The following is a 49,942-nucleotide window of genomic DNA, read 5'->3' as shown; positions in this document are numbered from 1 at the left end:
ACACTAGCAGTGCTCGTCAGGGCGTGGACCGGCCGCGCCCCTCCCGGCCACGCCGCTCACGCCCGCGCCGCTCTAGACGATGCGCAGGACCTCGCCGGGCTTCGCCCGCACCGTGCGGACATGCGCGAACGCGCTGCTCGCCGCCGCAACGCCCACCACCACCGCCAGGATCGTCAGCACCACCCCGGTGGGCACCGCGATCAGCGGGCCGGGTGGCGACCCGGGTGCCAGGTCGAGCTCCGAGCGGGTGGCGGCGGTCGCGGCGGCGGCGAGGAGCAGTCCGAACAGCAGGCCGGCGCCCATCGGCAGGGCGGTCTCCAGCACCAGGGCGACGGCGTGGGCCCGGCGGCGCAGGCCGAGCCGGCGCAGGATCACGTAGCCGCGCCGGTACACGGGCGTGCGGGCCTCGACGTACAGGAGCAGCCCGGCGGCCACGACCAGCCCGGCGAACACGTTCAACGCGATCAGGTACCGGAACGTGTAGGTCACCGGCTCGTACAGCGAGTCGCCGTAGGAGTCGGCGGTGCGGGTCAGCGCCACCACCGGCACGTCGGCGCGGGCCAGGTCGGCCGCCGCGGCGGCGGGGTCGCCGCGCACCCACAGCTGGGGCTCGGCCCACCGGGTGGCACCGGCCAGCGCGTCCCGGTGGACGAGCAGCACCGGGTAGCCGCCCCGCGAACCCGGGAGGAGACGGGTGGTGCGCACGTCGACGGTGAACTGCCGCTCGCCGAAAACGCGCACGTCGTGGGTGCCGGCGGGCAGCGGGCCGTAGGCGACGCCGGCGCCGAGGTCGGTGGACAGGTCGGCGACCAGCGCGTCGAGCGAGGGGCCGGGCAGCTGGCTCGACCAGAACGCGCCCCGCGCGAACGTCGCCGGGTCGATGCCGAGCACGTCGGTCTCGATGCCGCCGACCAGCACCCGGGTCAGCCGCAGCACCGGGGTCGCCCGGTCGGCCAGCTCCGGTGGCACCGGCACGTCGCGGTCGAGTGACGCGACGGTCTCGCTGCCGAGGATCACCGCCGCTTTCGCGTCGAGCGTGAGGCGGATGGAGTCGGTCACGGTCGCGCCGAAGCCGGTCATCGCGACCGGGACCGCCGTGACGGCGCCGAGCAGCACCGACGCCGCGACGGGGCGGGCGATGCGCCGCAACGCCAGGAGGAGCCCGGGCCGGCGCGGCGCGCTCCGTGACGAGAGCCGGGAAGCGATCCACCAGGCGCCCAGCCGGGCACCGAGCCCGACGAGCGCGAGGAACCCGAGCACCGGGACCACCACCAGCCGCAGCGGCACGTGGGCGACCGAGCCGAGCAGCGCCGACCGGGAGGTGCCGCCGCCGAGCAGCCACCACGTGAGCGCGGCGGCACCGGCGGGCAGCAGCTCCCAGGGCAGCCACCGCAGCCGCAGCCGCCGGCGGCCCGGCGACACGTCGGTCATCCCGCGGACCCGCAGCGCGACGCCGACCGCGGTCGTCGCGAGCACGGCGACCAGGCCGGCGGCCGCGACCAGCACCGCGAACGGCCACGCCTCGCCGGACAGCTCCGGGCTCGGCCCGAACGCCCGCACCAGCGCACCGGCCACGGCGAGCGCGAGCGCGGCGCCCGCCACGAGCGCGCCGCAGGCCTCCAGCACGGCCTTGCCGGCCAGCGCGCCCGGGCCGACCCCGTGCGCGGCCAGCGCCCGGACCTCCCGCTCGCGGCGCTGGACCCAGTACACGGCGGCGGCCGCCACCACGACCAGCCCGATCAGCACCCCGGCCACGGTGGCCGGCGCGGTGGTGTCGCGCAGCGTGTCGTAGACCAGCTCGGCGCGGTCGGCGCTGCGTCCCACCGACGTGATCACGTTCGCCCGGAACCAGCCGCCGTTGGCCGGGTACTCGTGCAGCACCCGGCCGCGCAGGTCGTCGACGCGGGCGGCCGCGACGTGGGCGGCCGGCACGGTGGGCCGCTGGTCGGCCAGTGGCGCGTCGACGTACTCGTTGCCGGTGCTCAACGTGCTCGCGGTGCCGACGCGCAGCACCGTCGCCACGTCGGTGTAGATCACCGACAGGATCGTCTGGTCGAACAGCTCCTTGCCCATCCGGTACCCGTACAGGGCCTGCAGCGTGCACCAGTACCCGTCGTCGCCGAACGCGGTGAGGTCGGCGTAGACGGCGGCGACCCGCACCGGCGCCGGCGCGGCGGCCGGGTCGACCGGCGGCCCGTTGTTGCTCGGCGCCGGCCGGAGCGTCGCGAACCGCAGCTCGTCGCCGACGCCCAGCCCGTACCTCGTGGCGAGCGACCGCGGGATCCACACGCCGGTGCCGTCGGGGCCCTGCAGCGGGGCCAGGTGGTCGGTGGCGCCGTCGCGGCCGACGAGCCAGACCTGGGCGCCCTCGAGCGGGCCGGTCTCCTGGCCGCCGCGGAGGCCGCCGGCGACAGCGGTGGCGGCGAAGACCGTGGTGCTGGGCGCGGCCATGCCCGGGGTCGCGGTGATCTCGCGGGTCACCGCCGCGTGGCGCTGCCGGTGGACCGCGGTCGCCGCGGCCGGGTCGAGGCGGGTGACCCCGCGGTCGCCGGGAATGTCGCGGAAGCCCAACTGCGACTGGACGTGCAGGCCGGCCCGGGCGGCGCACGTGTTGTCGAGCTGCGTGTGCAGGGTGGCGGTGCGGGCCGAGGACAGGAACAGCGGCGCGGCCGCGGCGGGCAGCACGGCGACGAACGCGCCGGCGAGCACCGCGACGAGCAGGCCGGGCTGTCGGAGCAGGAGCAGCGGAGCGCGCGTCCACGGCAGCATCATCAGACCTCCCACAGCGGAGACGATCTCCACGACCGTCTGGTTGCATCCGATTCGGCCGACCGGGTTGAAAGATCCGAAATCGGCACATTTCCGGCAGGCCTCGTGGAGACTCCCTCGCAAAGGAGGCTCTCATGGGGGACACATCACACATGCGTACGACTCTTCGACGCGGCCTGGCCGGTCTCGGCGCCGGCGCGCTGCTGCTCGGCGGCGCCCAGATCGTGACTCAGTCGGCCGCCTCGGCGCTGCCCGGCCTGGTGCGTACGACCGCCACCAGCGCGCCCGGCAGCACGGTGGAGAAGTCGCAGACCGTCAACTGCCCGAAGGGCAAGAAGGTGCTCGGCGGCGCCGGACGCGTCGACGGCGCGCCGAACGGCGAGGTCGGACTGACGTTCTCGAGCCCGGTCAACGGCGGCGCCGGCTTCACGGTGAGCGCGGCCGAGGACGCCGACGGCACCACCGCCAACTGGACCGTCACCGCGATCGCGTTCTGCAGCAACGAACCGGCCGGCCTGCAGTACGTGCAGCACACGTTCACCGCCGGGTCCACCAAGTCGCGGTGGTCGTCGATCACCTGTCCGAAGGGCAAGAAGGTGCTCGGCGCGGGCGGCCGGGTCAGCGGCGCCAAGGGGCGGGCGGTCCTCACCGGTGTCGTTCCGTCGGAGGACGGGCGCACCATCACCGCGACCGCCTACGAGGACGAGGCCGGCACCACCGCCAACTGGAGCGTCACGGCGCTGGCCACCTGCGTGAAGCCGAGCAAGGGCCTGGAGATCGTGCAGGCCGGCACCGCGCAGAGCAGCGACGTGTCGATCGCGGCGGCCCCGCTCAGCTGCCCGGAGGGCACCCGCCTGCACGGCGTGGCCGGTGAGGTCGGCGGCGGCAACGGCGAGGTGCGCCTGCGCGCCCTCGACGACGACGGCGACGACACCGCCACCGCCCGCGCGGCCGAGGACGCCAACGGCACCGACCGGATGTGGTCGGTGCGCACGTACGGCATCTGCGCGGCGTAGGCGGTTCCGACACGAGGGCGGGCTCCGGTGGGGCCCGCCCTCAGCCGTCCTCCGGGGGTGGCGACACGGTGTCGAGCCTCGTGCCGTCGGGACGCCGTGCGCGGACCGTTCCCGTGTACGGGTCGCGCGTGACCTGCCAGCCGCCCTCGTGCACCAGCCCGTGGTGGTGCGGACAGAGCAGAACGACGTTGTCGACGATGGGTTGACCGCCCCGTGCCCAGTGGACCAGGTGGTGCACCGCGCAGTCGGCCGGAGGCTCCTCGCAGCCGGGGAACCGGCAGCCCCGGTCGCGCAGCTCCACCGCCCGGCGCAGCCCCTGCGTGACCGTCTCCGCCTCCACGCCGATGTCGAGCACCTCCCCCGCGCCGCCGAGTACGGCCGGGAGCACGCGGGCGTCGCAGGCCAGCCGCCGCGCCACCGAGGCCGGCACGGGCTCGCCCGACCCGAGCACGGCATCACCGGCGGACGTGTCGACCCGCAAAGTCTCCAACGGCACGGTGACCACGACGCGCGCCCGGTCGCCCAGCGCGTGACCGGCGTCGGACAGGGTGGCGCGCAGCACGAGGCGGCACAGCGCCACCAGCGCGTCGGCCCGCTCCCGCTCGGGCGCCAACGGCAGGTCGCCGCCGTTGGTGACGCTCAGGTCCGGCGGACCGGTCTCCGGCGGCGGCAGCGGTCCGTCGGGCGTGCCCCGGCTGAGCCCGGCGGCCCACAGCGCCTCCAGCAGCAGCTCGCCGTCGCTCGCGTCGAGCTGGCCGCGGATGGTGACCGCACCGGTGCCGGCCCGCACGACGTCGAGGAACCGGTGGGCGCGCACCCGGCGGAACGCGTCGACCGCGCCGCGTGGGTCGCCCCGCTCCCGGAACCGCCGGGAGAGCCGGCGCAACCGGCCCGGCGGCTCGCGGCGGGCATGGTCGAGCAGGATGCGCTCGACCCCGCGCTCGAGCGCGGCGTCGCCGAGCAGCCAGCCGGCCTCGTCGATCGCCGCCATGTGCTCGGGCGAGATCTCGCCACGCAGGTACGCCGCCGCGGCCAGCGGCCGGACGGCGAGCGCGGCGGCCACCGTGGCCTGGCGACCGGCGTCGGCCGCGTCGACCCGCAACCGGTGCCGCAGCCAGCCACGGATGCCGCGGGCGCCGTCGCGTGCCGCGGCACCCCGCTCGTCGAACACCGCGACCCGGCGGCTCAACTGGGCCTGCAGCCGGCAGATCGCCACCCATAGTCCGCGCATCTGGGTGGCGAGCGCGGCGTCGGTGGCCCGGTCGAGGTCTTCGTCGTCGAGCGCCTCGGCCGCCGCGGCCAGCAGCGGCAGGGGTCCACTCGAACGCATGTTCGAAAAGTAGCGCACTATCGCGGTCGTCCGCTACCGCGTCCGGCGTCCGCCGTGAAAGGCTGGCGCCGCGATGACCGCAACTGCCGACGAACCCGAACTGGAAGCGAGCATCCGCTCGATCGAGCGCGCCGCCGGCGCGCTCGCCACCGCGAGCGTGGCCCGCATGGACGACGCGCTGCCCTGGTTCCGTGAGCTGCCGGCCGACCAGCGCGCCTGGGTGATGCTGGTGGCACAGGCCGGCGTGCGGTCACTGGTCGAGTGGCTGCGCGGGCGCAAGGCCGGCACCGCCACCCAGCAGGTCTCCGACGAGGTGTTCGACGCGGCACCCCGGGCGCTGGCCCGGTCGATCAACCTGCAGCAGACCGTCCAGCTGATCAAGACCACGATCGAGGTGGCCGAGGAGCAGATCGGGCGGCTCGCCGCGAAGGGCGAGGAGGCGGCGGTCCGCGAGGCGGTGCTGATCTTCAGCCGGGAGGTCGCGTTCGCCGCGGCCCGCGTCTACGCCCGGGCCGCGGAGACGCGCGGAGCATGGGACGCGCGCCTGCAGGCGATGCTGGTCGACGCCCTGCTGCGCGGCGACTCCTCCGACGTGCTGGCCAGCCGCGCCGCCGCCCTGGGCTGGGCCGACCCGTCACCGGTCGCGGTGGCGGTGGGCCGGTCGACCGGCGGCGAGGCGTCGATGGTGGTGCACGTGGTCTACCGGGCCGCCCGGCGCATCGGGGTCGAGATCCTCGGCGGCGTGCACGGCGACCGGCTGGTCGTGGTGCTCGGTGCCGCGTCCGACCCGGTGAACGCCACGGAGAAGCTGCTGGCCGGGTTCGGCGACGGCCCCGTGGTGGTGGGCCCGAGCGTGGCCAGCCTCGACGAGGCCACCGAGTCGGCCCGTGCCGCGCTCGCCGGCTACCGGGCCGCGGCGGCCTGGCCGGCGGCGCCCCGCCCGGTGGCGGCGGCCGACCTGCTGCCCGAGCGCGCGCTGGCCGGCGACGCCGAGGCCCGCCGCATCCTGCGCCAGGACGTGTACGGCGCCCTGATCAAGGCCGGTGGCGAACTCCTCGACACGCTCGACGCGTTCTTCGCCGCCGGCGGCGTGCTGGAGGGCGCGGCCCGGGCCCTGTTCGTGCACCCCAACACCGTGCGGTACCGGCTGCGCCGGGTCGGCGAGATCACCGGCTTCGCACCGCTCACCCCGCGTGACGCGTTCGCGCTGCGGATCGCGTTGACCATCGGCCGCCTGGATCCCGGCTCGGGGCCGCCTGGACCGAGGAACGCGGCGACCGCAGCGACGAGGGAAGGCGGCGCCGGATAGGCCCCGGCCCCGCGCTGACGTCGACCGTGAGCGGGTGGGAGGTTACGAACATCATCAGGGCCCGATGATGTTCGTAACCTCCCACCCACCGATGTCCGCCTCGCGACAGCAAGGTCGATCACGCAGGCTGACCCCGCGCGAGCGGAGCGAGCGCCAGCAGCACGGTGACCCCCGCCACTGCCTTGTAGGGTCTCCACAAAGATCCCCGTGGGCTTTCGTGCCTGCCGGTACGGGCGGTGCTGATGAGGATCCCTCAGGCTGGAGGCGTGCTCGCTGTACTCGCTCCCGGCCAGGGTGCGCAGAAGCCCGGATTCCTGGAACCATGGCTCGACCTCCCCGGGGCTGACGCGCGTCTGCGCTGGTGGTCGTCCCTTTCCGGGGTCGACCTCCACCACCTCGGCACCTCGGCCGACGCCGAGGAGATCAGGGACACGGCGAAGACGCAGCCGCTCCTGGTCGCCGCCACCCTGCTCGCCGCCGAGCAGCTTCCGCTCGACGAGGTGGCCGTCGTCTCCGGTCACAGCGTTGGCGAGCTGGGCGCGGCCGCGCTGGCGGGCGCGCTCACGCCCGACGCCGCGGTGACGCTCGCGGGCGTCCGCGGCCGCGAGATGGCCGCCGCCTGCGCCGTCGAACCGACCGGCATGGCCGCCGTGCTCGGCGGCGACGAGGCCGAGGTGCTCGCGGCCATCGAGCAGCACGGCCTGTACGCCGCCAACCGCAACGGCGCCGGCCAGATCGTCGCCGCCGGCGCCAGCGAGGCCCTGGAGAAGTTCGCGGCGGCTCCGCCCGCGAAGGCCCGGGTCATCGCGCTGAAGGTCGCCGGCGCCTTCCACACCCCGTACATGGCTCCCGCCGAGGCCGCGCTCGCCGCCGCCGCGGCCGGGATCTCCCCCGCCGACCCGGTCCGAACGCTGCTGTCGAACCTCGACGGCGCCGCCGTCGAGAGCGACGTGCTCACCCGGCTGATCCGGCAGATCACCGCGCCGGTGCGGTGGGACCTGTGCATGCAGACGCTGAGCGCGCTCGGCGTCACCGCGGTGATCGAGCTGCCCCCGGCCGGCACGCTCGCCGGTCTCATCAAGCGGGCCCTCAAGGGCGTGGAGATCGTCACCGTCAACACCCCGGACGACCTGGCGAAGGCCCGCGACCTCGCGGCCCGCCACGGCGCCAGCCCGACGCACGAGCCGCACCCGGAGTTCCGCGTGGTGGTCGCCGGCACCGCGGGCACGTTCGTGCCGGTCGCCGGCCTCGCCGAGGGCGACGGGGTCACCGCCGGGCAGGTCATCGGTTCGATCAACACCCGGCAGGGCCCGGTCGAGGTGTCCGCGCACGCCGCGGGCGTTCTGACCGAGTGGCTGGCCCACGACGACGACCCCGTCGCGGCCGGCCAGCCGCTGGCCAGAATCGGAGAAGCTGCATGACCGGATCGCGCATCGTTTCCTTGGGCCACTACCAACCCAGTCGGGTGGTGACCAACACCGACCTCTCCGGGGTCATCGACACGAACGACGCGTGGATCCGCGACCGGGTGGGCATCGCCGAGCGGCGCGTCGCCGAGAACGAGAGCGTCGCCGACATGGCCACGTTCGCCGCCGAGAAGGCGCTCGCCAACGCCGGCCTCACCGCCGCCGACATCGACTCGGTGTTCGTCGCGACGTGCAGCTCCGAGGACCGCTGCCCCAACGTCGCCACGCGGGTCGCGGCCCGGCTCGGCATCCACGCGCCCGGCGCGGTTGACCTGAACACCGCCTGCTCCGGCTTCTGCTACGGGCTGGCGATGGCCGACCACGCGATCCGCGCCGGCGCCTCGCGCAACGCGCTCGTGATCGGCTCCGAGAAGCTCAGCGACATCACCGACTGGACCGACCGCCGCACGTCGATCATCTTCGCCGACGGCGCGGGCGCGGCGGTGGTCAGCGCCGACGACGACCCGAACGGGATCGGTCCCGTGGTGTGGGGCTCGGCGCCGGAGAAGGGCGACGCGATCCTCATCGAGGGCTGGCGTCCGGTGATCTGGCAGGAGGGCCAGGCGGTGTTCCGCTGGGCCACCACCGCGCTCGCCCAGCACGCCCGGCTCGCCTGCGAGCGGGCCGGTGTCGCGACCTCCGACCTCGGCGCGTTCGTCGCCCACCAGGCCAACGCCCGCATCATCGACGGCATCGCCAAGCGCCTGAACCTGGGCCCCGACACCGTGATCGCCAAGGACATCGAGGTGTCCGGCAACACGTCGGCGGCGAGCGTCCCGCTCGCGCTGTCGAAGCTCGTCGAGACCCGCGCGGTGCCCTCGGGCGCCCCGGTCCTGCTGTTCGGCTTCGGCGGTGGGCTCACCTACGCCGGCCAGGTCGTCCGCTGTCCCTGAAAACACCATCACTGGAGAAGGAGCAACACATGGAGCGCACCCAGGTCGTCGAGGGCCTCGCCGAGATCCTCGAAGAGGTCGCCGGTGTCAACCCGGACGACGTCGCCGAGGAGAAGTCGTTCACCGAGGACCTCGACGTGGACTCGCTGTCGATGGTCGAGGTCGTCGTGGCGGCCGAGGAGAAGTTCGACGTGAAGATCCCGGACGACGAGGTCCAGAACCTGAAGACCGTGGGTGACGCCGTCACCTACATCCTCAAGGAAAACGCATGACCGTTGAGGTCGCGGTAACCGGGCTGGGCGCGACGACCCCCTTGGGCGGGGACGTCGCGTCGACCTGGGAAGGTCTCATCGCCGGTCGCTCCGGCGTCGGTCCGCTCACCGACGACTGGGCCAAGGAGCTGCCGGTGCGCATCGCCGCGCAGCTCGCCGTGTCGCCGCTGGAGAAGATCGACCGGGTCAAGGCCCGCAAGCTCGACCGCTCCGAGCAGACCGCGCTGGTGGCGGCCTGGGAGGCGTGGAAGCAGGCCGGTGAGCCCGACGTGCCCAAGGAGCGGCTGGCCGTGGTCGTCGGCAGCGGCATCGGGGGCGCGCAGACCCTGCTGGCGCAGGACGACATCCTCGAGGCGAAGGGGCCGCGACGGGTCTCGCCGCACACGGTCCCGATGCTCATGCCCAACGGCCCGGCCGCCTGGGTGGGCCTGGAACTCGGCGCGCAGGCCGGGGTCCACGCGCCCACCAGCGCGTGCGCGACGGGCGCCGAGGCGATCGCCTGGGGCCTGGACTTCATCCGGGCCGGCCGGGCCGACGTCGTGGTCTGCGGCGGCACGGAGGCGATCATCCACCCGCTGCCGATCGCCGGGTTCGCGTCGATGCGGGCGATGTCGACCCGCAACGACGAGCCGGAGAAGGCGTCGCGGCCGTGGGACAAGGGCCGCGACGGGTTCGTGCTCGGCGAGGGCGCGGGCATCGTCGTGCTGGAGCGGGCCGACCACGCCCGGGCCCGCGGTGCGAAGATCTTCGCGCTGCTGGCCGGCGCCGGCATGACCAGCGACGGCTTCGACATCGTGCAGCCCCACCCCGAGGGCGCGGGTGCGATCCGGGCGATCGCGGCGGCGATCGCGAACGCCGGGATCGGCCGGGAGGACATCGCGCACGTCAACGCGCACGCGACGTCGACGCCGGTCGGCGACATGACCGAGATCGTGGCGCTGCACAAGGCGGTCGGCGACCACCCGGTGCTCACCTCGACCAAGTCGATGACCGGCCACCTGCTCGGTGCCGCCGGCGCGGTGGAGGCCATCGCGACGATCCTGGCCATCCACCACGGCATCGTGCCGCCGACGATCAACCTGGACGACCCGGACGACGGGCTCGACCTGGACGTCGCCGCGCACAAGGCCCGCCACCTCGACGTCCCGGCCGCATTGAACAACTCGTTCGGGTTCGGCGGCCACAACGCCGCGCTGATCTTCACCCGGGCCTGATCGGTGGATCCCCGCGACCCTGAGGTTCGGCTGCGGGCACTACTCGACCCGGACACGCTGACGTTGCTCGCGCCCCGCGACGACTCCGGCGTGCTCCCGGCGCGGGGAACCATCGACGGGGTACCGGTGGCCGCGTTCGCCACCGACGCGTTGCGGATGGGCGGGGCGATGGGCGCCGACGGGTGCCGCCACATCGTCGACGCCATCGACACGGCCGTCCGCGAGCGTGTTCCGGTGCTGGGCCTGTGGCACTGCGGCGGCGCCCGTCTGGCCGAGGGCGTCGTCGCGCTCGATGCCGTCGGGCAGGTCTTCGCCGCGATGGTCAGAGCGTCGGGACGCGTACCGCAGCTCTCCGTGGTGCTCGGGCCGGCCGCCGGTGGGGCGGCGTACGGCCCGGCCCTCACCGACATCGTGATCATGAGCGATGCCGGCCGCATCTTCGTCACCGGCCCGGAGGTGGTGCGCTCGGTCACCGGCGAGCAGGTCGACATGGCCCGGCTCGGCGGTCCCGACCCGCACGGTCGCCGGTCGGGCGTCGTCCACGTCACCACCGCCGACGACGGCAGCGCGCTGGCGACGGCGCGCGACCTGGCCGCGCTGCTCGGCCGGCAGGGCCGGATCGCGCCCGCCGACGTCGCGCACGACGTCGACCTCGGCGACCTGCTGCCGGACCGCGCCAACCGCGCCTACGACGTGCGTCCCCTGGTCCGGGCCGTGCTCGACGGGCCGGGCGTGGAGCTGCACGCGAAGTGGGCGCCGAACGTGGTGACGACCCTGGGCCGGTTCGCCGGACGCACCGTGGGCGTGGTCGCCAACAACCCGCTGCGCCTGGGCGGCTGCCTCGACGCGGCGTCGGCCGAGAAGGCGGCCCGCTTCGTGCGCATGTGCGACGCCCTCGGCGTCCCGCTGGTGGTGCTCGTCGACGTGCCCGGCTACCTGCCCGGCCTCGGCCAGGAGTGGGACGGCGTGGTCCGCCGCGGCGCCAAGCTGCTGCACGCGTTCGCCGAGGCGGTGGTCCCCCGGGTCACGCTGGTGACCCGCAAGGGCTACGGCGGCGCGTTCATCGCGATGAACTCCCGCGCCCTGGGCGCCACGGCCGTGTTCGCGTGGCCGAACGCGGAGATCGCCGTGATGGGCGCCAGCGCGGCCGTGAACATCCTGCACCGCAAGCGGCTGGCCGCCGCACCCCCGGAGGACCGCGAGACGCTGCGCGCCCAGCTGGTGGAGCAGCAGCTCCACGAGGCCGGCGGTGTGCCGAAGGCGTTGGAGACCGGCGTCATCGACGCGGTGGTCGAACCCAAGGAGACCCGCCGCCGCCTGGCCGAGGCCCTGGCGGACGCCCCTCCCGCACGGGGCGCCCACGGCAACATCCCCCTGTAGCCCCCCGCCCACCGCACCCGCCGCCCGGCAGCGCCACGCCCACCGCGCCCCGCCCACCGCGCCCCGCCCACCGCGCCCCGCCCACCGCGCCCCGCCACCCCACTACGCCCCGCCGCACCTCGCCCCCGCCGCACCTCGCCCCCGCCGCACCTCGCCCCCGCCCGCCCCGCCCCGCTCGCCACGCCTTCATGTCGCGTCGATCTTGCACTTGTGGCCGCCACTAAATGCGGATGTGTCCCTCTTTCTCGGGGGCCACAACTGCAAGATCGACGCCCCGGGGGCGGAGCGCGCGACCGGAGGCGACCGGAGGCAGGGCGCGGCGAGGCGAGGCGCGGCGCGGCCGAGGGCGGTGCGGCGCCCGGGGCACGGCCGCGGCAGAGCGGGGTGCGGGTCAGGTGCAGGCGGACAGGGGTAGGCCATCCAGCTTGACCGGGCTGCGGCCGGTGGCCTTGGCCTTCCCCGCCAGGACCGCGGCGACCGCCTTCATCGAGGCCTGGCTGGACGAGTACGTCGCGACGAGCGTGCCCTGCATCTGGCGCAGCGCGTACGGCGTGTCCATCGCGACCGTCACGTCCTTCGAGGACGCCGACGCGGCGCCGTCGTTGTAGCCGATCAGCCGCACGGTCGTGCCGCCCGACCGCACCTGGATGCCGTGCTCGGCGAGTGCCGCCGTGAGCCACTCCTTCTGGGTGCCCCACTTGCCGTCGGCGGCGATGGTGACGCCGCCGGTGACCAGCGGGCCGCTGCAGCGTCCCCGGAAGACCGTCACCGCGGCGGCCGACGCCGCCTGCGCGGCCGCTCGGTCGGCTTCGCTGTCGAGGATGGACATCTCCGGCTGCGGCGCGGCGGCGAGCTTGTACCGCAGGGTCAGCACCCGGGTAGCGGCCTCGACGAGGCGCTGCTTCGGCAGCGAGCCGTCCTTGAGCCCGTCGAGGAGACCCTTCTGGGCCTGCTTCAGGTTCGGCGGCATCAGGACGATGTCGTTTCCGGCGAGGACGGCCCGCTTCGCGGCCTCACCCGGTCCCCACTTCTTTGCCGGTGCCATGTTCATCGCGTCCGAGACCACGACGCCCTTGAAGCCCATCGCGCCGCGGAGCAGGTCGATGAGGACCTTCGAGGAGAACGTGGCCGGCGTGCCCGGATCGATCGCCTTGACGTCGAGGTGGCCGCTCATCACGATGCCGGCGCCGGCCTGGATGCCGGCGACGAACGGGGGCAGGTCCTCGCGGTCTAGCGCGGCCCGGTCCTGCGCGAGGACGGGCAGCTCCTCGTGGCTGTCGGCCGTGGTGTGGCCGTGACCCGGGAAGTGCTTGAGCGCCGGCGCCACGCCGGCCGCGGTCAGTCCCTTGGTCGCGGCGGCCACCTGCGCCGACACGTCGGCCGGCACGCTGCCGTACGACCGCGACCCGATGACGCCGCTGCCGCGCGGCCCGAGCACGTCGGCGACCGGCGCGAAGTCGACGTTGATGCCCAGCGCGGCCAGGTTGCCGCCGGCCGCCTTCCACGCCGCCTCGGTGGCGGCCGGGTTGCGGGCCGCCCCGAACGCCATGGCGCTGGGAAGCTGCACGATGCCGGTCCGGATGCGGGTGACCGCGCCGTACTCCTGGTCGGTGCCGATCAGGAGCTTGACCCCGGCCGCCCGGTTGAGGCCGTCGGTGAGCTTGCGGATCTGCTCGGGCGAGTCGACGTTCGTGGTCTTGTTGGTGCCGCCGGTCGGATCGTCGGCCGACCAGCCGACCAGGATCAGCCCGCCGAGCTTGTACTTCTTCACCATGTCGGCCGGGCTCGCGACGCCGGCGTAGGCGTTGTTCTCCTTCGCCGACGCGCCGGTGACGTTCGTGGCGTCGTTGCCGTACGCGTACGGCATGAGCACCTGGCCGACCAGCTCCTCGTCGGAGAACTTCGCCACGGCGGCAGCGGCGGCCTCGGCCGGGTCGGCGTTCGGCGGCGGGGCCACGGGTCCGGAGGTGGCGGGCGCGGCGGCCGCGCCGCCCTTCTCGTCGCCCTTTCCGCAGGCGGACAGGACGAGAGCCAGGACGAGCAAAAGGGCGGCTGGACGCATCCGCCCACTCAACCAGACGGACGCACGTCACCCAACTCGGGCCAGCGCGTCACCCAACCCGGGCCAGCGCGTCACCCTACCCGGGTCAGCAGGCTCACCGGCTCTCCGTCGGCGGCGAGGCGGTAGGGCTCGAGCTCGGCGTCCCAGGCGCTGCCGAGCTCACGTTCCAGGGTGTGCGCCAGGGTCTCGTGGCTCTTGGAGTTCGCGATCAGGAACCGCAGGCGGTCTTCGCCGATCATGATGTCGCCGTTGGCGCTCGCGGTGGCGCGGAACAGCCCGCGGCTGGGGACGTGCATGATGCGTTCCCCGTCGGCGCCGGGGCTGGGTTCCTCGGTGACCTCGAAGCGGAGCATCGGCCACTGCTTCAGGGCGCCGGCGAGATCACCGCCGGTGCCGGGGCGCCCGGTCCACACGTAGTCGGCCCGGCGGGCGCCGGGTTCGATGGGCTGGGAAGCCCAGTCGAGCCGGACGGGCGTGCCGAGCACGCGCGCCAGCGCCCACTCGACGTGTGGGCACACGGCGAGCGGGGTCGAGTGGACGTAGACAACGCCACGGGTGCGCACGACTGGACCTCCCGATGACCGAGGTGCGTCTTCCCCTACGACCTCGACGTGAGTGAACAGTCCTGCACGGTTATTCATTTGTCTGACGTGGACCATGATGACGTCGCGCTGGCCGGTACGCTAGCGGTTGCGGCGATATCCTGCACAGTTGTTCATGAACTGGTAGGTTCTCCAGCCCCCCGAACTCCACAACGCGCGGTACCGCCGGTCGGTTACCGCCCCTCCGTTTGGCCCTCGCCAGGGCCTGTCGGCTACTATTTCCGACGGTTCTTTCCGACTGATCCAAGGAGTCCCGCGGTGGCGAGCAACACCTCCAAGACCGCGCGCGCGTCCGTCCGCGCCGGCCAAGCCGGCGCCGCGGGTGGCGCGCTGAGCGTGCTCGGCGAGTTCAAGTACCTGATCCCGCTGAACAAGGGCAAGCACGCCTACGTCCGTAACCTCACGAACGGCCGCACCGTGCACCACAAGACCGACTCCGAGGCGTTCGTCGAGGAGATCCGGGTGCTCGCGGGTGCCGGGCACGCCGCGAAGATCCGCGCTGAGCTGCAGTCGCTCGACAGCGCCCACCCCGAAGACGGCTGGGGCGCCACCGAGAAGCGCCTCGAAGACGCGGGCGTCTTCGGCTAGGCCGTACCGACCCACAGAGCCCTCCCGGGCGGATACATACCGGGAGGGCTTTGGCATGTCGCATTTCAGGGGTGTTTCACCCAAGCTACCCACGGGTATCGTGGCTCCATGTCGGCTCCCGTGCACCCCGGTCTCCGGGTCCGCACGTCCGACGGCGTCGAGCTGCACGTGGCCGAGTACGGAGAAGGCCCCCTCACTGTCGTGCTCCTCCACGGCTGGACGCTCGACCACCGCCTCTGGCAGAGCCAGATCGCCGCGCTGAAGGACCGGGCCAGGGTGCTCGCCGTCGACCTGCGCGGCCACGGCAGATCCGGATCGTCGCAGCTCAGCGACACGAACCTCTTCCGGCTGGCCGACGACATCCACGCGGTCGTCACCCAGTGCGTCCCCGAGGGCAGGGTCGTCCTCGCCGGGCACTCGCTGGGCGGCATGGCCATGCTGGAGTTCGCGCACCGCTACCCGGAGGTCTTCGAACGCCAGGTCGCCGGCGTGGCGCTCGTGTCGACCACCGCCGAGGGCCACACCCACCTCAGCTACGGCCTGGCGCCGTGGCTGGGCAAGGTCGTCCGCGAGCTCGAGACCCGCGGCGCGGCCCTGCTCGCTCTCGGTGGCCCGCTGCGGGTCCACCGGGCGGTGATGCCGGCGCTGCTGCCTGCCGTGCGCTGGCTCGTCTTCGGCGACCGGGTGGAGTCGGAGACGCTGCGCCTGACCATCGCGATGATCAGCTGCGCGTCGCTGGGCTCGATCGGCGGGTTCCGGCCGTCCGTGGGGAAGATGAACCGGTTGGACGCGCTGAGCCTGCTCGCGCGTGTTCCGGTTCGCGTGCTGGTGGGTAACCGCGACCGGCTCACTCCGGTCAAGTGCACCGAGGCCATCGTGGCCGCGCTCCCCCACGCCCGCCTGCAGGTCTTCGACAGCTGCGGGCACATGCTGCCGCTCGAGTGTCCGGATGCCGTCACCGAGGCGCTGGGCGACCTCGTCGATGAGGCCAACGGGTAGCAGCCCCGCCACCGGGGTGGACTAGTCTGGTTAGTCGCGTCTTCGATCGTTCCTTGATCGACGGGCCCGGCGGGGTGGACCTGTGCGGGTACGGTCTTTGCCTTGGAGGTGACGACCCACCATGGGATGGATCGAGAGCTGGCTGCACACGCTGCCACCAATCGCGGTCGGCGGGGTGGTGTGCCTGATCATCGGCCTCGAGAGCATGGGCATCCCGCTGCCGGGTGAGCTCACGCTCGTCGCCGCCTCGTTGATGGCCGCCACCGGTGCGATCAGCCCCTGGTACGTGGCCTCGGCCGCCGCCATCGGCGCGATCATCGGCGACTCGATCGGCTACACGATCGGGCGCAAGGGCGGCCGGCCGCTGCTGGAGAGGCTGGGCCGCCGGTTCCCCAAGCATCTCGGGCCACCGCACCTCGACCGCGCCGAGCGCACGTTCGCCAAGTGGGGCGTGTGGGCGGTGTTCTTCGGCCGGTTCATCGCGCTGCTGCGGATCCTCGCCGGTCCGCTGGCCGGCGCGTTGAAGGTGCCGTACCACAAGTTCCTCATCGCCAACGCCGCCGGCGGTCTCGTCTGGGCGTTCGGCACGGTGTTCGTGATCTACCACGTGGGGCAGGTCGCCGAGGAGTACCTGAAGGACTTCTCGTGGGCCGCGCTGGTCCTCGCGGTGCTCGCGGGCTTCGGCAGCACCTGGTACTTCAAGCGCCGGGCCGCGAAGCACGCCAGGCAGACCGAGGCCGAGCTCGCCGCCGACGAGGCGGAGATCGACACGGTGGCCGAGGGCACCGTCGAGGCGGGCACCGTGGCCGCGGCGGTGGCGGCGGCCACCACGGCGGCGGCCGCCGAGAAGCTGCACCACCACCACGACGACCCGCCGTCCGCGTAACCCGGAGAGCCATTGTCAACCGAGCCCACCACGGCCGCCGACGAGACGGCCGCCGAGCTCGCCGCCGAGCAGCGGTACGTCGACCGGGTCTACAGCCGGCTGGCCGACCTGCGGAAGTCCGCGGCCGAGTCGGAGAAGGCCGGCTTCAACATCGCGAAGGTCGGCAACTTCGGCGCGCTCGTCGAGCGTGACGCGATGGTCTACCACGCCGCCCGGCGCCGGCTCGCCCTCGACGCCGAGTACGAGGGGCTGGTGTTCGGCCGGCTCGACATGGGTCCCAACGCCCGACCGCCCGACGACGGCCCGGCCTCCGCGCCGGTGGAGCCGGCGGTGCCCGACGGCGAGGTCCGCTACATCGGCCGGCTCGGGCTGCGCGACGAGAAGTACGAGCCGCTGGTCGTCGACTGGCGCGCGCCGGCGGCGGCCCCGTTCTACCGGGCGACCCCCACCGACCGCATGGACGTGGTGCGCCGGCGCACCATCCGCAGCAGCGGCGAGCAGGTCGTGGGCGTCGAGGACGACCTGCTCGACCCGGAGGCCGCGCCCGCGGAGATGGCGGTCATCGGCGACGGCGCGCTCCTGGCCGCGCTCACCCGGGCCACCGGTACCGGCATGCGCGACATCGTCGCCACGATCCAGAAGGAGCAGGACGACGCGATCCGCTCCCCCGCGTCCGGTGTGACGGTCGTGCGCGGCGGACCCGGCACCGGCAAGACGGCCGTGGCCCTGCACCGCGCCGCCTATCTCCTCTACAACGACCGGAACCGGTTCGAGTCCGGCGGGGTGCTGGTGGTCGGGCCGTCGGAGGTGTTCGTCGGGTACGTCGCGCGGGTGCTGCCGTCGCTGGGCGAGGACGCGGTGACGCTGCGGTCGCTCGGCCAGCTCGTGCCGGGGTACGTCGCCGAGCGGCACGACCCGCCCGAACTCGCGGTGGCGAAGGGGTCGGTCCGCATGGCGCGGGTGCTCGCGCGCGCCGCCCGCGACAACGCGCCCGACGCCCCGTCCCGTATCCGTGTTCTGTACAAGGGGCAACTTCTTCAACTGGACGGGCGTGCGCTCACCGACGTGCGCCGCGACCTGCTCAACAGCGGCGCGAAGCGTAACGCCGTGCGCCCGAAGGCCGCCGGTCTGGTGCTCGACGCGCTGTGGCGCCAGACGGAACAGCTGTTCAGCAAGGCCGCCCGGCCCAAGCGCGAGGAGTTCGCGCAGGAGATCGCGGAGCGGCCCGAGTTCCGCACGTTCATGAGCCAGTGGTGGCCCCGGCTGCGGCCGGTCGACGTGCTGTCCTGGTTCCGCGACGGGGCGCGGCTGCGCCGCTACGCCGAGGGCATCTACTCCACGCAGCAGATCGGGGTGCTGGTGCGCGGCTTCGCCACCTTCGACCCCGACGACCTCCACGTCGCCGACGTGGCCCTGCTCGACGAGCTGAACGAGCTGCTCGGCGAGCCGCCGGTCCGCAAGGTCAAGCGCGACCCGTTCCAGGTCGCCGAGGGCGTTCACGAGCTGTCCACCCGTTTCGAACGCGAGGCGGCGGCGCGGCGGGCCGCGACCGAGCGCCCCCTGGACTACCGCGAGTACGCCCACATCGTCGTCGACGAGGCGCAGGACGTGTCGCCGATGCAGTGGCGCATGGTCGGCCGGCGCGGCGAGTTCGCGTCGTGGACGGTCGTCGGCGATCCCGCCCAGGCCGCCTGGCCCGACCAGGCCGAGGCCAACCGGGCGATGACCGAGGCCGTCGGCAAGCGCCGCCGCGACTTCGAGCTGACCACCAACTACCGCAACGCCGCCGAGATCTTCGACGTGGCCGCCCGGGTGATCCGCCGGGCCGAGCCGGGGATCTCGCTGCCGACGGCGGTACGCCGGGCCGGGGTTCCGCCGACGCATCTCACCGTTTCCGAGCTGCGCCCGGCGGTGCTGTCGGCGGTGCGGGAGGTGCTCGCCGCGGTGGAGGGCACGGTCGGTGTCATCGCGACGACCGCCACCCGCGACGGGGTGGCGGGCTGGCTCACCGAGGTTGCCGAGCCCCGGCTGCAGGTGGTCACGGGCCTCGACGCCAAGGGCATGGAGTACGACGGCGTGGTCGTCGTCGAGCCCGGCGCGCTGGCGGCCGAGGGCGCGAACGGCGTGCGCACGCTGTACGTGGCCCTCTCCCGCGCCACGCAACGGCTCACCACCGTGGCGACCGACGCCCGCTGGCTCCCCGTTTCATAAACGACGCTCTATCCAGTGCAGGTGTGGCCGCTGCGGCCGCACTGGATAGAGCGTCGTTTATCTCGAGCCGGGCTCAGGCCTCGCGGGTGGCGCCGCCGGCCGCGACAGCGCGGAACCAGGTCGGTGCCGTGAAGCCGCGCTCCGCGAAGGCCGCCGTCACCGCGTCGGCGACGCGCTCCGCGGCGTCGGCGTCGACCAGGGCCAGCACGCAGCCGCCGAAGCCGCCGCCGGTCATGCGGGCGCCGTAGGCGCCGGCGGCCAGCGCCGTCTCCACCGCCGTGTCGATCTCGGGGACGGTGATCTCGTAGTCGTCGCGCATCGAGGCGTGGGACGCGGTCAGCAGCGGACCGATGCCCGTCACCGAGCCGCCCCGCAGCTTCTCGACCGTCTCCAGCACGCGCGCGTTCTCGGTGACCACGTGCCGCACCCGCCGCGCGGTCACCTCGTCGAGCCGCCCGCACGCGGCCGGCAGGTCCTCCGCCGCGAGGTCGCGCAGGGCCCGCAGGCCGAGGGTCTGCGCCGCCGACTCGCACGACGCCCGCCGCGCGGCGTACTCGCCGTCGGCGTGGGAGTGCGGGGCGCGGGAGTCGATGACGAGCATCGCCAGGTCGTGCTCGGCCAGCGCGAACGGGACGTGCTCGCGGTCGCCGCTGCGGCAGTCGAGGAACATCGCGTGGCCGGGGCGGCACAGCGTCGACGCGGACTGGTCCATGATGCCGGTCGGCGCGCCGACGTAGCTGTTCTCGGCCCGCTGCGCGACCGCCGGCCAGTCGTCGCGCGACAGGTCGAGCCCGCCGAGGTCGACGAGCGCGGCGAGCACCGCGCACGTGAGCGCCGCCGACGACGACAGGCCCGCGCCCAGCGGCACGTCGGACGTGATCGCCAGGTCGAGGAACGGCGGGCGGTGACCGGCTGCGCGCAGCGCCCACGGCACGCCGGCCACGTACGCCGCCCAGCCGTTTACGGCACCGGGTCGCAGGTCGGCTTCGGAGATGACGACGGTTTCGCCGGTCTCGCGGGAGTAGACCGTCCAGAATGGACCGTCGGCCGGCCGGGCGGCCACCGTGGTGCGCATCGGGATCGCGAACGGCAGCACGAAGCCGTCGTTGTAGTCGGTGTGCTCGCCGATCAGGTTGACCCGTCCGGGCGCGCTCCACACGCCGGCCGGCTCCATCCCGAACCGCTCGTGGAACTCCTTCACAGCTCTCCTATTCCGAAAACCCGCAAATGACCGCGAAGTGGCCGCCTTCGCTGCGCTACGGCAGCCACTTCGCCTCCCGCAACTGCTCGGCCGCCCGCTCCGGCGGGACGTCGTTGACCCACGCACCCATCGCAGCCTCCGACCCGGCCAGGTACTTGAGCCGGCCCGGCGCGCGGCGGTTGCTCGTCACCTGCAGGTGCAGCCGGTAGACGTCGCGGCCGGTGCGGGTGGGCGCCTGGTACCAGGCCGCGATGTACGGCATCGAGACCCCGAACAGCCCGTCGAGGCGGCGCAGCACCTCCAGGTAGACCGGACCGAACGCGTCGCGCTCGGCGTCGTCGAGCGCGGGGATGTCGGGCACCTGTCGGTGCGGGTACACGTGGACTTCGTAGGGCCACCGCGCGAAGGCCGGCACGAACGCGGTCCAATGCTCGTTGGACGCGACCACGCGCGGACCGCCGCGTTCGGCGGACAGGATGTCGGCGAACAGCGTCGGTGTGGCGTTGGCCAGATGCTGGCGGGTGCGCTGCGGCAGGTACGGGTAGGCGTAGATCTGCCCGTGCGGGTGGTGCAGCGTGACGCCGATCTCCTCGCCCCGGTTCTCGAAGCAGAACACCTGCTCCACCTCGGGCAGCTCGTTCAACGCGGCGGTACGGTCGGCCCAGGCGTCGACCACGGTACGCACCCGCGCCGGCGACAGGCCGGCGAAGGAACCGTTGTGGTCGCTGGTGAAGCAGACCACCTCGCACCTGCCGGCGCCGGGGCGGGTGGGCGTCACCGGGGTCAGCGACGTGCCGCCGACGCCCGCGACCCGGGAACTGAACGACGGGAACCGGTTCTCGAACACCACCACGTCGTAGTCGGCAGCCGGGATCTCACTGGAGAAGTCCGGAGTGGACGGACACAGTGGACACTCGGTGGTCGGCGGCAGGAACGTGCGGGTCTGCCGGTGCGCGGCCACCGCCACCCAGTCGTCGAGCAGCGGGTCGTAGCGCAGCTCGGACGCGGGCGGCGGGGGCGGCAGGTCGCGCTTGTCGGGCGTGCTCCGGTCGAGGCCCGGAGACTCGTCGAAGTAGATGAGCTCCCGACCGTCGGCGAGGGTGACGGCGGTGCGGTGTACTGGCACGCCGTAGACCCTATTAGCCCCGCAACACCTCGGCGAGCCGGTCGACCACCATGTGGATCTCGTCCTCGGTCACCACGAGCGGTGGCGCGAGCCGCAGCGTCGAGCCATGGGTGTCCTTGGCAAGCACGCCATGGGTGGCGAGCCGGGTGCAGGCCTCGCGACCGGTCATCAGCGCGGGGTCGATGTCGATGCCCGCCCACAGGCCGCGGCCGCGCACGGCGGTGAGACCGTGACCGACCAGCCCGCCCAGCCGCCCGTGCAGCACCTCGCCGAGGTCGCGGGCCCGGCGCTGGTACTCGCCGGTGGCCAGCAGGCCGATCACGGCGCGCCCGACGGCACATGCCAGCGGGTTGCCGCCGAACGTCGACCCGTGCTCGCCGGGGCGCAGCACGCCGAGCACGTCACGCCGGCCGACGACGGCCGAGACCGGCACCACGCCGCCGCCGAGGGCCTTGCCGAGCACGAACAGGTCGGGCACGACGCCCTCGTGGTCGCAGGCGAACGTCTCACCGGTGCGGCCGAGACCGGACTGGATCTCGTCGGCGACGAACAGCACGTCGCGCTCGGTGCACAGGGCCCGGACCGCCGGCAGGTACCCGGGCGGCGGGACCAGCACACCGGCCTCGCCCTGGATCGGCTCCAGCAGCACGGCGACGGTGGTGTCGTCGATGGCCGCGGTCAGCGCGTCGAGGTCGCCGTAGGGCACGGTGCGGAAGCCGGGCGTGTAGGGGCCGTAGTCGGCCCGCGCCTCGGGATCGGTGGAGAAGCTGATGATCGTCGTGGTGCGGCCGTGGAAGTTGTTCTCGGCCACCACGATCGTCGCGCGCCCGTCCGGTACGCCCTTGACCTTGTAACCCCACTTGCGCGCGACCTTGATCGCGGTCTCGACCGCCTCGGCGCCGCTGTTCATCGGCAGCGTGAGGTCGGTGCGACACAGGTCGGCCAGCTCGTGGCAGAACGGGCCGAACTGGTCGTGCAGGAACGCGCGGCTGGTGAGCGTGACGCGGTCGAGCTGGTCGCGGGCGGCGCCGACGATGTCGGGGTGCCGGTGCCCGAAGTTCAGCGCCGAGTACCCGGCGAGGCAGTCGAGGTAGCGCCGGCCGTCGACGTCGGTGACCCAGGCGCCCTCGGCGGCCGCGGCCACCACCGGCAACGGGTGGTAGTTGTGCGCGGTGTACCGCTCGGCCTCGTTCAGCGCGGGCGTGGTCAGATCATGGTGGACCGCCGTCATCGGCCAATCATCCATTGTCGGGCCGCACGTAGAAGGGGTGTTTCGTTGCGTGCGGACCCTGTGGAACGGCGATTCGTTGCGTGGCCGCCGCGATCCGGCTCGCTCGGGCGCCGGCGCTCCGTACGTTGCCACTACGGGGGTGGTGTCGACCATGCGGATCATCGAGTCCTGGCTGCGTAACCGCGGGTTCGGTACCAAGATCATGCTCCTGAGCGCCATCGCGATCACCGGCATCGGGGTCAGCGCCGCGGTCGGCATGGTCGCGCAGATCCGCAACGAGAGCGACGCCGACCGGCTCTCGGTCTCCGCGACGCTCACCCGCGAGGCCCTCGAAGCCGACATGGCCCACGACGCGATCCGCGGCGACGTCCTGCGCGCCCTGCTCGCCGCGCGGTCCGCGACACCCGACCAGGCCGAGATCGCCGAGGTCAACCGCGACCTCGAGGAGCACTCCGCGGCCATGCGCGACAAGCTGACCGCCCTGGCCAGCCCGCCGTCGCCGGCACCGGTGCGGGCCGCGACCGCCGCCGTGCGGCCGGTGGTCGACACCTACCTGGAGCGCGCCGCGTCCGTGGTGGGCAGCGGCGGCGCCGGCTACGCCGAGTTCTCCACGTCGTTCACGGAGGTCGAGGAGCAGTTGCCGGCGGTCGGCGACGCGCTGGAGGCGTACGCCGCCGACCTGGCCGGCGCCGTCGGCGACCAGCGCCGCAGCACCGAACGCCTGCTGCTGCTCACCGCGCTCGTCGCCGGCGCGTTGTTCGCCGTGACCGGCTGGCTCATCGCCCGCGGGGTGCTGCGTCCGCTGCGCGAGGTGTCGGGCGTGCTCGACGGTCTGGCCGCCGGCGACCTGACCCGCACCGCCGACGCGTCCGGCGCCGACGAGATGGGCGTGATGGCCCGCGCGCTGAACACGGCGATCGACAGCGTGCGCGGCACGCTCGGCGCGGTGACCGGGTCGGCGGGCACCGTGTCGCGCTCGGCGACCGACATGGCCGGCTCGACGCAGCGCATCGCGTCGTCCTCCCGCGAGGTCAGCGACCGCGCGGCCGCCGCCGCCGAGGCCGCCGACGCGATCAACCGCAACATCAGCACCACCGCGGCCGGCGGCACCCAGATGGGCACCTCGATCGAGGAGATCTCCCGCAACGCCGCCGAGGCCGTGCGCGTGGTCAACGAGGCCGTCTCGATGGCCAGCCGGGCCAACGCGATCATGATGGAGCTGGGCGAGTCGTCGGGCGAGATCAGCTCGGTGGTCAAGCTGATCACCACGATCGCCGAGCAGACCAACCTGCTCGCGCTCAACGCGACGATCGAGGCCGCGCGCGCCGGCGACGCCGGCAAGGGCTTCGCCGTCGTCGCGTCCGAGGTCAAGGACCTCGCACAGGAGACCGCGCGGGCCACCGAGGAGATCGCCCGCCGGGTCACCTCGATCCAGGACGGCACGAGCGGCGCGGTCACCGCGATCGGCGAGATGACCGCCGTGATCGAGCGGATCAACGAGTTCCAGACGCTCATCGCCGCCGCCGTCGAGGAGCAGAGCGCCACGACGTCGGAGATGAACCGCAACATCCACGAGGCGGTCACCCGGAGCGGCGAGATCTCGGAGACGATCTCCGCGATCGCGGGGTCGGCCCGGTCGAGCTCCGGCGACGCCGCGACCTCGCAGGACGCGGTCACCCAGCTGTCGTCGCTGGCCGACGAGCTCCGCGGCCAGGTGAGCCGCTTCCGGCTGTGAGGCTGATTTGTCGCCGAACGAGGCGACGGGGGTTTTTCCACGGGTGTAGCCGGGGTATCTGTCCCAGATCCACCGTCTACGAGGGGGCTACGCCGCAATGCCACTGCCAGAGGACAAGCAGCCGTTGATCGCCACCTTGAAACGGGTGGCGGCCCAGCTCAAGCAGCTGGGGGTGCCGTTCGCGCTGGCTGGCAGCTTCGCGGTGTACGCCCGCGGTGGCCAGCCGTGCGACCACGACGTCGACTTCATCATCAAGGCCGAGGACTCCGAGCGGATCCTCACGCACCTGGTCGAGGCCGGGTTCCGGGCCGAGGTGCCGCCGGAGGGCTGGCTGGTGAAGGTGTACGAGGACGACCGGCTGGTCGACCTGATCTACACGCCGGTGCAGCGGCCGGTCACCGACGAGACGCTCGCCGACGTCGACATCCTGTCGGTCAACGCGGTCCACATGCCGGTGCTGAGCGCGACCGAGCTGATGATCCACAAGATGCTGACCTGGTCGACGCACTACTGCGACTTCGCCCGCGGGCTGCCGACGGCCCGGTCGCTACGGGAGCAGATCGACTGGGCGCGGGTGCAGCGCGAGACCGCGCACTCGCCGTTCGCGCGGGCGTTCCTCGTCCTGCTGGACGGCCTCGAGGTCATCTCGCTGGCCGACCTGGCGATCCCTCTCAGAGAGGTTGTGGCGTCGTGAACGAGTACACCGAGGGCGACATCCAGCACGCGCTCACCGAGGACCCGCGGGTGGCCGAGCAGGGCATCCGCGTCGTCCGGGTCGACGACGGGGTGGTGCTGGTCGGCGAGGTCGAGAGCCCCGACCGGTGTTCCCAGATCGAGTCGGTGCTGCACGAGAAGTTCCCCGGCCTGCAGGTGCGCTGCGACCTCAGCGTCACCCGGGTCACCGCGCCACAGGAGGTCGAGAGCATATGAGGATCGCCGCCGTCGGAGACGTCCACCTGGACGAGGACGTCCTCGGCCGCTACCGTCCCGCGCTCGACCTGCTCGGCGACAAGGCCGACGTGCTGCTCCTGGCCGGTGACCTCACCCGGCACGGAACCCCCGAGGAGGCGCGCTGCGTGGCGGCGGAGTTCGGCGGGCTGGCGGTGCCGGTCGTCGCCGTGCTCGGCAACCACGACTACAACTCCGACCAGCAGGACGCCGTCACGACGGTGCTCGAGGACGCCGGCATCACGGTGCTGGAGAAGTCGTCGACGGTGCTCGACATCCGCGGCACCCGGCTCGGCATCGCCGGCGTGAAGGGCTTCGGCGGCGGCTTCGCCGGCCGGTGCACCAGCGAGTTCGGCGAGCCGGAGAACAGGGCGTACGCCCGGCACGGCCGCGAAGCGGCCGACGCGCTCGCGCGGGTGCTCCAGGACCTCGACTGCGACGTGCGGGTGGCGCTGACCCACTACTCGCCCGTGCCCGAGACCCTCGTCGGCGAGCCGCTGGAGATCTACCCCTTCCTCGGCTCGTACCTGCTGGCCCAGGCGATCGACTCGGCGCCGACCGCGCTTGCCCTGCACGGCCACGCCCACGCGGGCAGCGAACGCGGCACCACGCCGGGCGGCGTGAAGGTCCGCAACGTCGCGCACCCCGTGATCAAGCAGGCGTACAGCGTCTACGAACTGGAGCCCGCGGCACTCGTTGTATGAGCGCCGTTCACCAAGCGCCCGTACCATCGGGACATGTTGAAGAAGCTGCTGGGTCTGGCCGGGGTCACCGCGCTGCTCGCGTTCGTACTCGCGTGCAGCATCGGTGGCGGCGACGGCGATGATGACGACGACGATGACGACTTCGCGCCGGTCACCTCCGTGGTGAGCCTGCGCTAGGAGATCAGGCGGCGCTGAAGCGGCGGGGTGTGTTCCCGCTGTACGCGCGGAGGTGGTCGCCCACGAGGTCGGGGCGGCCATCCCGCACGCACGCGTCGGCGCCGGCCTCCAGGACGCCGACGACCTCGGCCACCGGGGCGTCGTGGTCGACGAGGGCCAGGATCGGCGTGTCGGGGTACTCGGCGCGGGTGCGCTTCACGCGCATCCGGTCGGGCCGCACCAGCACGATCGCGTCGACCCAGCGCGGGTCGTCGGTGCTCATCCGCCACTGCCGGGGCAGCACGTCGGCCAGCTCGGCGGCCAGCTCCGGCGATCCGTCCATCGTCACGATTCTGCTCATGATTCTTTTTCCCAAGCGAACCTGTGACACGGCTGGGAAGCCACTGTCAGCTGGCTTCCGGTTGTGTGGAGATCGCGTGTACGACCTTCTCCGGCTCGATCTCGCCCACGGGAACGTACAGCGGCAGCCGCACCTCGAAGCGCGCACCCACGCCCAACGCGGTCTCCAGCTTGATCTTCCCGCCGTGCGCCGCCACCAGCGCGTGCACGATCGACAGGCCCAGCCCGCTGCCCCGGTGCGCCGGTCCCTTGTCGCTGACCGTGCGCGTGCGTGACGGGTCGGGCCGGAAGAACCGCTCGAAGACGCGCGCCGCGTCGTCGGGCGCGAGTCCCGGACCGGCGTCGGCGACCGACAGCACCACCTCGCCCTGCGTTCCCGGGCTCGCCACGGTCTCCACGGTGACCGTGACCGGCGTACCCGCCGGCGTGTGCTGGACGGCGTTGTTGAGCAGGTTCCCGATGACCTGCCGCAGCTGCAGCTCGTCGCCGATGACCACCGGTGGCCGGTCGGCGTTCGGCACCAGCCGGATCGGGTGGTCGTCGTGGGTCGCCGTGGTGTCCTGGACCGCGTCGGCGGCCAGCGACAGCACGTCGACCGGCATCGTCTGCATCGGGCGGTGCTGGTCGAGCCGCGCCAGCAGGAGCAGGTCCTCGACGAGCGCGCTCATGCGGGTCGCGTGGTGCTCGATGCGACCGATCACGTGCGCCGGGTCGCCGCCGCCCTGCCGGTACAGCTCGGAGAAGCCGCGGATCGCGGTGAGCGGCGTACGCAGCTCGTGGCTGGCGTCGGCGGCGAACCGGCGCATCCGGGCCTCCGACGCGCGCGCCTCCGCCTCCGAGCGCTCCCGGGCCCGGAACGCGTACTCGATCTCGCCGAGCATCGCGTTGAACGCGGCCGCCAGCCGCCCGACCTCCGTGTCGGGATGGCCGGCCGGCACGCGGCGGGTCAGGTCGCCGGCGGCGATCTCCCGGGCGGTGCGCTCGACCTGCAGCAGCCGCCGCAGGCTGGTGCGCACCATCGCGTACCCGACGACCGCCAGCACCGCGAGCACGACCGCGCCGATGATGATGTGCGCGGTGGCGAGCTTGCCGACCGTGCTGTCGACCTCGTCGAGCAGGATCGCGACGATCACCGAACCGGAGTTGTCGGCCAGCGGGGTGATCAGCACCCGCCACTGGTGACCGCGCCGGCTCTGCGACGACGTCGTGAACGGCTCGCCGGACTTCTCCTGCGCGTACTCGATCGTCGGCCGCGTGAGCCGCGGCTGGCTCTGCGAGGTGTTGTCGGTGAGGATGAACCCGTCGTAGTCGCCGTTCTGGTCGGCCACCGCCACGCCGAGCGCCGACCAGCCCATCGGCAGGCTGAGATAGTTGCGCAGCAGGTCGCGGCTGGCGTCTTCGCCGTACTGCTGCTGCAGCCCCAGGATCATCCCGGTGGCCTGGGTCAGCTGCACGTCGACCCGCTCGATGAGGAAGCCGCGCAGGGCGTAGGTGCCGGCCGCGCCGCTGGCGCCGAGCGCCATCGTCACCAGCACCAGAACCGACGTGACGAGCGTGACCCGCAACGGCACCCGGTCGGGGAGACGCCGCAGGGTCTCGATCATCGCCGTGGCTGCCGCATCGTGTATCCCACACCGCGCAGCGTGTGGATGAGCCGCGGCTCGGTGGTGTCGACCTTCTTGCGCAGGTACGACACGTACGACTCGACCACGCCGCCGTCGCCGCCGAAGTCGTAGCGCCACACATGGTCGAGGATCTGCGCCTTGGAGAGCACCCGGTTGGCGTTCTCCATCAGGTACCGCAGCAGCTTGAACTCGGTGGGCGACAGCGACACCGGCCGCCCGGCCTTCCACACCTCGTGCGTGTCGGCGTCGAGCTCGATGTCGGCGAACGTGATGCGGGCGCCACGCGCCTCGCCACTGGCCCGCTCGTCGACCCGGCGGAGCACCGCCTGGATGCGCGCGATCACCTCGGCGAGGCTGAACGGCTTGGTGACGTAGTCGTCGCCGCCCAGCGTCAGCCCGTGGATCTTGTCTTCGGTGGTGTCGCGGGCGGTGAGGAACAGCACCGGCGTGCGGGTGTTCTCGCCGCGCAGCTTCTTGACGACCTCGAACCCGTCGAGGTCGGGCATCATGACGTCGAGCAGGATCAGCTCGGGGCGGAACCTGCGCACCTCGGCCAGCGCCTGGCGGCCGCTGGTGGCGCCCGCCACGTCGAAGCCGGCGTACCGCAGGCTCGCCGAAAGCAGCTCGACGATGTCAGGCTCGTCGTCGACGACGAGCAGGCGCCGGCCGCTTCCGGTGCCGTCGAGCCGCTGGACGGCGGCGGTTTCGTTGGTCATCGGTCACCACCATCCCAGCAGACGTTTCCGGCTCCCTGGTAGCAAGCTGGGAACTTGCTGTGAGCGTACCGGCCCGGCGGGGCACACAGCGGACTCTCAGGTGACGCAAAGCGCCCTCCCAACCTGGGAGGTCACCTTTACGGCATGACAGACCGCGACAGCTCGGCACCCGACCAGCCGACGACCGGACAACCGGGTCCGGACTTCGCCGCCCCTCCGTTCCCCCCGGGGCCGCCGGCGTACGGCGCGCATGGCCCACAGGGCGCGCAGCCCCCGCAGGTCCCACAGCCCCCGCAGGCCGCGCCGGCTCAGCACGCCAGTTACGGGTACGCACAGCCGACGGCCCAGCCGACCCAGACGGCCCAGTTCGCCCGGCCCGCGTACGGCGGCGGCTACCCCGGCCAGCCCTACGGCTACCAGGCGTACCAGCAGCACCAGCAGACCGGTCCCCTCGGTCTCCCCGTGCCGGGGCAGGCGCGGCCGAACCGGCGCGGTGGCAAGCGGGCGGCCGTCGCCGCCGGCGTGCTGGCGCTCATGCTCGGCAGCGGTGTCGTCGGCGGGGCCGTCGCCACCCAGTTCGACGACGGCACGACCGGCACCGCCGCCGGCGCGCGTCCCCCGGCCGTCGCCACCGCGCAGACCGGCTCGCTGGCCGACGTGGTCGCGACGGTCTCGCCCAGCGTGGTCCAGATCAACGTGACCGCGCGCGGCGGATCGGGCACCGGGTCGGGCGTGATCATCGACGACAGCGGCACGATCCTGACCAACGCGCACGTGGTCTCCGGCGCCTCCAGCATCCAGGTGCTGCTGGCGAACGGCCGCACCGTCGACGCGCGCCTGGTCGGCGCCGACACCGCCAACGACATCGCCGTCGTGCAGGTCGACGCGGGCACGCTCACCGCGGCCAGCCTCGCCACCGACTCGACGCTGCGGGTCGGCGACACGGTGCTCGCGTTCGGCAGCCCGCTCGGGCTCGACGGCAGCGTCACCGCGGGCATCGTCTCGTCGCTGGACCGGCAGGTCCAGGGCCGCTCGTCGAACCTCGACGGCATGATCCAGACCGACGCCGCGATCAACCCGGGCAACTCGGGCGGGCCGCTGGTGAACTCGGCCGGCCAGGTCGTCGGCATCAACACGGCGATCGCCACCACGAGCGAGGCGGGCGGCAACATCGGCGTGGGCTTCGCGATCCCGATCGCCGACGCGATGCAGATCGCGAACACCCTGCGCTCACGCTGACGCGAGCGCCGGCCCGGGCGCCGAGGCCAGGGCCAACTCCTCCGCGTGGGCGCGGATCTCCGGTACCGCGGTCGTCTCCCAGAGGCGACCGCGGCGGGCGGGTCCCAGCACATGGACCGCCCGCCAGGGCCGGCCGGCGTGGTCGGTGAGCCGGCCGGCCTCATCGGTGTCGAGGCCCAGCCCGTGCGGTCCGCTCCGGGCCGTTCCCGCGGCGACGAGGTCGGCGACGAGCGGGTGGCGCAGCGGGCTGCCCGGTCCGGTGCAGTTGACCACCGCCGCGAAGCGGCGGGCGCGCCCGTCGACGGTCACCGACACCCCGCGCGGACCGGCGGCGGCGTGCTCGACCCGGGCGGCCGACACCCGCAGCCGGCCCGACGCGGTGAGCCGGGCCACCTCCGCCGCGATCGGCGGCGCCATCCGGTGCCGGTGCACGTCCCACCACCGGGCCGCGTGGCGCAGGAACCGCTCGCGGCTCGCCGGTGGCAGCGACCGCCAGACGTCGTCGGTGGCCGGGCGCAGCGCGTCGAACGCGGCGCGCCAGTCGGGGCCGGCCGCGGCGGCCTGCCGGATGCGGCGCATGAGCGGCGCGATCCGCTCCCCGTCCAGCGGCACCGGCGCGCACGGCTCGCCCGCACTGTCCACATGAGACAGTGGCAGCAGTCCGCGTCGTGACAGCGCCACCAGGTCGGCCCGCGGCGCGAGGCTCAGCGCCACATCCACGGCCGTGAGCCCGGTGCCCACGAGCAGCACCGGCCCGTCGGTGGGCACCTCCGCACCCGACCACGGGTCGCTCACGTAGCGCGGGCTTCCGCGCAACCCGCACGCCCACGCCGGGTCGGTGGGCGCGGCGTGGCCGACCGCGAGCACCGCGGCGTCCGTCGCCACCTCCCGGCCGTCCGCTGTCACCACCACGGGACCGGCGGAGCGCGCGAGCCGTACGCCGGTGACCCGTCCACTGTGGACCTCCAGGCGACCCGGGTGGGCCAGCGCCGCCTCCTGGAGGCGGTCGCGGAGGTACTCGCCGTACCACCGGCGGGGCGCGAACGAGCCGTCGTGCACCTCCGGGTCGCGCCGGCGGCACCACTCGACGAAGTCGGTCGGGTGCTCCCGCGACACGCTCATCGTGCCGGCGCGCGAGTTGAGCAGGTGGCCCGGATCCGTGGTGCCGTACGCCACCCCGCCGCCGAGCGTCGGGCGCGGCTCCGCGAGCACCACCCGGTGGCCGGTCGAGCGGAGCAGGTGGATCGCCGCGAGCGTGCCGCTGCATCCGCCACCGATGACGAATGTCGTACTTCCCACGTTTTTCCTCCCTCATAACCTATCGTGTTCATAGGCATTGTGACGCAGCCGACGTTCGCTCGTGGAGGATCCGGAAAGCCAATGACAACAAGGTTTATCGCGTTCCACCGGCCACCGCCGCGCACCCGGGACCCCTACGAGCAGGTGAGATCGTCCCAAAATATGGATAGGGGATTGTCGGCCGCCGCGACGCGCGGGAACACTGACCGGGTGGATTCCGTGCGGGTGCCGCAGAGCGCACTGCTGACCGCCCGGCGCGCCGTCGACCTGGCCCGGTGCGCGAGCGCGCTGTGTCGCCACGACCGCTGCCGAGCCCAGCGATAGGGCCCGGTAACAGCGGGGACCGTGCTTCCGCCCGTCCACTCAAGCTCTGGAAAGTGACATGACCGCGACCGTGACCTCGACGGACCTCCTCAGCCACGCGCGGCGCCTGGCCGCCGACCCGGCGCACTGGCCGTCGACCCTGCACTTCGACACCGCCGACCGGTGGTACACCCGGCTCACCGACGCCGGCGGCCACGAGGCCTGGCTGCTCACCTGGCTTCCCGGCCAGCAGACCGGCTGGCACGACCACGGCGGCTCCGCCGGCGCGTTCCTCGTGGTGGCCGGCCAACTGCGCGAAGACACCGTCGGCGGCTCGCGGCTGCTGACCTCCGGCACCGGCCGCCGGTTCGGTTCTCAGCACGTGCACCGCGTGGTGAACGACGGCATGCAGCCGGCGATCAGCATCCACGTGTACTCACCGGCGCTCACCTCGATGACCCGCTACGAACAGGTGGGCGGGTCGCTGGTGAGGCTGGCCGTCGAGCGGGCGGGGGCGGACTGGTGACCGTTCAGGTGGCGCCGCCGGGATCGCGCGGCATCGGCGAGATCCTCGCGGAGGCCCGGATGCGGCTGCACCGGCTGTCGCCCCGTGACGCGTTCGCGTTGCAGGGCAACGGCGGCGTGCTCGTCGACATCCGGCCGCAGTGGCAGCGGCAGGCCGAGGGCGGCATTCCCGGCACGCTGGTCGTGGAGCGCAACCACCTCGAGTGGCGCTTCGACCCGCGCAGCGACGCGCGGCTGGCGATCGCCGACCGGTACGACCTCCCCGTCGTCGTGGTGTGCTCCGAGGGGTACACGTCCTCCCTGGCGGCGGCGGCGCTGCAGGACCTCGGGCTGTGGCGGGCCACCGACCTGGCCGGCGGCTTCCACGCCTGGAAGGCGGAAGGGCTGCCGGTAGAGTCGGTCACGTGACCGATCCGGTGCTCGCCGAACAGCTCGACTACTACGAGCAGCGCGCCGCCGAGTACGACGACTGGTGGCTGCGCCGTGGCCGCTACGACGCCGGCCCGTCGGAGAACGCCCGCTGGGCCGCGGAGCTCGGCGAGGTGACGGCCGCGCTCGACGCGATGGACGTCCGCGGCGACGTGCTGGAGCTGGCGCCGGGCACCGGCCAGTGGAGCCGCCGCCTGCTGCCGGGCTGCGCGTCGCTGACGCTCGTCGACGGGTCGCCGGCGATGCTCGCGCGCAACCCCGCGGCGTCCGACGCCCGCGCCCGCACCGTTCGTGCCGACCTCTTCGAGTGGACCACCGACGACCGCTTCGACGTGGTGGCGTTCGGGTTCTGGCTCTCCCACGTGCCCGCGGAACGGCTGGCCGCTTTCCTTTCGAGGGTGGCCGGCTGGCTGCGCCCGGGCGGCCGCGTCTTCTATGTGGACAGTCGCCGCGAAGCGGCGAAGGCGTCGCCGGCCCTGGTCTCCACCGACGGCGACCTGCACACCCGCCGCCTGGCCGACGGCCGCGAGTTCACGATCGTGAAGGTGTGCCGCACGAGGGAGGAGTTACAGGAAGCGTTCGAGGCGGCCGGCCTGGCGGCCGAGATCCGCGAGACGCCGACCCTGTTCCAGTACGCGGCCGGCTGACCCGCACCCTCCTACCCGCCGCGGCGCCGATGATCCATAGCGGGTGGGAGGTTATCAACATCATCGACGCTTGATGATGTTCGTAACCTCCCACCCACCGCTCCGGGGCAGTGGCTCGGCGACTCACGTGCGGCGGCTGAAGCCCAGCGCCTTCGTGATCAGCCAGAGCGCCACGCCACCGAGAAGGAGCCACAGGGCGAGCAGGTAGATGCCAGCCTCGCGGCCGATCGGGAGCAGGAACACGAACGAGATCACGGCGCCCGCCACCAGGGCCGCCGCCGGGGCGCGGAAGTGCTCGTGCTCCACGCGGTCGCGGCGCAGCACCAGGGCCGCCACGTTCACCAGCAGGAACACGCCGACGAGCAGGAGCACCGTCGTGTCGGAGAGGTCGCTCAGGTCGTCGACGGTGAACAGCAGCACCAGGGACAGCGCGGTGGTCACGGCGATCGCCACCCACGGGGTCCGGCGCCTCGTCAGGCGGCTGAAGGGTGCCGGCAGCACGCCGCGCTTCGACATGCCGTAGAGCAGCCGGGAGGCCATGAGCATGTTGATGAGCATCGTGTTGCTGACGGAGATGATCGACACCGCGGAGAAGATCTCACCGGTGTCGAGGTTCGGCGCGCCGGCCTTCACGACCTCCAGCAGCGGCCCGCTCGACTCGGTCAGCACGTCCAGCGGCACGGTCATCGCGGCGGTGAACGCCACCAGCAGGTAGATGATCACGGCGCCGACCACGCCGGTCACCAGCGCCGGCGGGAACGTCCTGTGCGGCTCCTTGGTCTCCTCGGCCATGTTCACGGCGTCCTCGAAGCCGAGGAACGCGTAGAACGCGGTCGCGGCGCCGGCCAGCACACCGGTCACCATGCCGAAGCCGGAGCCGGCGAACTCGAACGCCTGCCCGGGGTTGCCGTCGCCGGACATGAGCACCCAGGCGCCGACGCCGATCACGAACAGGAGGCCGGCCACCTCGACGCACGTGATCGCGATGTTGACGCGGACGCACTCGGCCACGCCCCACAGGTTGACGGCCGCGACGAGGAGGATCGCGATCGCGCCGATCAGCGCCATCGGCGGGTCGGAGACGCCGGTGAGCCCCTCGAAGTAGCGGCCTCCGACGCGGCTGGCCGCGAACGAGGCCGACGTGACGCCGGAGGCCATCACCGCGAACGTCACGAGGAAGCTCAGGAAGTGCAGGCCGAACGCGCGGTCGACGTACAGCGCCGCGCCGGCCGCCTGCGGGTACTTGGTGACCAGTTCCAGGTAGGCGAACGCGGTCAGGAACGCGAGGACGAACGCGACGAGGAAGCCGGCCCAGATGGCGCCTCCCGTGTCGGCACCGACCTCGCCGGTGAGCGAGTAGATGCCGGCGCCGAGGATGTCGCCGAGGATGAAGAACGTCAGCATCGGGCGGCTGATCACGCGCCGCAGGTCGGTGTTCTCGGTTTCCTGAACGTCCCGCACGGCCACGGCAACCTCCACAGGAACAGGGGTGACTGCCCGCATACCCAGCCCGGAGCGAACATGAACCCGCTGATCGGATGACCACCGTTTCAAGGACGAAATGCGGACGAATGGAGCATCGTGGAGTAATGGTGTCGCAGATCGACCACATCGCCACAGCACCGCACGACCCGGCGCCCGGACCCCGTCCGATCCGATGGCGCCGCGGCAGGGTCGTCACGCTCGCGGTCGCCGTCGGCGTCGTCGCCGCGGGGGTTCCGACCGGCATCGCCTACGCCGGCGACATCGCGCACGGCGTACACGTGCTCGGCGTCGACGTCGGCGGCCGGTCCACCGCGGAGGCGGCCCGCCTCCTGGAGCGCAGGCTCGCCGGTCGGGTGACGGCGCCGGTCCAGGTCCGCGTGGGCGGCTCCGAGGTGACCTTCACAGCGGCCGACGCGGGCCTGACGCTCGACGCGCGAGCCAGTGCCCGACGGGCCGCCGACACCAGACCCGCGCCCTGGACGGCGGTGTTCGGCTCGCGCGACGTGGACCCGGTGGTGTCGCTCGATCTGGAGAAGCTGACCCGGATCCTCCAGCCGCACGTAGGCACCCAGGGCACCGCCCCGGTCTGGCCGGCGATCCGGTTCCCCGGTGCCGCGCCCGGCGAGCGGCCCACCGGCTCAGCGCTCACGCCGGTCACCGTGGCGCCGCGGGCGGGACGCGGCCTGAACCGCCACGCGGCGGCCGAGCGGGTGCGGGAGGGCTGGCTGCGGACGGCGCGCATCGACCTGCCGATCACCGACGTGACGCCGGTGACCACGGCGGCCGACCTCGACACGCTGAAGACCGACCTGGCGGAGCCGGCGGTGGCGCATCCGGTGACGCTGACCGTCGACGGCCGCGACGTCGAGATCACACCCGCGGCGATCGCGGCGAGCCTGACGATCGAGTCCGACGCCGACGGCCGGGTGGTGCCCCGCGTCGACCCGGCGAAGCTGCGCACGGCGCTGGCCCCGGTGCTCGCCACCGTGCAGACCGCGCCGACCGACGCCACCTTCACGCTCCACAATGGACAACCGGTGGCGGTGCCCGACGCACCGGGACGCGCCGTCGACTTCGACGCGGCGGCGAAGGCGCTCCTCGACGTGCTGGGCCGGCCGGCGCCGCGGCGCATCACGGCCGGCACGGTGCCGGTGCCGGCGGCGCGGACCGCGCAGACGTTGCGGGACCTCGGGATCGTCGAACTGGTGTCGACTTTCACCACGAAGATGCTGCCGGGGCAGGCCCGTAACCGGAACATCAAGCTGGTGGCCGACCTCGCCCGGGGCACGGTGGTGCCGGCCGGCGCGACGTTCAGCCTCAACAAGCTCACCGGCGACCGCACGCTCGCGAAGGGCTACCTGATGGCGCCCGTCATCGAGAACGGGAAGATCAAGAACGCACCCGGCGGCGGGATCTCGCAGTTCGCCACCACCGCGTTCAACGCCGGCTACTACGCGGGCATGGTCGACGTCGAGCACCGGCCGCACTCGTACCACTTCGACCGCTACCCGGCGGTGATCGAGGCGACGACCATCTACCCCGAGCTGGACATGGCCTGGCGCAACGACTCCCCGCACGCGGTGCTCGTCGATACACAGTGGACGGAGACCTCGCTGACGGTGAGCCTGTTCGGCACCAAGCGGTTCGACATCGAGACGGTCTACGGCCCGAAGACGAACGTGACCTCGCCGCCGGCGATCACGCTCGCGGAGGCCGACTGCAACGCGACCGACGGCATCCCCGGCTTCCGGCAGGAGGCGTGGCGGGTGTTCGAGCAGAACGGCGTCGAGCTCAAGCGGGAGCGGTTCGCCTGGACCTACCGCGCCGAGCCGAAGTTCACCTGCGCGCCGAGGTAGGCCGGCCAGCTGCCGTACGCGGTGATGTCCGGCGCCCCGGCCACCGCGTAGGCCTCGGCGAGGAAGCCGGTCACCGTGCGCCCGTCGGCCAGCTCGACGCTGCCGAGCCCCAGCGGCGCCGGGATCCCGGCCAGCAGCGCGCCGAGCCCGGCCGGCGGGATGCGGTGCAGCTCCACCTCCACCGCCGCGCCGTCCGCGGCGACGCGCACCAGCCCGGGCCGGCCGCCGGGCAACGCGAACAGGCGGTAGGCCTTGGCCGTCCACATCGGACCGACCGGCTCCGCGCCGCACGCCGCCAGCTCCGGGTGCAGCGGTTGACCGGTGCGGTGCGCGCCGACCACCGCGAGCAGCACCTCGACGCGCTCCTCGAAGGCGGTGGCGAGCGCGGCGAGGGCCGGGTCGTGGCCGGCCGGTGCGAGGAACTGCACCCCGTACGGCAGGCCGCCCGGCGTGAACCCGGCCGGCACGGCGATGCCCGCGAGGTCGAGCAGGTTCGCGAACTGCGTGTACCGGCCGAGGTGCGCGTTGGTGCCGATGGGATCGGCCGCCACCTCGTCGAGCGTGTAGGTACGGGGAACGGTGGGGACCATCAGCGCGTCGACGGTGTCCCACACCGGTGCGGTCGCGGCGCGCAGCGCCTGGAGGCGGTGCATCGCGGCGAACGCGTCGGCGGCCGTGTAGGTGGTCGCCTTCGTGAGCACCTCCCGGGTCACCGGGTGCACGCTGTGCGGGTGCGCGGTGACGAAGTCGCCGAGGGTGGTCCAGCGTTCGGCCACCCACGCCTGGTACAGCAGGCTTCCGGCGGCCACGAACGGCGCCAGGTCGACGGGTACGGGCGTCGCCCCGGCGCGTTCCAGCCGGGCCACGGCTGCGGCGAAGTCCGGATCGTCGAGGTCGCGGGGAACGCCGATCCGTCGCGGCGCGGCCGTGTGCGGGGTGAGGTGACGCGACCAGGGGTCGGCCTTCTCGTGACCGGCGACCACGTCGAGCACGGCGGTGGCGTCGGCGACCGTCGCCGCGAACACGCTCGGGCAGTCCAGTGACGGGCACGCCGGCACGACGCCGAGCGTGCTCACCAGTCCCCGCGAGGGCTTGAGCCCGACCACGCCGCACAGCGCGGCCGGCACGCGGCCCGAGCCGGCGGTGTCGGTGCCGATGCTGAAGTGCACCGCGCCGGTGGCGACCGCGACCGCGGAGCCGGAACTGGAGCCGCCGGGGATGTAGCGGGCGTCGAACGGGTTGGTCGGCGTGCCGTACGGCGAGCGGGCACCGGTGAGCCCGGTGGCGAACTGGTCGAGGTTGTTCTTGCCGACGAGGATCGCGCCGGCGCTCTCGAGGCGCTCGACGAGCGGGGCCGACACCGTCGGCGTGTAGGCGAAGTCGGGGCAGGCGGCTGTCGTCGGCAGCCCGGCGACGTCGATGTTGTCCTTGACGGAGAACGGGATCCCGTACAGCGGCGGCTTCTCGCCCGGGAACCGGCGCGGGAGGTCGTCGGCGGCCGCCAGCGCGTCGGCACGGGCGGTCCAGACGGTGTCGTCGGACGTGTCGAGCGCCTCGACGACCTCGCGCGGCGTGACACCGGTCGCGTAGGCGGCCCGCAGCCGCGCGAACGTCATCCACCCACCCCCGACACGTGTGCGCTCACGATGCGCCAGGCCCCGTCGACGCGGACCCAGGTCTGCGACTGGCGCCCCTCGACCGTGCTGTCCGGGTACGTGAACAGCGTGGTGACGACCGCGACGTCGCAGCCGAACGCGGTGATCCGGGTGTCGGTCAGGTGCCGGCCGGGCGGGAGGGGCGGCTGGGCCTCGCGCCAGGACCGCAGCTCGTCGGCGCCGTACTGCCGGTCGGCCAGCCCGTACCGCACCACCCGCCCGTCGGACCAGAACGCCTCGGTCATCGCGTCGACGTCGCCGTCGACGAGCGCCTTCTCGTAGGTGGCGAAGGCCGAAGCGACCTCCGCCACCACGTCGTCACGGTCAACGTCCACTGTGGACCGGGTCCTCCTCCTGCACGACCTCGGCGCCGTCCATCGCCGCCGGTTCACCGGGTTCGGGCACCCGCGGTTCCGGCCTCGACAGCGCGAACAGCCCGCACACCACGGCCACGAACAGGTAGCCGAGGCTGACCTCCCAGTTCGCGTTCCACTGCACCTTCTCGCCGTGGATGAGCCCGACGAACGACAGCGCCGACCCGACCGCCGCGAAGATGGCCGCGTTGACGAACCGTTTGTCGATGATGAACGCGACGATGGCGCCCAGCACCAGGCCGGCGAGGATGGCGCCGTGGCCGAGCGTCAGCAGCCCTTCGTAGACGACACCGGCGTTCTCCAGCGCGGCGTTGCCGACCTTGGCGGCGGAGCTGCCGGCCGCCGCGAGCGCGTTGTCTATCATCCCGGTGCCCCACGCCGCGAGGTTCGGGATGAACGCGGCCACCACGGCCGCGGCGTGTGCGCGCGGCGTGTGCTGGAACGCCTGGGCACCGATCAGCAGACCGATGTAGAGCAGGATCGGCACGATCGCCGGCAGCGGGAAGATGGCGCCCAGCAACCCGAACATGCCGAGGAAGCACAGCAGCGCGATCACGACGCCGGTCGCCATCGAGTAGCCGGTGCGGCCGCCGGCCGCCTTCCAGCCCGGGTGTCCGACGTAGACCGCCGGCGGGAACGGGGATCCGAGCGCGGCACCGATCACCGCGCCGGCGCCGTCGGCCAGCAGCACGCTTCGCAGGTTGTAGTTGTCACCGGCCGCCGCGGCGCTCTCCACGTTGGTCATGCCCTCGGTGAAGTTGTAGACGCCGAGCGGGATCGCGGTCGCCAGCAGCGGCGCGACGTCCCGGAGCCCGGAGAACAGCAGGTCGAGCTCGAAATTCGGCACCGCGACCGCGATGTCCTTCGCCGCGGCCGTGACGTCGGGCACCGACATCGCGCCGCCGATCCAGCCGATCGCGGTGCCGACGAGCAGTGCCGCGAGCCCGATCGGGAAGTTGCCCGGCAGCTTCACGTCGGTGAGCAGGCCCACCAGCAGCAGGGCGAACACCGGCAGCGCGACCCACGCCATCGTCCACATGCGGGCGGCCGGAAGCATCGAGATGAACGTGATGGAGATGCCGGCGAGCGTGCCCAGCAGCGCCGCCCGCGGCGCGTACTTCCGGATGTACGGCCCGACGAACGCGCCGATGAGCACGATGACGCCGATGATGAACGCCCACGCGAGCCCCGCCTTCCAGGCGGCGACGGCGTCCTGGGTCCTCAGGTAGATGGGCAGCATGATCACGAAGATCACGATGAACATGTGCGGGACGCTCGGCCCGTACGGCAGCGCGGTCACATCGGTTCTGTTCTCCCGCCGGGCGAGCCGCCGCGCGAGGAACGTGTAGTAGATGTTGCCGAACACCAGCGCGATGCCCAGCGCCGGCAGGATCGTCTGGAACACGCTGCGCTCGGGCAGGTGCACCACGAACAGGCAGAGACTCGTCAGCGTCAGCACGTTCACGAGCACGTTGACACCGAAGCCGAAGAACGCGTTCGTGTCGCCGCGCACCCAGTAGGCGAGTTTCATGACGCCCCTTCCAGAACCAGGGAGGACGTGAAATCGGTCGACTCCGCGACCCAGCCGAAGATGCCGCCCTGCGCGGCGACCATCTCCAGCGCGACCCGGTGGAACTCCGGGAAGTACGAGCCGACGCAGTCGGCCAGCACCAGGCACTCGTATCCGCGGTCGTTCGCCTCGCGCACCGTCGTGTGCACGCACACCTCCGTGGTGACGCCGGCGACGACGAGGCTGCGGATGTTCCGTTCGGCGAGCATCGCGCCGAGGTCGGTGGCGTAGAACGCGCCCTTGCCCGGCTTGTCGACGACCGGCTCGCCGTCGCGCGGGGCCAGCTCGTCGATGATGTCGTGTCCGTACTCGCCGCGGATCAGGATCCTGCCCATCGGTCCCGGGTCACCGATCCTCAGGCCCGGCCCGCCGCGGGCGAGCTTGGCCGGCGGACAGTCGCTGAGATCGGCGCTGTGCCCCTCGCGGGTGTGAATGACCGTGAGCCCGACGGCCCGGCACGCGCGCAGCAACGCCGCGGTCGGCCCGATGGTGCGCCGGAGCTGGGAGACGTCGTTGCCGAGCGACTCACCGAACCCGCCCGGCTCGAGGAAGTCGCGTTGCATGTCGATCACCAGCAGCGCGGTGGTCGCGGGGTCGAACTCGTACGGGGACGGGTGTGCGCTTGCGACTGTGGGCATGCCTTGTACCGCCTAGGTTGTTGCCGCGATGACGTCTGTCGAGGTGGAAACGCAGCCGAAGACGCCGCCCTGCATGGTCACCATGTGCAGGGCCGCGTCGTGGTTGGACTTGTCGGTCGCCCCGGTGCAGTCCGACAGGATGAGGCACTCGTAGCCCCGGTCGTTCGCCTCGCGCATCGTGGTGTGCACGCAGACGTCGGTGGTGATGCCGGTCAGGATCAGGTGGGTGACGCCCTTCGTGCGGAGCACCAGATCGAGGTCGGTCGCGTAGAAGGCGCCCTTGCCCGGCTTGTCGATGACGACCTCGCCGTCGACCGGTGCGACCTCCGGCACGATCTCCCAGCCCGGCTCGCCCTTGACGAGGATGCGCCCGCACGGACCGGCACCGCCGATCTCGGCACCGATCTGTTTCGAGCGCCAGCGCTTGTTCGCCGGAAGGTCGGCGAGGTCGGGCCGGTGGCCCTCGCGGGTGTGGATCACCGGCATTCCCGTGGCGCGCGCGTGCGCCAGCATCCGTTGGGTGGCCGGCAGCCCGGCCCGCGTCAGGCCGATGTCGTACCCCATCGCGTCGACGTAGCCGCCGGGACCGCAGAAGTCCGTCTGCCAGTCGATGCAGATCAGGGCGGCGCGCTCGACCGGAACGCTGCCGTCGAACGGCCAGTCGTAGGGGGTGGCCTTCACCGGACCGATTCTCATTCTGTCGATTGTCGACAGAATGGTTTCGAGTCAGGCCGTCGAATGTAACGCGCTCATGACGTGAACCTCACGGAATGTAGGTCTGCGCGCCGTGGCTCTCCAGGGCCGCGATGACCTGCTCCGGATCGCCACCCTTGAGCGCGGCCAGCACGTTCTCGTGCCGGTGCACGCCGCTCTCCCCGCCGTGCGAGTCGGCCTCCCGCCGCAGGTTCAGCGCCATGTACAGCTGGATCTTCAGCAGGACCGACCCGTGCGTCGCCGACAGCTGCCCGTTGCCGGCCAGGGCCACGACCGAGCAGTGGAACCGCCGGTGCGCGTCGGCCACGTCGAGCCGGTCGCCGCGCACGGCCGCCGCCCGCATCGCCTCCAGCGCCGTGACCACGCCGCTGAGGTCGGGCCGGGCACCCGAGAACGCCGTGTGGACGGCATACCGCTCCAGGACGTCGCGCACCTCGTACAGTTCCCGCACGTCCCGGTCGGACAGCGTCGCCACCCGGACCCCGCGCCGCGGCACGTGCTCGACCAGCCCCTGCTGGGCGAGCAGCCGCAGCGCCTCGCGCAGCGGCGCCCGGCTGATGCCGAACCGGCGGGTGAGCTGCTCCTCGATGAGCCGCTCACCGGGATCGCTGCCGCCGCCGAGGATCTCGCGGCTCAACCGCGCGACGGCGAGGTCCACCAGGCTGGCACTGGCCAGCTCCCCGTCCGGAGACTCGTCGCCCACGGCTGCCAGTCTGCCACCGCGCACCGGACGGTCAGGTGAGGTGGTCGGTGATCCAGGCGACCGCCTCGTCGAGATAGCGGCGGCGGCTGTCGATTCCCACGAAGTCGTGGCCTTCGCCGTCGAGGATGACGTAGCGGTGCGGCTTGCCCAGCCGGACCAGCGCCGCCACCAGTTGGTGGGCCTCCCGCACGGGCACGTTGGTGTCGCTCGCGCCGTGCACGATCAGCAGCGGGGTCGCCAGGTTCTCGATGCGCCGCAGCGGCGACAGGTCCATCAGCAGCCCGCGGTCGCGGACCGGGTCGCCGTACTTGCTCACGGCGCCGGCGGCGATCCAGGGCTCGGTGTGCTCGTAGAACGTGAGCAGGTCGGCCATCCCGCACACCTCGACGCCCACGGCGAAGAGGTCGGGGTGGGTCACCAGCGCGGCCAGGGTCAGGTAGCCGCCGTAGGAGCGGCCCATCACGCCCAGGCTGGAGCACAGGCCGGCGTCGTCGAGGTAGGCGGCGCACGCGGCCACGTCGGCGATCGCGCCGTGGCGGCCGGCCAGGTTGTCGAGGTTGACGAACGTGCGGCCGTACCCCGAGGAGCCGCGCACGTTCGGGGCGAACACGGCGATGTCGCGGGCAGCGAGCTGCTGGTAGATCGGGTTGTGGCCGGGCCGCTCCTGCGACTCGGGACCCGGGTGCAGGCTGATCATGGTGCGGTACGGCGGGTCGCCAGCCGGCCGGTAGAACCAGCCGGTCAGCGCCAGCCCGTCGCCCGAGACGAGGTGGTGCAGCTCCGGCGCGCCGACCAGGGACCACGACGGCCTCGGCACCACCGGCGACGTGTGCGCGGTCGCCACGTTCACGCGGTAGAGGGACCGCCGCGCCCCCGGCCCCTCGGCGCACACCACGAGCGTCCGGCCGTCGCGGGAGAACTCGGGGTCCGACAGCACGTCGCCGGCCGGCGGGGTCACCCAGCGCTCGATGCGGGTCACCGGGTCGAACAGGGTCAGCTCGCTGCGTCCCGACGCGTTCCACAGCAGCGCCAGCAGACCCGTCTCGCGGGAGACCGCGACGTGCTCCAGCTCGGCGTCGGCGCGTTCGGCGACCACCACCGGCTCGGCACCGGGTACCGGGTGGTCGCCGGTGACCGGCACGGCGATGAGCCGCGAGAACTCGCTGTCGTAGTCGGTACGGGCGTAGACCCAGGCCCCGTCGGGCGAGAACACCGCCTGCTCGGTGCTGCTGTCGTAGGTCCCCTCGAACAGCGGGCCCGCGACGCCGCTGTCGAGGTCGACGACGCGCACGCGACGACGGCCCCGCGGCCCTTCGCGCACCGCGGCGAACGCGCCGTCGCGGCTGACGTCGAGCACGGCGACCAGCTCGCCGCGGGTGAGCCGCTGACGCGCCATCGACCGCGGGTTGACGAGCAGCCCGCGCCACAGCTCGCCGATCTCGGTGACCGCGAACTGCACCGAGCCGCGCACCTCGACCCAGCCCGCCGACAGGATCGTGGTGGCGCCGAACCCGCCGGCCTGCCGCAGCCCCGTGCCGTCGGGGCGGATCAGCCACAGCTCGGTGCGGGGCGCGCCGCCGGGGGCGATCTCGCACGCGATCCACTCGCCGTCGGGCGAGTAGTGGACGGCGGTGACCGGGTCCTTCCCCGTGGGCAGCAGCGTGCCCGCCCACGGTGACGGGCCGCCGACGCCCGGCGGCAGCGACGGCCCGGTGACGTAGGCCTGCGGCGAACCGCCGATGTCGGACACGTACGCGATGCGGGAGCCGTCCGGGGACGGTGACGGCCCCCACGACCCGTTGCTCAGCTCGTCGAACTGCACGAGCAATCAGATACCACGGCGCCGCAGCCACAGTTCGAGCAGCCCCAGCTGCCACAGCGCGTTGGCGTCGAGCGTGGTGCGGTGCTTGTTCGGGTCGGAGAGAAGCTCGTCGACGTACTCGCGCCGGAACAGGCCGCGGTCGCTGGACAGCAGCGCGTCGCGCACGTCGTCGAGCAGCTCGCCGCTGAGGTGGCGGATCGCCGGCACCGGGAAGTAGCCCTTGGGCCGGTCGATCACCGCGTCGGGCACCACGCCACGCGACGCGGCCTTCAGCACGCCCTTGCCGCCCTCCGCGAGCTTCAGCCCGGGCGGGCAGGCGGCCGCCAGCTCGACCACCTCGTGGTCGAGGAACGGTACCCGCGCCTCGAGCCCGAACGCCATCGTCATGTTGTCGACCCGCTTCACCGGGTCGTCGACGAGCATCACGTTGCTGTCGAGCCGCAGGGCCGCGTCGAGCGCGGTGTCCGCGCCCGCCGCGGCGAAGTGCGCCTCGACGAACGCCCGGCTCGCGTCGTGGTCGGCCAACCACGCGGGCGCCAGCTGGGAGACCAGGTCTTCATGTGGACGGTCGAAGAACTCGCGCCGGTACGTCGCGAGGGCCTCGTCACGGGGGACGGACGCCAGCGGCGGATACCAGGAGTACCCGGCGAAGACCTCGTCGGCGCCCTGGCCCGACTGGACGACCTTCACGTGCCGGGACACCTCCTCGGAGAGGAGGAAGAACGCCACGCAGTCGTGGCTGACCATCGGCTCGCTCATCGCGTCGATCGCCCGGTGCACCGCCGGGATGAACCGGTCGGCGCTGATGCGGATCTGGTGGTGGTCGGTGCCGAACCGGTCGGCGATGAGGTCGGAGTAGCGGAACTCGTCGCCCTCCTCGCCGGCCTTGGCCTCGAACCCGATCGAGAACGTGGTGAGCCCGCTCTGCCCCGCCTCGGCGAGCAGCGCCACGATGAGGCTCGAGTCGAGCCCGCCCGACAGCAGCACGCCCACCGGCACGTCGGCGACGGTGCGGCGGTCGACGGCGACGCGCAGCCGCTCCAGCACGGCCTGCGGCCAGTCCTCGACGGACAGCGCGGAGCGCGTGTGGACCGAGCGCCAGTAGACCTCGTCGGTCACCGCCCCGTCACGGGTGATGGTGCGGATCGTCGCCGGCGGCAGCTTGCGGACCCCGGTGAGGATGGTGCGCGGCGGCGGCACCACGGAGTGGAACGACATGTAGTGGTGCAGCGCGACCATGTCGATCGACGTGTCGACGTCTCCGGCGGCCAGCAGCGACTGGAGGTTCGACGCGAACCGCAGCCGGCCGGCGGACCCGGCCAGGTACAGGGGCTTGATGCCGAGCCGGTCGCGGCTCATCGTCACCGTGCCGGTCCGGTGGTCGATCATCACGAACGCCCACATGCCGTAGAACCGCTCGACGCAGCGCGGCCCCCACTTGTGGAACGCCTTCATGATCACCTCGGTGTCCGATGTGGACACGAAGCGGTAGCCGTCGTCCTGCAGCTGTGAACGCAGCTGCTTGTAGTTGTAGATGCAGCCGTTGAACACCATGGTGAGGCCGAGCTCGGTGTCGGTCATCGGCTGCGTGCCCGCGTCCGACAAATCGATGATCTTCAGCCGGTGGTGGACGAACGCCGCGCGGTCGTTCGACCAGAACCCGTGACCATCGGGCCCGCGCGGGTCGAGGCACGGGCTCATCCGCCGCACCGCCCCCTGGTCGGGCGCCCGCCCGTCGAACCGGATCTCGCCTCCGAAACCGCACATGTGTTCAGGCCTCCATCAGCCAGGTGTCCTTCGAGCCGCCGCCCCGCGACGAGTTGACGATCAGGCTGCCGGCGGGCGCCACCCGCGTGAGGGCCGCCGGCGCGGTGCGCGCGAACGACGCCGTCAGGTAGACGAACGCGCGCAGGTCGACGTGCCGCGGCGCGAACGCGGTGCCGTCGAACACCGGATGCGTCGACAGGGCCACGGGCTCCTGCGCGATCCACCGGTGCGGCGCCGACTGGATCTGCCGCCGCACGGCCGCCAGCTCCTCCTCCGACGCCCGCGGACCGATGAGCACGCGGTCGCCGCCGTACCCGTCGACCGGCTTGCACACCAACGTCTCCAGCCGCTTCAGCACCTCTTCGCGCTGCTCCGGAACCCCGCACAGGTACGTCGGCACCTGCGCCAGCAGCGGCCGCTCGCCGAGGTAGTAGCCGATCAGCTCCGGTACGTACGCGTAGATCGCCTTGTCGTCGCCGATGCCGTTGCCGAGCGCGTTCGCGAGCGTCACGGTTCCGGCGTACACGGCCGCGAGGAGCGAGGGTCCGAGGGGACGCCCGTCGGCGCCGGCCGAGTGCAGCAGGTGGTCCTCGTCGACGCGCAGGTACAGCACGTCGACGCGGCGGCGCGTCCCGTCCCTGATGACGAACACGGCGCGGTCGTCGACGAGCAGGTCGCCGGTGCGCACCAGCGGAACGCCCATCTCCTCGGCCAGCAGCCGGTGCTCGAACCAGGCGGAGTCGCTCGGTCCGCTGCTCAGCACCGCGACCCCGGGGGTGTCGCCGGCGGCCGGTGGCGCGGCGGCGGTGAGCGTCTCGCGGAGCATCGCCGGCGCGGCGTCGACGTCGAGCAGGTTCTCCGGCGTTCCCAGCTCGGGCAGCACGGCCCGCGTGAGCCGCCGGTTCTGCACGGCGTACCCCATTCCGGACGGCACCCGCAGGTTGTCCTCGAGCACGTACCAGCCGGCACCGTCGCGTACGAGGTCCATGCCGCTGAGATGCGCCCGCACGACGCCACGCGGCACGAGCGCGCCGGTCGGGCTGAGCCCCGGCGCGCTGTCGACGACCCACGACGGCAGGATGCCGTCGGCCACCGCCTGCCGGTCGCCGTAGATGTCGCGGAGCAGCGCGTCGAGCGCGCGGGCGCGCTGGGTGAGGCCGCGCGTGAGGTCGGCCCAGTCGTCGGCCTCGATGAGACGGGGAACGAGGTCGAACGGGAACAGCCGGCTGGCCGGGTCGCCTCCGACCGTGAACGTCACGCCGCGGGCGCGCTGCTCCTCGTCGCGGTCCTGCTCGCGCTTGCGCAGGCCGGCCGCGCCGATCCGTTCGAAGACCTCCAGCAGCGGACGGTAGTCCTCGCGCGGCGCGCCGAACACCTCGTCGCCGTCGAGGCGGTAGCCCGACATCGTGGCGTAGCGGGCCGGACCGGTGGTCAGCGAGTCGGTGCCACGGGTGCGCTCGAGGAGCAGGTCGACCACGTCGGTGAGCCGGCCGCGGCGGTGGAACTCGCGCCGCTGGCGGTGCGCGGAGCCCGACCGGGCCAGCGCGGCGGCGAGCAGGTCGTCGATGGTGTCGCGGTCGCCGGTCTCCTCCAGGTACGGACGCAGCTCGCCGACGAGGTTGTTCAGCGCCTGGTGGGCCGGCAGTGGCTTGGGCGAGTTCGGCAGGTCGAGGAGGTCCCCGTCGAGCCCGGAGCGGGCGGCCCGCCACATCGCGGCCCGCAGCAGCGGCGGTTTGACACTCTTCTCCGGTTTGTCCAGGTGGTCGAGCGAGTGCCGGACCATCGCCCGGAACAGGCCGGCGATCAGCACCGCGTCGTCGACCTCGGTGCAGGCGTCGGCCACCCGGAGCTCGACGGTCGGTTTGTCCGCCGACGGCCGGATGTCGAAGTAGACCATCGCCTGGTCGGAGATGATCCCGGACGCGATGAGGTCGGCCACGAGCGCGTCGTGCTCGGCGGCCGTGGTGGCGCCGCTGGTGGCGCCCGCGGTGGGCCAGCGCTGCCAGACCAGCGCCCGCACGCTGGCGTAGCCGCTGTCCTCCCCCATCCAGTACGGGGAGCTGGTCGACAGCGCGAGCAGGAGGTGCATCCAGGGCACCACCCGGTGCGCCACGGCCACGGCGGCGTCGCGGTCGGCGACCCCGACGTGCGTGTGCATGCCGCAGATCAGCTGCTCACGGGCCAGGATCTGGTAGTCGTCGAGCATGCGGCGGTACCGGGAGGTCGGGGTGATCTGCAGCGCGTCCAGGTCGACCAGCGGCACCGACCCGGCCGACACGATGCCCAGTCCCGCCGCCTCGGCCACGGTGGTGGCCCGCTTACGCAGGGCGATGAGGTCGGCGCGCAGGTCGGTGAGGGACGTGTGCACCCGGCTGTTGCTCTCCACCACCGAGGTCTGCAGCTCGGCCGCGTACGTCTCGGCCGGAAGCCGCTTCAGGATGTCCCCGCCGCGCGGCACCAGTTCTCTCGTAGCCAGGTCGACGACGTGAAACTCCTCTTCGACCCCGATCGTCAACCCGTCGCTCACCCGGTTCTTCCTACCCAGGTGACCTTTCAAGCAGTCATGACCTCGGTTACAGCCCTGTTACCGAGGTGATCACGTCCAGGTCTCGGCCTCCCGGACCGACGCCGCGACGGCGGCGTCGAAGGCGGCCTGCCCCATGGTGACGGTCGTGCCGGACGCCGGTTGCTCGTCCCGTCCCATGTCGGAGACCACCACGACGACGTCTCCGATCCGGGCGACCACCATGAGTAGGGTGAAGTCCCGGCCGGAGAGGGTGTAGCCGCGCGTCAGCAGCAGCGAGCCGACGCCCGGCCGGTAGGACCCCGCCGACACCTTCTGGTAACGCAGCGTGAACATCGTGCTCGGGGAGTCGATGCCGAGCTGTCTCCGGACCGAGGGGCAGCGCGACAGCGCCGACTCGACCTCGGACACGTACCGGCCCGCACCGTCGCCGCTGTACCGGACGAGCGTCTGGCCGTACCGGAGCGACCGGTCGGCCGGGTCGGGGGCCACGGTGCGCGACCGTCGGGCGACGATCTGCGCGTCGCTCGCGTGGGTGGTCGACGCGCACGGCGCGGGCAGCTTCTCCTCGAACCACCAGCGGCCGGGTGCCCGGCAGGCGGACAGGTCGGTCGTGCAGGCGTCCTCCTCGAAGGTCACCGCCAGCCGCGACGCCGACGGCGCCGGCGAGGAGACCACCGGGGCGGGCGGGGTGATCACCGGCGGCTCCGCCCGGGTGGTGTACCGGTTGGCGACCACGGACCCGCCGATCAGCACGGCCACGGCCAGCACGGCCACGAGTCCGGTGCGCGTCCGGGCGCGCCGGGTGCCGACGCGTCGCAGCGCCGACGGCTGGGCGAGCACGACCGCGTCGGCGTCGCGCCGGGTGCTGGCGAGCAGACGGTGCAGGTCCTCACTCATCCCCGTCACCTCCCGTGGCGGCCGGCGCGAGCTCGGCCAGCAGCGCGCCGCGGCCGCGCGACAGCCACGACTTCACCGTTCCGACCGGCGCGCCGGTCTCCCGCGCGATCTGCTCGACCGACAGGTCGAGCAGGTAGTGCATGACGATCGCCTGCCGCTGCGCCAGCGGCAGGACCCGCAGCGCGGTCACCACCAGCACGGTCTCCTCGCTCGGCGGCGGCACGACGCCACCCGGCGGCGCCGCCGCGAGGAACGCCCGCCGCACCCCGAGCCGGCGCCACCGGTCGGTGGCCAGCCTGGTCGCCACCATGCGTAACCAGGCCTCCACCGACTCGTAACCGGTCAGCCGGTCCCACCGTTGCCAGGCCCGCACGTAGGTCTCCTGCACCAGGTCCTGCGCGTCGGCAAGGTCGCCGGTCAGGCCGAACACGTAGCGGACGAGCCGGCCGGAGGTGCTCCGGTAGAACTCGTCGAACTCCGCCGCGGCGACATCGCTCACAACTACAGGACACGGGCCGGCCGGCGAAAAGGTTGCGGCCGATCGGAGGGCAGCCACCAGGGGTGGTGACCAGGCACGATTGAGCCCCTGTACTCACGTCCCGCGCGCCACCTCCGGAGAAGCTGAACAGCATGACCGACCAATTACCGGGGGTGGGCATCACCGCCGTCGGCGCCCATCTGCCGGCGCGGGTG

The 49,942-nt window shown here is 72.9% G+C and carries 45 protein-coding genes (1 of these 45 running past the window's edge); 22 read left to right on the top strand and 23 right to left on the bottom strand.

All coding sequences use genetic code 11. From position 1 onward, the window contains the following. Positions 1–72: 72 nt before the first annotated feature. Positions 73–2,784: an FtsX-like permease family protein gene (locus tag Voc01_RS16040; RefSeq protein ID WP_203928222.1), complete on the bottom strand. Its 2,712-nt coding sequence runs from the start codon at positions 2,782–2,784 to the stop codon at positions 73–75. 137 nt (positions 2,785–2,921) lie between these two features. Here Voc01_RS16040 and Voc01_RS16035 point away from each other — a divergent pair, with 137 nt between their 5' ends. Beyond that, a complete protein-coding gene (locus tag Voc01_RS16035; RefSeq protein ID WP_203928221.1) occupies positions 2,922–3,785 on the top strand; it encodes a hypothetical protein in 864 nt (287 codons plus the stop codon). Between the two features lie 40 nt (positions 3,786–3,825). On the opposite strand, the gene Voc01_RS16030 is transcribed toward Voc01_RS16035, so the two are convergent. Further along, positions 3,826–5,115, bottom strand: coding sequence for an HNH endonuclease signature motif containing protein (locus Voc01_RS16030; protein WP_203928220.1), 1,290 nt, complete (start codon positions 5,113–5,115; stop codon positions 3,826–3,828). 73 nt (positions 5,116–5,188) lie between these two features. Here Voc01_RS16030 and Voc01_RS16025 point away from each other — a divergent pair, with 73 nt between their 5' ends. The 6 genes from Voc01_RS16025 (at position 5,189) to Voc01_RS16000 (ending at position 11,649) form a co-directional block, all read left to right on the top strand. Continuing rightward, positions 5,189–6,424 (top strand): PucR family transcriptional regulator, encoded by a 1,236-nt coding sequence (locus Voc01_RS16025; RefSeq protein WP_203928219.1) that lies wholly within the window; start codon positions 5,189–5,191, stop codon positions 6,422–6,424. A 266-nt stretch (positions 6,425–6,690) separates the two neighbouring features. Continuing rightward, positions 6,691–7,845 (top strand): acyltransferase domain-containing protein, encoded by a 1,155-nt coding sequence (locus Voc01_RS16020; protein ID WP_203928218.1) that lies wholly within the window; start codon positions 6,691–6,693, stop codon positions 7,843–7,845. Then, positions 7,842–8,783 carry a beta-ketoacyl-ACP synthase III gene (locus Voc01_RS16015; RefSeq protein ID WP_203928217.1) on the top strand — a complete coding sequence of 314 codons (942 nt, stop codon included), beginning with the start codon at positions 7,842–7,844 and terminating at the stop codon, positions 8,781–8,783. Before Voc01_RS16020 ends, Voc01_RS16015 begins: the two co-directional genes overlap by 4 nt. Positions 8,784–8,812: 29 nt before the next feature. Continuing rightward, positions 8,813–9,055: an acyl carrier protein gene (locus Voc01_RS16010; RefSeq protein ID WP_203928216.1), complete on the top strand. Its 243-nt coding sequence runs from the start codon at positions 8,813–8,815 to the stop codon at positions 9,053–9,055. Continuing rightward, positions 9,052–10,269: a beta-ketoacyl-ACP synthase II gene (gene fabF, locus Voc01_RS16005; RefSeq protein WP_203928215.1), complete on the top strand. Its 1,218-nt coding sequence runs from the start codon at positions 9,052–9,054 to the stop codon at positions 10,267–10,269. Before Voc01_RS16010 ends, fabF begins: the two co-directional genes overlap by 4 nt. A 3-nt stretch (positions 10,270–10,272) precedes the next feature. After that, positions 10,273–11,649 carry an acyl-CoA carboxylase subunit beta gene (locus Voc01_RS16000; RefSeq protein ID WP_203928214.1) on the top strand — a complete coding sequence of 459 codons (1,377 nt, stop codon included), beginning with the start codon at positions 10,273–10,275 and terminating at the stop codon, positions 11,647–11,649. A 391-nt stretch (positions 11,650–12,040) separates the two neighbouring features. Here the strand turns inward: Voc01_RS16000 and Voc01_RS15995 are convergent, their stop codons facing one another. Continuing rightward, positions 12,041–13,711, bottom strand: a complete 1,671-nt coding sequence (locus tag Voc01_RS15995) for a glycoside hydrolase family 3 N-terminal domain-containing protein (RefSeq protein ID WP_203928213.1) — start codon at positions 13,709–13,711, stop codon at positions 12,041–12,043. Positions 13,712–13,782: 71 nt separating this feature from the next. Further along, positions 13,783–14,274 (bottom strand): DUF3145 domain-containing protein, encoded by a 492-nt coding sequence (locus tag Voc01_RS15990; RefSeq protein WP_203928212.1) that lies wholly within the window; start codon positions 14,272–14,274, stop codon positions 13,783–13,785. A gap of 297 nt (positions 14,275–14,571) precedes the next feature. Between Voc01_RS15990 and Voc01_RS15985 the strand changes: the two genes are divergently transcribed. The 4 genes from Voc01_RS15985 (at position 14,572) to Voc01_RS15970 (ending at position 18,997) form a co-directional block, all read left to right on the top strand. Then, the gene (locus Voc01_RS15985; RefSeq protein ID WP_203928211.1) at positions 14,572–14,901 is read left to right on the top strand and encodes a hypothetical protein; all 330 of its coding nucleotides are present in this window, start codon (positions 14,572–14,574) and stop codon (positions 14,899–14,901) included. 108 nt (positions 14,902–15,009) lie between these two features. Beyond that, positions 15,010–15,900, top strand: coding sequence for an alpha/beta fold hydrolase (locus Voc01_RS15980; RefSeq protein WP_203928210.1), 891 nt, complete (start codon positions 15,010–15,012; stop codon positions 15,898–15,900). Between the two features lie 121 nt (positions 15,901–16,021). After that, a complete protein-coding gene (locus tag Voc01_RS15975; RefSeq protein ID WP_203928209.1) occupies positions 16,022–16,786 on the top strand; it encodes a DedA family protein in 765 nt (254 codons plus the stop codon). Positions 16,787–16,798: 12 nt separating this feature from the next. Then, positions 16,799–18,997, top strand: coding sequence for a HelD family protein (locus Voc01_RS15970; protein ID WP_203928208.1), 2,199 nt, complete (start codon positions 16,799–16,801; stop codon positions 18,995–18,997). A 73-nt stretch (positions 18,998–19,070) separates the two neighbouring features. On the opposite strand, the gene galK is transcribed toward Voc01_RS15970, so the two are convergent. Genes galK through rocD form a run of 3 tightly spaced genes read right to left on the bottom strand, consistent with a single transcriptional unit; the run spans position 19,071 to position 22,555 of the window. Beyond that, a complete protein-coding gene (galK, locus tag Voc01_RS15965; protein ID WP_275423723.1) occupies positions 19,071–20,198 on the bottom strand; it encodes a galactokinase in 1,128 nt (375 codons plus the stop codon). A 55-nt stretch (positions 20,199–20,253) separates the two neighbouring features. Beyond that, positions 20,254–21,324, bottom strand: coding sequence for a galactose-1-phosphate uridylyltransferase (galT, locus tag Voc01_RS15960; RefSeq protein WP_203928207.1), 1,071 nt, complete (start codon positions 21,322–21,324; stop codon positions 20,254–20,256). A gap of 13 nt (positions 21,325–21,337) precedes the next feature. Further along, positions 21,338–22,555 (bottom strand): ornithine--oxo-acid transaminase, encoded by a 1,218-nt coding sequence (gene rocD / locus Voc01_RS15955; protein ID WP_203928206.1) that lies wholly within the window; start codon positions 22,553–22,555, stop codon positions 21,338–21,340. A 151-nt stretch (positions 22,556–22,706) separates the two neighbouring features. Here rocD and Voc01_RS15950 point away from each other — a divergent pair, with 151 nt between their 5' ends. From Voc01_RS15950 to Voc01_RS15930, 5 genes are all read left to right on the top strand, one after another. Further along, positions 22,707–24,290, top strand: coding sequence for a methyl-accepting chemotaxis protein (locus Voc01_RS15950; RefSeq protein ID WP_203928205.1), 1,584 nt, complete (start codon positions 22,707–22,709; stop codon positions 24,288–24,290). Between the two features lie 97 nt (positions 24,291–24,387). Next, positions 24,388–24,984 carry a nucleotidyltransferase domain-containing protein gene (locus Voc01_RS15945; RefSeq protein WP_203928204.1) on the top strand — a complete coding sequence of 199 codons (597 nt, stop codon included), beginning with the start codon at positions 24,388–24,390 and terminating at the stop codon, positions 24,982–24,984. Beyond that, positions 24,981–25,220 carry a hypothetical protein gene (locus Voc01_RS15940; RefSeq protein WP_203928203.1) on the top strand — a complete coding sequence of 80 codons (240 nt, stop codon included), beginning with the start codon at positions 24,981–24,983 and terminating at the stop codon, positions 25,218–25,220. Before Voc01_RS15945 ends, Voc01_RS15940 begins: the two co-directional genes overlap by 4 nt. Then, positions 25,217–25,942 (top strand): metallophosphoesterase family protein, encoded by a 726-nt coding sequence (locus tag Voc01_RS15935; RefSeq protein WP_203928202.1) that lies wholly within the window; start codon positions 25,217–25,219, stop codon positions 25,940–25,942. Before Voc01_RS15940 ends, Voc01_RS15935 begins: the two co-directional genes overlap by 4 nt. A gap of 33 nt (positions 25,943–25,975) precedes the next feature. Further along, positions 25,976–26,119, top strand: a complete 144-nt coding sequence (locus Voc01_RS15930; RefSeq protein WP_203928201.1) for a hypothetical protein — start codon at positions 25,976–25,978, stop codon at positions 26,117–26,119. A gap of 4 nt (positions 26,120–26,123) precedes the next feature. On the opposite strand, the gene Voc01_RS15925 is transcribed toward Voc01_RS15930, so the two are convergent. The 3 genes from Voc01_RS15925 to Voc01_RS15915 are packed head-to-tail and all read right to left on the bottom strand — an operon-like array spanning position 26,124 to position 28,799. Continuing rightward, a complete protein-coding gene (locus Voc01_RS15925) occupies positions 26,124–26,459 on the bottom strand; it encodes a response regulator transcription factor (protein WP_203928200.1) in 336 nt (111 codons plus the stop codon). A gap of 46 nt (positions 26,460–26,505) precedes the next feature. Next, positions 26,506–28,062, bottom strand: a complete 1,557-nt coding sequence (locus Voc01_RS15920) for a sensor histidine kinase (RefSeq protein ID WP_203928199.1) — start codon at positions 28,060–28,062, stop codon at positions 26,506–26,508. Next, positions 28,059–28,799, bottom strand: coding sequence for a response regulator transcription factor (locus Voc01_RS15915; protein ID WP_203928198.1), 741 nt, complete (start codon positions 28,797–28,799; stop codon positions 28,059–28,061). Before Voc01_RS15915 ends, Voc01_RS15920 begins: the two co-directional genes overlap by 4 nt. Before the next feature lie 144 nt (positions 28,800–28,943). Here Voc01_RS15915 and Voc01_RS15910 point away from each other — a divergent pair, with 144 nt between their 5' ends. Beyond that, positions 28,944–30,038 carry a S1C family serine protease gene (locus Voc01_RS15910; protein WP_203928197.1) on the top strand — a complete coding sequence of 365 codons (1,095 nt, stop codon included), beginning with the start codon at positions 28,944–28,946 and terminating at the stop codon, positions 30,036–30,038. On the opposite strand, the gene Voc01_RS15905 is transcribed toward Voc01_RS15910, so the two are convergent. Beyond that, positions 30,030–31,337 (bottom strand): FAD/NAD(P)-binding protein, encoded by a 1,308-nt coding sequence (locus Voc01_RS15905; protein ID WP_203928196.1) that lies wholly within the window; start codon positions 31,335–31,337, stop codon positions 30,030–30,032. The genes Voc01_RS15910 and Voc01_RS15905 overlap by 9 nt on opposite strands. Positions 31,338–31,719: 382 nt before the next feature. On the opposite strand from Voc01_RS15905, the gene Voc01_RS15900 reads away from it, so the two are divergent. From Voc01_RS15900 to Voc01_RS15890, 3 genes are read left to right on the top strand one after another with little or no spacing between them, the layout of a single operon-like run. Continuing rightward, positions 31,720–32,166 carry a cysteine dioxygenase gene (locus tag Voc01_RS15900; protein ID WP_203928195.1) on the top strand — a complete coding sequence of 149 codons (447 nt, stop codon included), beginning with the start codon at positions 31,720–31,722 and terminating at the stop codon, positions 32,164–32,166. Beyond that, the gene (locus Voc01_RS15895) at positions 32,163–32,573 is read left to right on the top strand and encodes a rhodanese-like domain-containing protein (protein WP_373873824.1); all 411 of its coding nucleotides are present in this window, start codon (positions 32,163–32,165) and stop codon (positions 32,571–32,573) included. The genes Voc01_RS15900 and Voc01_RS15895 overlap by 4 nt, the downstream gene beginning before the upstream one ends. Further along, positions 32,570–33,241, top strand: a complete 672-nt coding sequence (locus Voc01_RS15890) for a class I SAM-dependent methyltransferase (RefSeq protein WP_203928194.1) — start codon at positions 32,570–32,572, stop codon at positions 33,239–33,241. Before Voc01_RS15895 ends, Voc01_RS15890 begins: the two co-directional genes overlap by 4 nt. A 123-nt stretch (positions 33,242–33,364) precedes the next feature. Here Voc01_RS15890 and Voc01_RS15885 read toward each other — a convergent pair whose 3' ends face one another. Then, complete coding sequence (locus Voc01_RS15885) at positions 33,365–34,708, bottom strand: APC family permease (protein WP_203928193.1); 1,344 nt, start codon at positions 34,706–34,708, stop codon at positions 33,365–33,367. A gap of 122 nt (positions 34,709–34,830) precedes the next feature. Between Voc01_RS15885 and Voc01_RS15880 the strand changes: the two genes are divergently transcribed. After that, positions 34,831–36,582, top strand: coding sequence for a VanW family protein (locus Voc01_RS15880; protein WP_203928192.1), 1,752 nt, complete (start codon positions 34,831–34,833; stop codon positions 36,580–36,582). Here Voc01_RS15880 and atzF read toward each other — a convergent pair. The 11 genes from atzF to Voc01_RS15825 form a co-directional block, all read right to left on the bottom strand. Further along, entirely contained in the window at positions 36,543–38,198 is a 1,656-nt protein-coding gene (atzF, locus tag Voc01_RS15875) for an allophanate hydrolase (RefSeq protein WP_203928191.1), read from the bottom strand. The genes Voc01_RS15880 and atzF overlap by 40 nt on opposite strands. Continuing rightward, entirely contained in the window at positions 38,195–38,572 is a 378-nt protein-coding gene (locus tag Voc01_RS15870; protein WP_203928190.1) for an AtzH-like domain-containing protein, read from the bottom strand. The genes atzF and Voc01_RS15870 overlap by 4 nt, the downstream gene beginning before the upstream one ends. Beyond that, positions 38,562–40,142, bottom strand: a complete 1,581-nt coding sequence (locus Voc01_RS15865) for a regulator (RefSeq protein ID WP_203928189.1) — start codon at positions 40,140–40,142, stop codon at positions 38,562–38,564. Before Voc01_RS15865 ends, Voc01_RS15870 begins: the two co-directional genes overlap by 11 nt. Further along, on the bottom strand, positions 40,139–40,819 hold the full coding sequence (locus tag Voc01_RS15860) for a cysteine hydrolase family protein (RefSeq protein WP_203928188.1): 681 nt from the start codon (positions 40,817–40,819) through the stop codon (positions 40,139–40,141). The genes Voc01_RS15865 and Voc01_RS15860 overlap by 4 nt, the downstream gene beginning before the upstream one ends. Positions 40,820–40,831: 12 nt before the next feature. Then, on the bottom strand, positions 40,832–41,515 hold the full coding sequence (biuH, locus tag Voc01_RS15855) for a biuret amidohydrolase (RefSeq protein WP_203928187.1): 684 nt from the start codon (positions 41,513–41,515) through the stop codon (positions 40,832–40,834). 67 nt (positions 41,516–41,582) lie between these two features. Then, entirely contained in the window at positions 41,583–42,236 is a 654-nt protein-coding gene (locus tag Voc01_RS15850; protein WP_239160229.1) for a GntR family transcriptional regulator, read from the bottom strand. A gap of 31 nt (positions 42,237–42,267) precedes the next feature. Continuing rightward, positions 42,268–44,058, bottom strand: coding sequence for a S9 family peptidase (locus Voc01_RS15845; protein ID WP_203928186.1), 1,791 nt, complete (start codon positions 44,056–44,058; stop codon positions 42,268–42,270). A gap of 6 nt (positions 44,059–44,064) precedes the next feature. Continuing rightward, positions 44,065–45,825, bottom strand: coding sequence for an N-acetylglutaminylglutamine amidotransferase (locus Voc01_RS15840; RefSeq protein WP_203928185.1), 1,761 nt, complete (start codon positions 45,823–45,825; stop codon positions 44,065–44,067). A 4-nt stretch (positions 45,826–45,829) separates the two neighbouring features. After that, the gene (locus tag Voc01_RS15835) at positions 45,830–48,352 is read right to left on the bottom strand and encodes a carboxylate--amine ligase/circularly permuted type 2 ATP-grasp protein (protein WP_203928184.1); all 2,523 of its coding nucleotides are present in this window, start codon (positions 48,350–48,352) and stop codon (positions 45,830–45,832) included. 69 nt (positions 48,353–48,421) lie between these two features. Continuing rightward, the gene (locus Voc01_RS15830; RefSeq protein ID WP_203928183.1) at positions 48,422–49,249 is read right to left on the bottom strand and encodes a hypothetical protein; all 828 of its coding nucleotides are present in this window, start codon (positions 49,247–49,249) and stop codon (positions 48,422–48,424) included. Continuing rightward, positions 49,242–49,748, bottom strand: coding sequence for a SigE family RNA polymerase sigma factor (locus Voc01_RS15825; RefSeq protein WP_203928182.1), 507 nt, complete (start codon positions 49,746–49,748; stop codon positions 49,242–49,244). Before Voc01_RS15825 ends, Voc01_RS15830 begins: the two co-directional genes overlap by 8 nt. 131 nt (positions 49,749–49,879) lie before the next feature. Here Voc01_RS15825 and Voc01_RS15820 point away from each other — a divergent pair, with 131 nt between their 5' ends. Further along, a protein-coding gene (locus Voc01_RS15820) for a 3-oxoacyl-ACP synthase III family protein (protein ID WP_203928181.1) crosses the window boundary here: on the top strand, positions 49,880–49,942 show its 5' end (the start). It continues 945 nt past the right edge of the window; the window shows 63 of its 1,008 coding nt (coding positions 1–63); it begins with the start codon at positions 49,880–49,882; its stop codon lies off the right edge, out of view.

This window comes from Virgisporangium ochraceum, assembly GCF_016863655.1.
Lineage (GTDB): Bacteria > Actinomycetota > Actinomycetes > Mycobacteriales > Micromonosporaceae > Virgisporangium > Virgisporangium ochraceum.
Note: the sequence above shows the minus strand (reverse complement) of the source record. Positions and strands in the feature narration are given on the sequence as shown.

Coding starts and splice junctions, on each gene's coding strand:
- Voc01_RS15995 (WP_203928213.1), bottom strand. CDS start 13,711: ATGCGTCCAGCCGCCCTTTTGCTCGTCCTGGCTCTCGTCCTGTCCGCC.
- Voc01_RS15830 (WP_203928183.1), bottom strand. CDS start 49,249: ATGAGTGAGGACCTGCACCGTCTGCTCGCCAGCACCCGGCGCGACGCC.
- Voc01_RS15865 (WP_203928189.1), bottom strand. CDS start 40,142: ATGAAACTCGCCTACTGGGTGCGCGGCGACACGAACGCGTTCTTCGGC.
- Voc01_RS15945 (WP_203928204.1), top strand. CDS start 24,388: ATGCCACTGCCAGAGGACAAGCAGCCGTTGATCGCCACCTTGAAACGG.
- Voc01_RS15840 (WP_203928185.1), bottom strand. CDS start 45,825: ATGTGCGGTTTCGGAGGCGAGATCCGGTTCGACGGGCGGGCGCCCGAC.
- Voc01_RS16010 (WP_203928216.1), top strand. CDS start 8,813: ATGGAGCGCACCCAGGTCGTCGAGGGCCTCGCCGAGATCCTCGAAGAG.
- Voc01_RS16025 (WP_203928219.1), top strand. CDS start 5,189: ATGACCGCAACTGCCGACGAACCCGAACTGGAAGCGAGCATCCGCTCG.
- Voc01_RS15950 (WP_203928205.1), top strand. CDS start 22,707: ATGCGGATCATCGAGTCCTGGCTGCGTAACCGCGGGTTCGGTACCAAG.
- Voc01_RS15980 (WP_203928210.1), top strand. CDS start 15,010: ATGTCGGCTCCCGTGCACCCCGGTCTCCGGGTCCGCACGTCCGACGGC.
- Voc01_RS15930 (WP_203928201.1), top strand. CDS start 25,976: ATGTTGAAGAAGCTGCTGGGTCTGGCCGGGGTCACCGCGCTGCTCGCG.
- rocD (WP_203928206.1), bottom strand. CDS start 22,555: ATGACGGCGGTCCACCATGATCTGACCACGCCCGCGCTGAACGAGGCC.
- Voc01_RS15925 (WP_203928200.1), bottom strand. CDS start 26,459: ATGAGCAGAATCGTGACGATGGACGGATCGCCGGAGCTGGCCGCCGAG.
- Voc01_RS15910 (WP_203928197.1), top strand. CDS start 28,944: ATGACAGACCGCGACAGCTCGGCACCCGACCAGCCGACGACCGGACAA.
- fabF (WP_203928215.1), top strand. CDS start 9,052: ATGACCGTTGAGGTCGCGGTAACCGGGCTGGGCGCGACGACCCCCTTG.
- Voc01_RS16015 (WP_203928217.1), top strand. CDS start 7,842: ATGACCGGATCGCGCATCGTTTCCTTGGGCCACTACCAACCCAGTCGG.
- Voc01_RS15860 (WP_203928188.1), bottom strand. CDS start 40,819: ATGCCCACAGTCGCAAGCGCACACCCGTCCCCGTACGAGTTCGACCCC.
- Voc01_RS15975 (WP_203928209.1), top strand. CDS start 16,022: ATGGGATGGATCGAGAGCTGGCTGCACACGCTGCCACCAATCGCGGTC.
- biuH (WP_203928187.1), bottom strand. CDS start 41,515: ATGAGAATCGGTCCGGTGAAGGCCACCCCCTACGACTGGCCGTTCGAC.
- Voc01_RS15935 (WP_203928202.1), top strand. CDS start 25,217: ATGAGGATCGCCGCCGTCGGAGACGTCCACCTGGACGAGGACGTCCTC.
- Voc01_RS15920 (WP_203928199.1), bottom strand. CDS start 28,062: ATGATCGAGACCCTGCGGCGTCTCCCCGACCGGGTGCCGTTGCGGGTC.
- Voc01_RS16030 (WP_203928220.1), bottom strand. CDS start 5,115: ATGCGTTCGAGTGGACCCCTGCCGCTGCTGGCCGCGGCGGCCGAGGCG.
- Voc01_RS15900 (WP_203928195.1), top strand. CDS start 31,720: ATGACCGCGACCGTGACCTCGACGGACCTCCTCAGCCACGCGCGGCGC.
- Voc01_RS15915 (WP_203928198.1), bottom strand. CDS start 28,799: ATGACCAACGAAACCGCCGCCGTCCAGCGGCTCGACGGCACCGGAAGC.
- Voc01_RS16035 (WP_203928221.1), top strand. CDS start 2,922: ATGCGTACGACTCTTCGACGCGGCCTGGCCGGTCTCGGCGCCGGCGCG.
- Voc01_RS15880 (WP_203928192.1), top strand. CDS start 34,831: ATGGTGTCGCAGATCGACCACATCGCCACAGCACCGCACGACCCGGCG.
- atzF (WP_203928191.1), bottom strand. CDS start 38,198: ATGACGTTCGCGCGGCTGCGGGCCGCCTACGCGACCGGTGTCACGCCG.